This is a genomic window from Mycobacterium sp. 852013-50091_SCH5140682, assembly GCF_001665685.1.
In the GTDB taxonomy this organism is placed as follows: Bacteria; Actinomycetota; Actinomycetes; order Mycobacteriales; family Mycobacteriaceae; genus Mycobacterium.
This window is the reverse complement of the sequence record NZ_LZTB01000038.1, coordinates 1-55,300: the sequence shown is the minus strand read 5'-3', so window position 1 is coordinate 55,300 and position 55,300 is coordinate 1. Positions and strand designations below refer to the sequence as shown.

At 67.5% G+C, this 55,300-nt stretch carries 61 protein-coding genes and 1 pseudogene (1 of these 62 cut by a window edge); 35 read left to right on the top strand and 27 right to left on the bottom strand.

Annotation, left to right across the window (positions count from 1 at the left end):
* Positions 1-928, bottom strand: partial view of an acyl-ACP desaturase gene (locus A5784_RS12505; protein WP_064945221.1) — the 5' portion only. Its footprint begins 38 nt before the window's first position; 928 of the gene's 966 nt are visible here — the first part of the coding sequence; it begins with the start codon at positions 926-928; the stop codon falls past the left edge of the window.
* Positions 929-1,198: 270 nt separating this feature from the next.
* Positions 1,199-1,402: a cold-shock protein gene (locus A5784_RS12500; RefSeq protein WP_064945220.1), complete on the bottom strand. Its 204-nt coding sequence runs from the start codon at positions 1,400-1,402 to the stop codon at positions 1,199-1,201.
* 721 nt (positions 1,403-2,123) lie between these two features.
* Between A5784_RS12500 and A5784_RS12490 the strand changes: the two genes are divergently transcribed.
* Positions 2,124-2,624, top strand: a complete 501-nt coding sequence (locus A5784_RS12490; protein WP_064945218.1) for a DUF5994 family protein — start codon at positions 2,124-2,126, stop codon at positions 2,622-2,624.
* A gap of 24 nt (positions 2,625-2,648) precedes the next feature.
* Here the strand turns inward: A5784_RS12490 and A5784_RS12485 are convergent, their stop codons facing one another.
* Positions 2,649-3,029, bottom strand: coding sequence for a nitroreductase family deazaflavin-dependent oxidoreductase (locus tag A5784_RS12485; protein WP_064945217.1), 381 nt, complete (start codon positions 3,027-3,029; stop codon positions 2,649-2,651).
* Positions 3,030-3,051: 22 nt separating this feature from the next.
* On the opposite strand from A5784_RS12485, the gene A5784_RS12480 reads away from it, so the two are divergent.
* The 9 genes from A5784_RS12480 (at position 3,052) to A5784_RS12440 (ending at position 12,033) form a co-directional block, all read left to right on the top strand.
* Positions 3,052-3,438 (top strand): nitroreductase/quinone reductase family protein, encoded by a 387-nt coding sequence (locus A5784_RS12480; protein WP_064945216.1) that lies wholly within the window; start codon positions 3,052-3,054, stop codon positions 3,436-3,438.
* 24 nt (positions 3,439-3,462) lie between these two features.
* Positions 3,463-4,854: a cytochrome P450 gene (locus A5784_RS12475; protein ID WP_197514718.1), complete on the top strand. Its 1,392-nt coding sequence runs from the start codon at positions 3,463-3,465 to the stop codon at positions 4,852-4,854.
* 31 nt (positions 4,855-4,885) lie between these two features.
* Positions 4,886-6,184 (top strand): glutamate-1-semialdehyde 2,1-aminomutase, encoded by a 1,299-nt coding sequence (gene hemL, locus A5784_RS12470; RefSeq protein WP_064945214.1) that lies wholly within the window; start codon positions 4,886-4,888, stop codon positions 6,182-6,184.
* A complete protein-coding gene (locus A5784_RS12465) occupies positions 6,181-6,795 on the top strand; it encodes a histidine phosphatase family protein (RefSeq protein WP_502687511.1) in 615 nt (204 codons plus the stop codon). Before hemL ends, A5784_RS12465 begins: the two co-directional genes overlap by 4 nt.
* Complete coding sequence (locus A5784_RS12460) at positions 6,795-7,388, top strand: TlpA disulfide reductase family protein (protein WP_064945212.1); 594 nt, start codon at positions 6,795-6,797, stop codon at positions 7,386-7,388. The genes A5784_RS12465 and A5784_RS12460 overlap by 1 nt, the downstream gene beginning before the upstream one ends.
* Entirely contained in the window at positions 7,385-8,158 is a 774-nt protein-coding gene (locus tag A5784_RS12455; RefSeq protein WP_064945211.1) for a cytochrome c biogenesis CcdA family protein, read from the top strand. The genes A5784_RS12460 and A5784_RS12455 overlap by 4 nt, the downstream gene beginning before the upstream one ends.
* A 77-nt stretch (positions 8,159-8,235) precedes the next feature.
* Positions 8,236-9,753 carry a cytochrome c biogenesis protein ResB gene (gene resB, locus A5784_RS12450; RefSeq protein ID WP_064945298.1) on the top strand — a complete coding sequence of 506 codons (1,518 nt, stop codon included), beginning with the start codon at positions 8,236-8,238 and terminating at the stop codon, positions 9,751-9,753.
* Between the two features lie 7 nt (positions 9,754-9,760).
* Complete coding sequence (ccsB, locus tag A5784_RS12445) at positions 9,761-10,729, top strand: c-type cytochrome biogenesis protein CcsB (protein WP_064945210.1); 969 nt, start codon at positions 9,761-9,763, stop codon at positions 10,727-10,729.
* 50 nt (positions 10,730-10,779) lie between these two features.
* Positions 10,780-12,033, top strand: coding sequence for a MinD/ParA family ATP-binding protein (locus tag A5784_RS12440; protein WP_064945209.1), 1,254 nt, complete (start codon positions 10,780-10,782; stop codon positions 12,031-12,033).
* Positions 12,034-12,057: 24 nt separating this feature from the next.
* On the opposite strand, the gene A5784_RS38245 is transcribed toward A5784_RS12440, so the two are convergent.
* Complete coding sequence (locus A5784_RS38245; RefSeq protein ID WP_156750517.1) at positions 12,058-12,219, bottom strand: hypothetical protein; 162 nt, start codon at positions 12,217-12,219, stop codon at positions 12,058-12,060.
* 48 nt (positions 12,220-12,267) lie between these two features.
* Here A5784_RS38245 and A5784_RS12435 point away from each other — a divergent pair, with 48 nt between their 5' ends.
* Positions 12,268-12,573: a DUF4229 domain-containing protein gene (locus A5784_RS12435; RefSeq protein WP_064945297.1), complete on the top strand. Its 306-nt coding sequence runs from the start codon at positions 12,268-12,270 to the stop codon at positions 12,571-12,573.
* Positions 12,570-13,604, top strand: a complete 1,035-nt coding sequence (locus A5784_RS12430; RefSeq protein ID WP_064945208.1) for an aminotransferase class V-fold PLP-dependent enzyme — start codon at positions 12,570-12,572, stop codon at positions 13,602-13,604. Before A5784_RS12435 ends, A5784_RS12430 begins: the two co-directional genes overlap by 4 nt.
* Before the next feature lie 3 nt (positions 13,605-13,607).
* On the opposite strand, the gene A5784_RS12425 is transcribed toward A5784_RS12430, so the two are convergent.
* Complete coding sequence (locus tag A5784_RS12425; RefSeq protein WP_082944810.1) at positions 13,608-15,143, bottom strand: GAF domain-containing sensor histidine kinase; 1,536 nt, start codon at positions 15,141-15,143, stop codon at positions 13,608-13,610.
* Between the two features lie 183 nt (positions 15,144-15,326).
* Here A5784_RS12425 and A5784_RS12420 point away from each other — a divergent pair, with 183 nt between their 5' ends.
* The gene (locus tag A5784_RS12420) at positions 15,327-15,698 is read left to right on the top strand and encodes a response regulator (protein ID WP_064945207.1); all 372 of its coding nucleotides are present in this window, start codon (positions 15,327-15,329) and stop codon (positions 15,696-15,698) included.
* Here A5784_RS12420 and A5784_RS12415 read toward each other — a convergent pair.
* The 4 genes from A5784_RS12415 to A5784_RS12400 form a co-directional block, all read right to left on the bottom strand.
* On the bottom strand, positions 15,676-16,329 hold the full coding sequence (locus tag A5784_RS12415; protein WP_064945206.1) for a response regulator: 654 nt from the start codon (positions 16,327-16,329) through the stop codon (positions 15,676-15,678). The two genes, A5784_RS12420 and A5784_RS12415, sit on opposite strands and share 23 nt — an antisense overlap.
* Positions 16,326-17,687, bottom strand: coding sequence for an MFS transporter (locus A5784_RS12410; protein ID WP_064945205.1), 1,362 nt, complete (start codon positions 17,685-17,687; stop codon positions 16,326-16,328). The genes A5784_RS12415 and A5784_RS12410 overlap by 4 nt, the downstream gene beginning before the upstream one ends.
* Before the next feature lie 124 nt (positions 17,688-17,811).
* A complete protein-coding gene (locus A5784_RS12405; protein ID WP_064945204.1) occupies positions 17,812-18,708 on the bottom strand; it encodes a type IV toxin-antitoxin system AbiEi family antitoxin domain-containing protein in 897 nt (298 codons plus the stop codon).
* Between the two features lie 154 nt (positions 18,709-18,862).
* Complete coding sequence (locus A5784_RS12400) at positions 18,863-19,729, bottom strand: 1,4-dihydroxy-2-naphthoate polyprenyltransferase (protein WP_064945295.1); 867 nt, start codon at positions 19,727-19,729, stop codon at positions 18,863-18,865.
* A 47-nt stretch (positions 19,730-19,776) separates the two neighbouring features.
* Here A5784_RS12400 and A5784_RS12395 point away from each other — a divergent pair, with 47 nt between their 5' ends.
* From A5784_RS12395 to A5784_RS12380, 4 genes are read left to right on the top strand one after another with little or no spacing between them, the layout of a single operon-like run.
* Entirely contained in the window at positions 19,777-20,097 is a 321-nt protein-coding gene (locus A5784_RS12395; RefSeq protein ID WP_064945203.1) for a hypothetical protein, read from the top strand.
* Positions 20,097-20,873 (top strand): S-methyl-5'-thioadenosine phosphorylase, encoded by a 777-nt coding sequence (locus A5784_RS12390; protein ID WP_064945202.1) that lies wholly within the window; start codon positions 20,097-20,099, stop codon positions 20,871-20,873. The genes A5784_RS12395 and A5784_RS12390 overlap by 1 nt, the downstream gene beginning before the upstream one ends.
* Positions 20,870-21,913, top strand: a complete 1,044-nt coding sequence (locus tag A5784_RS12385; protein ID WP_064945201.1) for an NAD-dependent epimerase/dehydratase family protein — start codon at positions 20,870-20,872, stop codon at positions 21,911-21,913. Before A5784_RS12390 ends, A5784_RS12385 begins: the two co-directional genes overlap by 4 nt.
* A 33-nt stretch (positions 21,914-21,946) precedes the next feature.
* Positions 21,947-23,074 carry an NAD(P)H-dependent flavin oxidoreductase gene (locus tag A5784_RS12380; protein WP_064945294.1) on the top strand — a complete coding sequence of 376 codons (1,128 nt, stop codon included), beginning with the start codon at positions 21,947-21,949 and terminating at the stop codon, positions 23,072-23,074.
* Here the strand turns inward: A5784_RS12380 and A5784_RS12375 are convergent.
* The 3 genes from A5784_RS12375 to A5784_RS12365 all read right to left on the bottom strand — a co-directional run bounded on the left by A5784_RS12375 (position 23,071) and on the right by A5784_RS12365 (position 25,600).
* Positions 23,071-23,778, bottom strand: a complete 708-nt coding sequence (locus A5784_RS12375) for a DUF5666 domain-containing protein (RefSeq protein ID WP_064945200.1) — start codon at positions 23,776-23,778, stop codon at positions 23,071-23,073. The genes A5784_RS12380 and A5784_RS12375 overlap by 4 nt on opposite strands.
* Before the next feature lie 66 nt (positions 23,779-23,844).
* The gene (locus A5784_RS12370; RefSeq protein WP_064945199.1) at positions 23,845-24,867 is read right to left on the bottom strand and encodes a sensor histidine kinase; all 1,023 of its coding nucleotides are present in this window, start codon (positions 24,865-24,867) and stop codon (positions 23,845-23,847) included.
* 31 nt (positions 24,868-24,898) lie between these two features.
* Positions 24,899-25,600, bottom strand: a complete 702-nt coding sequence (locus A5784_RS12365) for a response regulator transcription factor (RefSeq protein ID WP_064945198.1) — start codon at positions 25,598-25,600, stop codon at positions 24,899-24,901.
* 103 nt (positions 25,601-25,703) lie between these two features.
* Between A5784_RS12365 and A5784_RS12360 the strand changes: the two genes are divergently transcribed.
* Genes A5784_RS12360 through A5784_RS12340 form a run of 5 tightly spaced genes read left to right on the top strand, consistent with a single transcriptional unit; the run spans position 25,704 to position 29,226 of the window.
* Positions 25,704-26,366: a glycosyltransferase family 2 protein gene (locus A5784_RS12360; protein WP_064945197.1), complete on the top strand. Its 663-nt coding sequence runs from the start codon at positions 25,704-25,706 to the stop codon at positions 26,364-26,366.
* A complete protein-coding gene (locus A5784_RS12355) occupies positions 26,363-27,019 on the top strand; it encodes a TIGR04282 family arsenosugar biosynthesis glycosyltransferase (protein ID WP_064945196.1) in 657 nt (218 codons plus the stop codon). Before A5784_RS12360 ends, A5784_RS12355 begins: the two co-directional genes overlap by 4 nt.
* A 1-nt stretch (position 27,020) precedes the next feature.
* The gene (locus A5784_RS12350; RefSeq protein WP_064945195.1) at positions 27,021-27,662 is read left to right on the top strand and encodes a methyltransferase domain-containing protein; all 642 of its coding nucleotides are present in this window, start codon (positions 27,021-27,023) and stop codon (positions 27,660-27,662) included.
* Positions 27,659-28,762 (top strand): molybdopterin-dependent oxidoreductase, encoded by a 1,104-nt coding sequence (locus A5784_RS12345; protein ID WP_064945194.1) that lies wholly within the window; start codon positions 27,659-27,661, stop codon positions 28,760-28,762. Before A5784_RS12350 ends, A5784_RS12345 begins: the two co-directional genes overlap by 4 nt.
* Positions 28,759-29,226 carry a hypothetical protein gene (locus tag A5784_RS12340; RefSeq protein WP_064945193.1) on the top strand — a complete coding sequence of 156 codons (468 nt, stop codon included), beginning with the start codon at positions 28,759-28,761 and terminating at the stop codon, positions 29,224-29,226. The genes A5784_RS12345 and A5784_RS12340 overlap by 4 nt, the downstream gene beginning before the upstream one ends.
* Here the strand turns inward: A5784_RS12340 and A5784_RS12335 are convergent.
* Entirely contained in the window at positions 29,152-30,501 is a 1,350-nt protein-coding gene (locus tag A5784_RS12335; RefSeq protein ID WP_064945192.1) for a glycosyltransferase family 39 protein, read from the bottom strand. The two genes, A5784_RS12340 and A5784_RS12335, sit on opposite strands and share 75 nt — an antisense overlap.
* A 108-nt stretch (positions 30,502-30,609) precedes the next feature.
* On the opposite strand from A5784_RS12335, the gene A5784_RS12330 reads away from it, so the two are divergent.
* Positions 30,610-31,437, top strand: coding sequence for a GNAT family N-acetyltransferase (locus A5784_RS12330; RefSeq protein WP_156750516.1), 828 nt, complete (start codon positions 30,610-30,612; stop codon positions 31,435-31,437).
* Here the strand turns inward: A5784_RS12330 and A5784_RS12325 are convergent.
* The 3 genes from A5784_RS12325 to A5784_RS12315 are packed head-to-tail and all read right to left on the bottom strand — an operon-like array spanning position 31,434 to position 33,558.
* A complete protein-coding gene (locus tag A5784_RS12325; RefSeq protein ID WP_064945190.1) occupies positions 31,434-32,048 on the bottom strand; it encodes a pyridoxamine 5'-phosphate oxidase family protein in 615 nt (204 codons plus the stop codon). The genes A5784_RS12330 and A5784_RS12325 overlap by 4 nt on opposite strands.
* A gap of 50 nt (positions 32,049-32,098) precedes the next feature.
* On the bottom strand, positions 32,099-33,178 hold the full coding sequence (gene menE, locus A5784_RS12320; protein WP_502687510.1) for an o-succinylbenzoate--CoA ligase: 1,080 nt from the start codon (positions 33,176-33,178) through the stop codon (positions 32,099-32,101).
* Positions 33,179-33,225: 47 nt separating this feature from the next.
* On the bottom strand, positions 33,226-33,558 hold the full coding sequence (locus A5784_RS12315) for a DUF3349 domain-containing protein (protein WP_064945189.1): 333 nt from the start codon (positions 33,556-33,558) through the stop codon (positions 33,226-33,228).
* A gap of 266 nt (positions 33,559-33,824) precedes the next feature.
* Between A5784_RS12315 and A5784_RS12310 the strand changes: the two genes are divergently transcribed.
* From A5784_RS12310 to A5784_RS12300, 3 genes are read left to right on the top strand one after another with little or no spacing between them, the layout of a single operon-like run.
* The gene (locus tag A5784_RS12310) at positions 33,825-35,072 is read left to right on the top strand and encodes an inorganic phosphate transporter (RefSeq protein WP_064945188.1); all 1,248 of its coding nucleotides are present in this window, start codon (positions 33,825-33,827) and stop codon (positions 35,070-35,072) included.
* 36 nt (positions 35,073-35,108) lie between these two features.
* Positions 35,109-35,390, top strand: a complete 282-nt coding sequence (locus A5784_RS12305) for a hypothetical protein (protein ID WP_064945187.1) — start codon at positions 35,109-35,111, stop codon at positions 35,388-35,390.
* 10 nt (positions 35,391-35,400) lie between these two features.
* Complete coding sequence (locus A5784_RS12300; protein ID WP_029371284.1) at positions 35,401-35,709, top strand: DUF3349 domain-containing protein; 309 nt, start codon at positions 35,401-35,403, stop codon at positions 35,707-35,709.
* 54 nt (positions 35,710-35,763) lie between these two features.
* Here A5784_RS12300 and A5784_RS12295 read toward each other — a convergent pair whose 3' ends face one another.
* Positions 35,764-36,147 carry a VOC family protein gene (locus A5784_RS12295; RefSeq protein WP_064945186.1) on the bottom strand — a complete coding sequence of 128 codons (384 nt, stop codon included), beginning with the start codon at positions 36,145-36,147 and terminating at the stop codon, positions 35,764-35,766.
* Positions 36,148-36,191: 44 nt separating this feature from the next.
* Positions 36,192-37,061, bottom strand: a complete 870-nt coding sequence (locus A5784_RS12290; RefSeq protein ID WP_064945185.1) for an SDR family oxidoreductase — start codon at positions 37,059-37,061, stop codon at positions 36,192-36,194.
* 155 nt (positions 37,062-37,216) lie between these two features.
* Between A5784_RS12290 and A5784_RS12285 the strand changes: the two genes are divergently transcribed.
* Positions 37,217-38,263, top strand: a complete 1,047-nt coding sequence (locus A5784_RS12285; protein ID WP_064945292.1) for an alpha/beta fold hydrolase — start codon at positions 37,217-37,219, stop codon at positions 38,261-38,263.
* A 6-nt stretch (positions 38,264-38,269) separates the two neighbouring features.
* A complete protein-coding gene (locus A5784_RS12280) occupies positions 38,270-39,016 on the top strand; it encodes an SDR family oxidoreductase (protein ID WP_064945184.1) in 747 nt (248 codons plus the stop codon).
* Positions 39,017-39,025: 9 nt separating this feature from the next.
* Here the strand turns inward: A5784_RS12280 and A5784_RS12275 are convergent, their stop codons facing one another.
* On the bottom strand, positions 39,026-39,955 hold the full coding sequence (locus tag A5784_RS12275; RefSeq protein ID WP_064945183.1) for a 1,4-dihydroxy-2-naphthoyl-CoA synthase: 930 nt from the start codon (positions 39,953-39,955) through the stop codon (positions 39,026-39,028).
* A gap of 90 nt (positions 39,956-40,045) precedes the next feature.
* Here A5784_RS12275 and A5784_RS12270 point away from each other — a divergent pair, with 90 nt between their 5' ends.
* Entirely contained in the window at positions 40,046-40,321 is a 276-nt protein-coding gene (locus A5784_RS12270) for a hypothetical protein (protein ID WP_064945182.1), read from the top strand.
* A 9-nt stretch (positions 40,322-40,330) separates the two neighbouring features.
* Here A5784_RS12270 and A5784_RS12265 read toward each other — a convergent pair whose 3' ends face one another.
* The 5 genes from A5784_RS12265 to A5784_RS12245 all read right to left on the bottom strand — a co-directional run bounded on the left by A5784_RS12265 (position 40,331) and on the right by A5784_RS12245 (position 45,114).
* On the bottom strand, positions 40,331-40,780 hold the full coding sequence (locus A5784_RS12265; RefSeq protein WP_064945181.1) for a nitroreductase family deazaflavin-dependent oxidoreductase: 450 nt from the start codon (positions 40,778-40,780) through the stop codon (positions 40,331-40,333).
* A gap of 133 nt (positions 40,781-40,913) precedes the next feature.
* Positions 40,914-42,185 carry an HNH endonuclease signature motif containing protein gene (locus A5784_RS12260; RefSeq protein ID WP_064945180.1) on the bottom strand — a complete coding sequence of 424 codons (1,272 nt, stop codon included), beginning with the start codon at positions 42,183-42,185 and terminating at the stop codon, positions 40,914-40,916.
* Between the two features lie 198 nt (positions 42,186-42,383).
* The gene (locus A5784_RS12255; RefSeq protein ID WP_064945179.1) at positions 42,384-43,073 is read right to left on the bottom strand and encodes an HAD family hydrolase; all 690 of its coding nucleotides are present in this window, start codon (positions 43,071-43,073) and stop codon (positions 42,384-42,386) included.
* A 17-nt stretch (positions 43,074-43,090) separates the two neighbouring features.
* Complete coding sequence (locus A5784_RS12250; protein ID WP_064945291.1) at positions 43,091-44,329, bottom strand: GNAT family N-acetyltransferase; 1,239 nt, start codon at positions 44,327-44,329, stop codon at positions 43,091-43,093.
* A 65-nt stretch (positions 44,330-44,394) separates the two neighbouring features.
* On the bottom strand, positions 44,395-45,114 hold the full coding sequence (locus tag A5784_RS12245) for an SDR family NAD(P)-dependent oxidoreductase (RefSeq protein WP_064945178.1): 720 nt from the start codon (positions 45,112-45,114) through the stop codon (positions 44,395-44,397).
* Positions 45,115-45,165: 51 nt separating this feature from the next.
* Between A5784_RS12245 and A5784_RS12240 the strand changes: the two genes are divergently transcribed.
* The gene (locus A5784_RS12240) at positions 45,166-45,720 is read left to right on the top strand and encodes a MarR family winged helix-turn-helix transcriptional regulator (protein WP_064945177.1); all 555 of its coding nucleotides are present in this window, start codon (positions 45,166-45,168) and stop codon (positions 45,718-45,720) included.
* Between the two features lie 6 nt (positions 45,721-45,726).
* Here the strand turns inward: A5784_RS12240 and A5784_RS12235 are convergent, their stop codons facing one another.
* Positions 45,727-46,962: an RNA polymerase sigma factor gene (locus tag A5784_RS12235; RefSeq protein ID WP_064945176.1), complete on the bottom strand. Its 1,236-nt coding sequence runs from the start codon at positions 46,960-46,962 to the stop codon at positions 45,727-45,729.
* Between the two features lie 80 nt (positions 46,963-47,042).
* On the bottom strand, positions 47,043-48,641 hold the full coding sequence (fadD8, locus tag A5784_RS12230; RefSeq protein ID WP_064945175.1) for a fatty-acid--CoA ligase FadD8: 1,599 nt from the start codon (positions 48,639-48,641) through the stop codon (positions 47,043-47,045).
* Between the two features lie 151 nt (positions 48,642-48,792).
* On the opposite strand from fadD8, the gene A5784_RS12225 reads away from it, so the two are divergent.
* Positions 48,793-49,032, top strand: coding sequence for a hypothetical protein (locus A5784_RS12225; protein ID WP_064945174.1), 240 nt, complete (start codon positions 48,793-48,795; stop codon positions 49,030-49,032).
* A 50-nt stretch (positions 49,033-49,082) separates the two neighbouring features.
* Here the strand turns inward: A5784_RS12225 and A5784_RS12220 are convergent, their stop codons facing one another.
* Complete coding sequence (locus tag A5784_RS12220; RefSeq protein WP_064945173.1) at positions 49,083-49,541, bottom strand: YciI family protein; 459 nt, start codon at positions 49,539-49,541, stop codon at positions 49,083-49,085.
* 135 nt (positions 49,542-49,676) lie between these two features.
* Here A5784_RS12220 and A5784_RS12215 point away from each other — a divergent pair, with 135 nt between their 5' ends.
* The 4 genes and pseudogenes from A5784_RS12215 (at position 49,677) to A5784_RS12200 (ending at position 55,046) form a co-directional block, all read left to right on the top strand.
* Positions 49,677-51,293: an amidohydrolase gene (locus A5784_RS12215; protein ID WP_064945172.1), complete on the top strand. Its 1,617-nt coding sequence runs from the start codon at positions 49,677-49,679 to the stop codon at positions 51,291-51,293.
* Positions 51,294-51,322: 29 nt separating this feature from the next.
* Entirely contained in the window at positions 51,323-52,882 is a 1,560-nt protein-coding gene (locus tag A5784_RS12210; protein ID WP_064945171.1) for a long-chain-fatty-acid--CoA ligase, read from the top strand.
* A 15-nt stretch (positions 52,883-52,897) separates the two neighbouring features.
* On the top strand, positions 52,898-53,857 hold the full coding sequence (locus A5784_RS12205; protein ID WP_082944801.1) for an o-succinylbenzoate synthase: 960 nt from the start codon (positions 52,898-52,900) through the stop codon (positions 53,855-53,857).
* Between the two features lie 45 nt (positions 53,858-53,902).
* Positions 53,903-55,046: pseudogene (locus A5784_RS12200) on the top strand (LLM class flavin-dependent oxidoreductase).
* Positions 55,047-55,300: the final 254 nt, after the last annotated feature.

Here is a 55,300-nt window from a genome sequence, read left to right as displayed (position 1 = left end):
GCATGCGGTCGCGCTGCTCCTCGAACTTGACGACCTGTTTCTGCAGATCCTCCAGGTAGTCGGCGAGCTGCTCGCGGCGCTTCTCGCCGATTGCGGTCACGTCGTTGCGCTCGAAGATCCGCCACTTCTTGACGTTGGGCATCACGACCTCTTCGAGGTGCTGGCGCAGATCGTAAATGCCGTGTTTGGCCATGATCACGCTGTTGCGGCGCCAGTTCGGCATACCGCGGCCGGGCATCCGGAATCCTTCGATGATGGCGCACACCGCTTCCATCGCCTGGTCGGGCGCGAGGTCGAAACCGGCCGAGAACATGTTGCGGTAGAAGACCATGTGCAGGTTCTCGTCGGTCGCGACGCGCTGCAGCATCGACTCGGCGATGGGGTCGTCGCAGATCTTGCCGGTGTTGCGGTGGCTGACCCGGGTGGCGAGCTCCTGCAGCGTGGCGTACGCCGAGATCATCAGCGGGCCGGGCTCATGGATTTCGCGTTCTTCTTCGTCGGGGTCGTAGCCGTTGCGCATGTGCTCCATGCGCATGCGTTCCAGCGCCACGGGATCGACACCGCGGGTGACGACGAGGTAGTCGCGGATGACGATGCCGTGCCGGTTTTCCTCGGCGGTCCACTGGTTGACCCAGTGGCCCCAGGCGCCGTCGAGCGAGAAGTGGTTGGCTGCGCCCCGGTGGTAGGACGGCAGGTTGTCCTCGGTGAGCAGATTGGTGACCATCGCGACCTTGGCGACCTCGGACAGCCGGGATTGTTCGGGGTCCCAGTCCTCGCCGCCCAGCGCGGCGAAGTTACGGCCCAGATCCCACGGGACATAGTCGTGCGGATGCCACTCCTTGGCCACCTTCAGGTGATGATTGAGACCTGCCTCAGCAACCGGCTCGAGCTCCTTGAGAACCTCGACGTCGGTCAAATATCTCTGCAACAGGGTCCCCTTAAGTGTTAGCCCGACCGGTGTGTGTCCGCGTTATCTGCCTGGATATACGCATGCAAGGTACCCGGTTTTGCGGCTAAAACCGATTTGCCGTCCCACCCAGGGGCACGCGGCCGGCCGGCCGATCCGGCAAATCCGCACGAGCAGATGCTATCAAGATCGGCGTTTCCGCAGCTGGACGCACTTTCTTGAAAACGCGCGAAACCCCGGAACCGCGCGCTCGGCTCTGCCGCGGCGCCAGTCCCGGGGTTCCGGAAGTGATCAGAGAGCGGTTACGCCCACCGCTTGCGGGCCCTTGGCGCCCTGAGTGACTTCGAACTTCACCCGCTGGTTCTCCTCCAGCGTGTGGTAGCCGCTGCCCTGGATCTCGCTGTGGTGAACGAACACGTCGGCCGCACCGCCATCCGGGGCAATGAAGCCAAAGCCCTTGTCGTTGTTAAACCACTTCACGGTTCCTTCGGTCATGCTTTTACTACTTTCTCTTTTTTCGATGAACGCATCGTCGATGCGCCCAAATATATTGGGGCCCAACAGGTAACGGTGGTCGGCTACTGGTGTGCCGAGGTCGCGGGCTGTCGAGTGCCGAGGACGACCGTGCTGAAGTCATGCTGTGGCGTCAAAGTGACGCTCCCGCCTTGACCGCGACCGGTCATATTTCGATTCGGCGACGGCCTGACTTTGACCAGTCAGGCGACGAAGTACCGCCGAGTTATCCCAAGTGTACTTGGTGCCTCCAAATCGGCAGGGCGCGAGCCGGCGAACCTGCCGGCAGTTCGGTCTGCTCCTGCCGCCGGAGATACCGATGGCCATGGCCGACGGCAGATTTCGCGTGACGCCACGCCGGTGCAGCCAGGCCGATCGCTGCGTCGTCGGCGGTGGTGGGTGTAGTTTGGTGCAGGTAGGCGTCACATCTCTCAGCGGGGTAGCCGGCGGTCTCAGCCGTCTGGATCCTTCCATTGTCGACGCGATCAGCCTGCAGATCATGCATCGATTGGTGGTTCCCACCGCGACGCATGCGGCCGGACCCACACCGACCTAGGAGCGGGCTTATGGAGTCTTCCGTCGTCTTTTCTCATACTTGTCCGCCCGTCGACATCGACGACTATACGAACCTCGCGATACCCGTTGAGGCACCGATTTTTTCGAGCGACTCTGACAATCATTCGCTTCCCGGTCCGACGACATCATGAACGGCTTGGAGGGCCCCCGACGCTCAGCGCGACCGGTACGGGTCGTGTTGGCCAAGCAATTGGGAGCCGACATCGACGGGGCGTGGTGGCCCTATTCCGGGTCGCTGGCCACCGAACTGCCCAATCTGGTCGCGGCGCTGCAGCACCAGCTGGGCGAGATTGTCGAGATCTGTCTGAATTGGTCGGAGACCGAGGGGCAGCTCGACCTGGACGCGATGGTCGTCGGAAGCCGTTGGGCAACCGTGACGCGTCCCAAGCGTCTGCGCCTGATCAGGGTGACCGGTCGCAACGCCGACATCACGTTGCTGGTGGTGCCGCCGAGAACATCGCTGGCGCTGGGAGCTCTGGTGATGCGCTGTGCGGCGGTGCTGCCGATCACCAGTGCCGACCGCAACACCCCGCTGTTCGCGATCGCCGACTCGGTCGTCGACACCGCGCTGGCGGAATCCGCCAGATGGGCCCGCCCGGTCCGCAAGGCGGCGGTGGCTGAAGGCTGACGCGGGCGGGCGCGCAGGCGCCGGCTACACCTGGGTCAGCAGGACGGCCTGCTCGAAGGGCAACCGGGCGAACGGCCGTCGCATCACGCCTGTCACGTGCTCGGCGGCTTCTTCCTTGGTCACCACCCGCGGATCCTGCACCCGGATGGTCTTGCCATGGCGGCGGATCTGGGCGTGACCGGCGGCGGTGAGGTTCTTCAGCCAGTCCCGATCCGGGCCGTAGGTCAGCATGATCGCCACGCCGTCGTCGGTGCTGAACACGCTCAGCGGGGTGCGGTAGGTCTTGCCCGATTTGCGACCGACGTGCTCAAGGATTCCGAAGGTCGGGGCCCAGCCGGCCCACAGGCGTTGGATGGGATTGGTCACGTGGCGATTGAAGCGAGCCAGCGATTGCGGTAGCTGCATGCTCCCATCAAACTCGTGCTTTATGGCCTACCTCAAGCCTGGATGGTTTGTTCGCACAGTGTTCAACCGGATCGCTATGGCCACCGGCGTCGGGCAGAGCCGGACCCTGACGGTCACCACCCGAATCAGCAAACAGCCTCAGCAGATTCCTGTCGTGGTTCCCGAGGTCAACGGGGTCAAGTACCTCGTCTCGACCCGGGGTGAGTCGGAATGGGTACGCAATGTGCGGGCCGAACCCCGCGTCACACTGGGATCGGACAGCTACGTCGCCGCCGAGGTTCCGGTGGAGCAACGAGCGCCGATCATCGCCGCCTATCGGCCCCTGGCGGGCAAGGTCGTCGAAGGCTACTGGAGGCAACTGCCCGACGACGCGGACCACCCGGTGTTCGCGCTGACCCCGGCCGGGTGAGACGTTCGGCTACAACTGATGGTGATGAACGCCACAGCGAATGTCGATGACGTCAGCACGCTGCCCCTTGCACCTCGCAATCCGCTGTCCATCCGACAATTGGCAAACGCCGTGCGGGAACTGGACACCGGCCAGTTGGTGCTGCGCGCCGCGGGCGGGCCCATCACGCGCGTGCAGTTCGGCCCCGCGTGGCTGATGCCCCCGCTCGTCGCGGTGTTCTCCCCGGACGGCATCCGCGACGTGCTCGGGCGCAACGACGCGTTCGCCGAGCGGTGCATCGTGCACGACGAGGTGCGCCACGCCGCCGGTGACAGCCTGTTCGTGCTGCCCAATGAGCAGTGGCGGCCCAGGAGACGCGCATTGCAGCCGGTGTTCACCAGACTGAACGTGCGCGCCTTCGGCGGGCACATGTCGCGGGCCGCGCAGACCGCGGTCGACAGCTGGGGTGACGGCGGCGGGATCGATCTCGACGCCGAATGCCGCCGGGTCACCATGCAGTCGCTGGGCCGTTCGGTGTTGGGTATCGACCTCAACGAGCGCGCTGGCGTCATCGTCGAGCACATGCACGTCGCGTCGTCGTACACCACCGACCGGGCGCTGCGTCCGGTCCGGGCACCCAGGTGGCTTCCCACCCCGGCGCGCGCCCGCGCCCGCGCCGCCGTCGCGGCGATGCGGGCGGTGACCACCGAGATCCTGCGCGCCTGTCGCTCTGATCCGGACCGGGACGCGCCGCTGGTCCAGGCGTTGATCGCGGCCACCGACCCGGAGACCGGCTGCCCGCTGTCCGATGAGGACATCAGCAACGACCTGCTGATCTTCATGCTGGCCGGGCACGACACGACGGCCACCGCGCTGACCTACGCGCTGTGGCAACTCGGCCGCCATCCCGAGATTCAGCAGCGGGTGGCGGCCGAGGCCGCAGCGCTCGGTGACCGCGAGTTGACCCCGGCCGACGTGCCGAGCCTCGGCTACACCGTGCAGGTACTGAACGAAGCCATGCGCCTCTGCCCGCCCGCCGCCGGGGTGGGCCGCCTGGCGCTTCGCGATATCGCTGTGGACGGCTACCGGGTCCAGGCGGGCAGCCTGGTGGCACTGGGTATCTACGCCGTACATCACGATCCGCAGCTGTGGCCGGATCCCGAGGTGTTCGACCCCGACCGGTTCAGCCCGGAGAACACCCGGCAGCGGGACCGCTGGCAGTTCATCCCGTTCGCCGGTGGTGCGCGGTCGTGCATCGGCGAGCATTTCGCGCGGCTTGAGACGACGCTGGCGCTGGCCACCATCGTGCGCGCCGTCGAAGTCGTCGCGACCTGCGCCGAGTTCCCGGTTGACGTGCCGTTCACCACCGTGGCCAAGGGGCCGATCCCGGCCACGGTGCGGCCACGGGGACGGGCCACTATTACACCCTGTAGTTGACGGGTTTGCACCGGCTGGGACACTGGTGGCCATGCCTGTCACCCAGCGCTCGGCCGAACTGTTCGCCGATGCCTGCGCCTTCATCCCCGGGGGAGTGAATTCCCCGGTCCGGGCCTTCACCTCTGTGGGCGGTACGCCGAGGTTCATCACCTCCGCGCAGGGCTACTGGCTCACCGACGCCGACGACAACCGCTACATCGACCTCGTCTGCTCGTGGGGCCCGGCGCTGCTCGGCCACGCCCACCCGGCCGTCGTGGAGGCAGTTCAGCAGACCGCGGCGCACGGGCTGAGCTTCGGCGCCCCGACGCCGTCGGAGACCGAGCTGGCCGCCGAGATCATCGGCCGGGTCGCGCCCGTCGAGAAGCTGCGGTTGGTGAACTCCGGGACCGAGGCCACCATGAGCGCCATCCGGCTGGCCCGCGGCTACACCGGGCGAGCCAAGATCATCAAGTTCTCGGGTTGCTACCACGGCCACAGCGATGCACTGCTCGCCGACGCCGGCTCCGGCGTCGCGACGCTGGGCCTGCCGTCCTCGCCCGGCGTCACGGGCGCCGCGGCCGCCGACACCATCGTGCTGCCGTACAACAACGTCGAAGCGGTCGAGGACGTGTTCAAGCGCTTCGGTGACGAGATCGCGTGCGTCATCAGCGAGGCCAGCCCCGGGAACATGGGCACGGTGCCGCCGCTGCCGGGCTTCAACGCCGCGCTGCGGCGCATCACCGCGGCCCACGGTGCGCTCCTGATCCTCGACGAGGTGATGACGGGCTTCCGCGTGAGCAAGGCCGGGTGGTACGGGCTGGATCCCGTAGACGCGGATCTCTTCACGTTCGGCAAGGTGATGAGCGGCGGCCTGCCCGCCGCGGCGTTCGGCGGCAGCGCCGAGGTGATGGGGCGGCTGGCCCCGCTGGGTCCCGTGTATCAAGCGGGCACCCTGTCGGGGAACCCGGTGGCGATGGCCGCCGGGTTGGCGACGTTGCGCAACGCCGACGATGCGGCCTACGCCCGGCTCGACGCCAACGCCGACACGTTGGCGGGCCTGCTGGCCTCCGCACTGACCGATGCCGGCGTCGCGCACCAGGTGCAGCGGGCGGGCAACATGCTCAGCGTGTTCTTCACCGACGAGCCGGTGCACGATTTCGCCGCCGCGAAGGCCACGCAGACCTGGCGCTTCCCGCCGTTCTTCCATGCGCTGCTGGAGGCCGGGGTCTACCCGCCGTGTAGCGCATTCGAAACCTGGTTCGTCTCAAGCATTTTGGATGATGCAGCGTTCGAGCGCATCGCCGATGCCCTGCCCGGTGCGGCGCGCGCCGCCGCGGAGGCCACGGCGTGACAGTTCGGACGACCGTGCACGTCATGCGGCACGGTGAGGTGTTCAACCCGGATAAGGTGCTCTACGGGCGCCTGCCCGGCTATCACCTGTCGGAGCGGGGCCGAGCCCAGGCGCAGGCCGCCGCGGATTGGTTGGCGCACAACGACATCGTGCACGTGGTGGCCTCGCCGTTGGAGCGGGCCCAGGAGACCGCGACACCCATCGCCGAAAGCCACGGCCTGCCCATCAATGTCGACGACGATCTCATCGAATCATGGAATCAGTTCGAGGGTGAGCGGGTGTCGCCCGGTGACGGCGCGCTGCGCGATCCACGGAACTGGCCGCGGCTGCGCAACCCGATGAAGCCGTCGTGGGGCGAGCCCTACGACCAGATCGCCCCGCGAATGATGGCTGCGCTCAACCGTGCTCGCGAGAAGGCCGCAGGCCACGAGGCGGTGTGTGTGAGCCACCAACTCCCGGTCGAGACGCTGCGCCGGGCCATGACGGGGCGCAAGCTCGCGCATCTGCCGTTGCCGCACAGCCGGTTGTGCAACCTGTCGTCGCTCACGTCGTTCACGTTCGACGGCGACCGCCTGGTCCGCTGGGGATACTCGGAGCCCTGGGGTATCTAGTGAAGTGGTTGGTCGCGCTGCTTGCGGCGGTGCTGTTCGTCTCCGGTTGTTCCACCGGTGACGACGCCGTCGCGCAGGGCGGCACGTTCGAGTTCGTCGCGCCGGGCGGCAAGACCGACATCTTCTACGATCCGCCCGAAAAGCGTGGCACCCCAGGCAAATTGAGCGGGCCGGAGCTCGCCGATCCGAACAAGACGCTGTCGCTCGACGATTTCGCGGGCAAGGTCGTGGTGATCAACGTGTGGGGCCAGTGGTGTGGGCCGTGCCGCGCCGAGATCAGCCAGTTGCAGAAGGTGTACGACACCACCCGCGACAAGGGCGTGGCGTTCCTCGGCATCGACGTGCGGGATAACAACCGCGACGCCGCAGTCGATTTCGTCACCGACCGCAAGGTCAGCTTCCCGTCGATCTATGACCCGGCGATGCGCACCATGATCGCGTTCGGCGGCAAGTACCCGACGACGGTGATCCCGTCGACCGTGGTGCTCGACCGTCAGCACCGCGTTGCGGCGGTGTTCCTGCGGGAGTTGCTGGCCGAGGATCTGCAGCCGATCGTGGAGAAGTTGGCTGCCGAACCAGGACCGAAGACATGACCGGTTTCGCGGAGATCGCGGCTGCAGGGCCCGTGCTGCTAGCCCTGGGGGTCAGTGTGCTCGCCGGCGTGGTGTCGTTCGCGTCGCCGTGCGTCGTGCCGCTGGTGCCGGGCTATCTGTCGTACCTGGCCGCAGTCGTCGGGGTCGACGAATCCGAAGCAGGCACGGTCGGCGTCAAGACCGCGCGCCTGCGGGTCGCCGGTGCCGCCGCGTTGTTCGTCGCCGGGTTCACCGTGGTGTTCTTGCTGGGCGCCGTCGCCGTCCTCGGCATGACCACCACCCTGATCGCCAACCAGCTGCTGCTGCAACGCATCGGCGGCATCGTCACCATCGTGATGGGTCTGGTGTTCGTCGGATTCGTGCCGATGCTGCAGCGCCAGGCCCGGTTCACGCCGCGGCAATGGTCGACGCTGGCCGGGGCCCCGCTGCTGGGCGCGGTGTTCGCGCTCGGCTGGACCCCGTGCCTCGGGCCGACTCTGACCGGCGTGATCGCGGTGGCGTCGGCGACCGACGGCGCGAGTGTGGCGCGCGGCGTGACCCTGGTGCTGGCCTACTGCCTCGGGTTGGGCATTCCGTTCGTGCTGCTGGCCCTCGGCTCGGCGCGGGCCGTGCAGGGCCTTGGCTGGTTGCGCCGCCACACCCGCGCCATCCAGATCTTCGGCGGGATCCTGCTGATCCTGGTGGGTACCGCTCTCGTCACGGGCCTGTGGAACGACTTCGTGTCCTGGGTGCGCGACGCCTTCGTCAGCGATGTGAGGTTGCCGATATGACCGACCTCGACTCGCGAGCAGACACGGAATCGCCCAAATCGAGTGGTCCCGGTGCGATTCAGCGTCTGCTCGCGCTGATGCGGAACACCTGGCGGACCCTGACGTCGATGGGCACGGCCCTGGTGCTGCTGTTCCTGCTGGCGCTCGGCGCCATCCCGGGTGCCCTGTTGCCGCAGCGCAGCCTCAACTCCTCGAAGGTCGATGAGTACCTCACCAAGCACTCGACCATCGGCCCGTGGCTGGACCGGGTTCAGGCCTTCGACGTCTTCTCCAGCTTCTGGTTCACCGCCATCTACGTCCTGCTGTTCATCTCGCTGGTCGGCTGCCTGACCCCGCGGATGATCGAGCATGTCCGCACCCTGCGGGCCGTTCCGGTGGCCGCGCCGCGCAACCTGGCCCGGCTGCCGAAGTACCACTCCGAGCAGGTCAACGGCGATCCCGACGAACTGGCCGAGCGGGTGACGCGCCGGCTCAAGGGCTGGCGGACCGTCACCCGCACCGAAGACGGCGTCACCGAGGTCTCGGCCGAAAAGGGCTATCTGCGCGAGTTCGGCAACATCGTCTTCCACTTCTCGCTGCTCGGCCTGCTGGTCGCGGTCGCCGCGGGCAAGCTGTTCGGCTACGAGGGCAACGTCATCGTCATCGCCGACGGCGGCCCCGGCTTCTGCTCGGCCTCCCCGGCGGCGTTCGACTCGTTCCGGGCAGGCAACACCGTCGACGGCACCTCGCTGGACCCCATCTGCCTGCGGGTCAACGATTTCGACGCGCACTACTTGCCGTCGGGCCAGGCCTTGTCGTTCGCGGCCAACGTCGACTATCAGGCCGGCCACGACCTGGCAGCCAACACCTGGCGGCCCTACCGGCTCGAGGTCAACCATCCGCTGCGCATCGGCGGCAACCGGATCTACCTGCAGGGGCACGGCTACGCGCCGTCGTTCACGGTCACCTTCCCGGACGGGAAAACCCGCAGCCAGACCGTGCAGTGGAAGCCCGAGGAGCCGCTGACCCTGCTGTCCTCCGGCGTCGTGCGGATCGATCCGCCGGGCGGCAGCTACCCCGACGCCGACGAGCGCCGCAAGCATCAGATCGCCATCCAGGGAGTGTTCGCCCCGACCAAACAGCTCGAGGGCACGCTGCTGTCGTCGAGCTTCCCGGCGCTCAACGATCCGGCGGTCGCCGTCGACATCTACCGCGGCGACACTGGCCTGGACACCGGCCGGCCGCAGTCCCTGTTCTCGCTGGATCCGCGCCTCATCGACCAGAAGCGGCTGACCAAGGTGGCGCGGGTCAACCTGGCCAAGGGACAGGTCACGCGCCTCGACGACGGCACCACGGTCCGGTTCGACGGGGCGGTCCCGTTCATCAACCTGCAGGTGTCCCATGATCCGGCGCAGGTGTGGGTGCTGGTCTTCGCCATGTCGATGATGGCCGGGTTGCTGGTGTCGTTGGTGGTGCGCAGGCGCCGGGTCTGGGTTCGGATCCAACCCGCTGCGCCGGGTACCGTGAGCGTCGAGCTGGGCGGGCTCGCGCGCACCGACAACTCCGGATGGGGCGACGAGTTCGAGCGATTGACGCAACGGCTGCTGGGAGAGTGACGCACGCATGAATACCGAGCACATCGATATCGGGTTGGCCCGGTACTCGGACTGGGCTTTCACCTCATCGGTGGTGGTTCTGGTGGGTGCCCTGCTGTTGCTGGCGGTGGAGCTTGCGTACAGCCGCGGCCGGAAAGTCGAAGTTCGGGAGCTGGTCGGTGCCACGGTCGGCGCCGACAGCACGACCCCCGGCGTCATCGCCGACGTCCCCACCCGGTCCACCGACGAGCGGATCGGCCGCGCCGGCCTGGCCCTGGTCTACGTCGGTATCGCGCTGTTGTTCGGATGCATCGTGCTGCGCGGCCTGGCCACGGCCCGGGTGCCGTGGGGCAACATGTACGAGTTCATCAACCTGACGTGCTTCGCCGGCCTGATCGCGTCGGCGATCGTGCTGCGCAGGCCGCAGTACCGCGCGTTGTGGGTGTTCGTTCTGGTGCCGGTGCTGATCCTGCTGGCGGTGTCGGGCCACTGGCTGTACACCAACGCCGCGCCCGTGATGCCCGCGCTGCAGTCGTACTGGCTGCCGATCCACGTGTCGGTGGTCAGCCTGGGCTCCGGGGTGTTCCTGGTGGCCGGTGTCGCGAGCATCCTGTTTCTGGTCAAGATGTCGCCTTTGGCCGAACGGGACAATGCTTTCGGGCGGGTCATCCAGCGCCTGCCCGACGCGCAGACCCTCGACCGGATCGCCTACCGGACGACCATCTTCGCGTTCCCCATCTTCGGTTTCGGAGTGATCTTCGGTGCCATCTGGGCCGAGGAGGCATGGGGCCGCTACTGGGGTTGGGACCCCAAGGAGACGGTGTCGTTCATCGCGTGGGTGGTCTACGCCGCGTACCTGCATGCCCGTTCGACCGCAGGTTGGCGCGACCGCAAGGCCGCTTGGATCAACGTGGTTGGCTTCGTTGCGATGGTGTTCAACCTGTTTTTCATCAATCTGGTTACCGTCGGGCTGCACTCGTACGCCGGCGTTGGTTAGGTGATGTGGTGCGCGGGTAGCGCATCGCGCCCGAATGGAGGGGAGATTCCATGTCCGAGTCAACTGAACACGGCACGGTGGATGTGTCCACGACCGCACCGGACGAGCCGACCATCAGCCACGCCGGGCTCCCTCCGACGCAGGTAGCCGACCAACCGGCATCGGCTGTGTCCGGTTTTCGCGGGCAGCAGCGTTTCAGCGACCCGTCGACCAGCGCGGCGCCGCCGCCGGAGTGGACGGCCCCGACCCCACCGCACGGAGTTCCCGTCGTCGAGGCACCGCGCGTAGCACCGGCACTGCACGCGGCACCGGCTCAGCCGGCGCAGCCTGCCCAGCCCGCGCAGCCCGATTTCTCGTCCCCGTACCGCGATCTGTCGACCACGGCACTGCTCGGGCAGCGCAAGAACCCGCCGTCATCGGGTTGGCGCAAGCTGCTGTACCTGTCGACGTTCAAGCTCGTCAACGTCGGGGAGAGCCCCAAGGTCAACCACCACAACGATCTGCTGGCCGAGGTGCGTCAACCGCTGCAGGGCTGCTACCGCATCGCGCTGCTGTCGCTCAAGGGCGGCGTCGGCAAGACCACGATCACCGCGACGCTGGGCGCCACGTTCGCCTCCATCCGCGGTGACCGGGTGGTGGCCGTGGACGCCAACCCGGATCGGGGCACGCTGAGCCAGAAGGTGCCGCTGGAGACCGCGGCGACGGTGCGCCACCTGCTGCGCGACGCCGAGGGCATCGAGCGGTACAGCGATGTGCGGGCCTATACCTCCCAGGGGCCGAGCCGGCTGGAGGTGCTCGCCTCAGAAAGCGATCCCGCGGTGTCGGAGGCGTTCAGCTCCGACGATTACGTGCGCACGCTGGAGGTGCTCGAGCGGTTCTACAGCCTGGTCCTGACCGACTGCGGCACCGGCCTGATGCACTCGGCGATGTCGGCGGTGTTGTCCAAGGCCGACGTGCTGATCGTGATCAGCTCCGGCTCGGTCGACGGGGCGCGCAGCGCCTCGGCAACGTTGGACTGGCTCGACGCACACGGGCATCAGGATCTGGTCCGCAATGCGGTCGCGGTGGTCAACGCGGTGCGGCCGCGGTCGGGCAAGGTGGATCTGTCGAAGGTGGTGGATCACTTCTCGCGGCGGTGCCGTGCGGTGCGGCTGGTGCCGTTCGACCCGCATTTGGAGGAGGGCGCGGAGATCAGCTTGGAGCGGCTCAAGCCGAAGACGCGCGAAGCGCTGATCGAGTTGGCTGCGGTGGTCGCCAGTGACTTTGCCAAGCCGCGGCAGAGCCGCAGTGAACTGCGCGGCTGACGTGCTGCACGAACCCGCGGCCGCCTAGGGTCGCGGGTTGTCGCCGTGTCCGAGCCTGCGCAAGAATTCGGGATCGTCGTCGGGGCCGATCACGCGAGTCTTGGGTCTGGTCGCCGCCGCCCGTGCCAGCCGCCATCCGACGTAGACCAGGCAGCCCAAGACGAGCAACAGGAGTAGGTAAGCCACTCGAAACCTCCTTTACCTGAATATACGCGTCGTCGGTAGGCTCAGGTGGTGTCAGGAAGTCGTCCGGTGGCCCGGTTGGTCGCCGATGTGTTGGTTTACGTCGGGGCCCGGTTGGCGCTCGTCGCGGTGCTCGCGGGAGTGATCTTCGCAGGCGGCCACCTGCTCGGTGTGCGTGAGTTCCCGATCGTCGTGGCGTTGTTGTTCGCGTTGGTGATCGCGCTGCCGCTGGGCATTTGGTTGTTCCGCCCGTTGCGGGAGCGTGCCACCGCGTCCATCGCGGCCCTCGACGAGCGTCGGCGCACGGACCGGGAGCAGCTTCAAGCCCGGCTGCGCGGCGAGGACCCGAAGTCGTGAGAACCGCCTTCGGCGCCGAATTCGCCGGTGCCGAAGGGTTTCTCAACACACCCACGTTCGGGCTGCCCCCGCAGTTCTTGCTCGACGCCCTGCACGGCTGCCTCGCCGAGTGGCAGGCCGGCACCATGCAACCCGCGTCGTTCGACGAACCCGTGCGCGCCGGGCGGGCCGGTTATGCGCAGCTGGCCGGGGTTCCTGTCGAGTCGGTGGCGATGGCCGGGAACGTCTCGGCGGCACTCGGTCTGGTCGCCGCCGCCGTTCCCGACGGCAGCCGCGTCGCCGTGCTTGCGGGCGAATTCACCAGCACCACCTTCCCGTTCGCGGCGCAGGGCCGCGGCATCACCGTCACCGAGCTGACGCCCACCGAACTCATTGATCGCGCCGCGGACTTCGATGTCGTGTCAGTCAGCCTCGTGCAGTCGGCCAACGGAGCCGTGCTGGATCTTGAGGCGTTGCGCGCGGCGGTGCACGGCGCCGACACCCTCACCGTCGTCGACCTGACGCAGGCCCTCGGCTGGGCATGCCCGGATGTCAGCTGGGTGGATGTCACGGTGGCCGCGGTGTACAAGTGGCTGCTGTCGCCGCGCGGCACCGCGTGGATGTCGTTGAGCGAGCGCGTGGCTGCGACCATGACACCGCATGCGGCCAACTGGTACGCCGGCGAGCAGCCCTGGCAGTCGATCTACGGGCTGCCGCTGCGGTTGGCCGCTGATGCCCGCCGGTTCGACGCCTCGCCGGCCTGGTTCAGTGTGCTGGGTGCGGGGCTGACGCTGCCGTGGCTCGCGTCGCTGGATCAGGTCGCGGTCAAGCAACACGCGGTCGGGCTGGCCAATCGGCTGCGGGCCGAGATCGAGCTGCCCGACCAGGATTCGGCGATCGTGTCGATTCCCATCGCCGATGCGGCAGAGCGGTTGCAGCGGGCCGGGATTCGCGCGTCGATGCGGGCAGGGGCCGTCCGGGTGGGTTTTCATCTGTACAACACCGAGGATGATCTCGAGCGGCTGCTCGACGCGCTGGGCATCGGCCGGTAGCCGTCATCCCGCAAGCTGCGGACGGCGAGTCTCGAGGCAGCCCAGCGGAATCCGTGCCGTCAGCGTGGTCCCGATATCGCGTGGGCTGATCACGCTCAGCTGCCCGCTCAATGCCTCGACCCGGTCGGTGAGTCCGGTCAACCCGGATCCGGCTCCGGTTGTGGCGCCGCCGATGCCGTCGTCACTGATCGACAGGGCCAGTTCGGCTCCCTCGGTGACGGCGCGCACGTCGACGCCGGAGGCTTCGGCGTGTTTGGCGGCGTTGGTCAGCGCCTCGGCGACGACGTAATAGGCGGCCACGCCCACGGATTCGGGCACGGGCCGGGTGATGTCGACGTCGAGATCCACCGGGATCGGGGAGCGCCGGGCCAGCGAACGCAGCGCCGGGCCCAGCCCGCCCTTGGACAGGATCGCCGGGTGAATGCCTCGCGAAACATCCTGCAATTCAGTGGACAACGCCGCCAATCCCGATGCGAGCCGGGCGATGTCGCGGCGCAGCGCGGGCTGATCAGCAGGTACCGCAGCCTCGACGGCCCGCACGGCCAGCCCGAGCGACACCACGCGTTGCTGGGCGCCGTCGTGCAGATCGCGTTCGAATCCGCGTCGCGCCTGATCGGCCGCGGTCACGATTCTGGCCCGCGACGCGGTGAGCGCGGCCCGCGTCTCGGCGTTGCTGATTGCGGTGGCGACCAGGTCGGCGAAATCCCCGACGTGCGCTTCGGTCTCGGCCCCGAACGCGTGGCGTTGCGTCGAACCGGCCACCAGCACGCCGCGCAGTTGTCCGCCGACGATGATCGGCGCACCGACGGCCGAGCGGATCCCGATGGCGCGGATGCGGGCCGCCGTGGCGCCGTCGACCTCGTCGTAGTCGTCGATGCGCGCCGCCGCCCCGGTTTTGGCCACCGCACCGGCCACGCTGCAGCCGTCGAGCCAAAAGTGTTCACCCACATCCAGTTTGGGTGTCCCGACCGGGTCGCGAGAGGCCAGCACCACCGGTGCTGCAGCGTCCTCGTCGAACTGCAACAGCGCCACGTGATCCATACCCAACCCGCCGGCCAGCTCGGTCACCGCCGCGGGGTACACGTCTTCGGGGCCGGATCCGCGGGCCACCAGGGTCGCGACCCGGCGCAGCGCGGCCTGCTGGCCTGCGACCAGATCGGCGGCGCGCCTGCCCGCTCTGGCCTCGATGGTTCGCAGCCGCGCCTGCCCCACCAGCACGTTGATCAAGAACGCCAACGGCAGGAAGATCATCAGCGCCACCGCGTCCTCGGCGTGGGCGGGCAGCATCCCGCCGGTGGTCTGCATGTGGAAGTGCACGTAGGTCGCGGCGCTCGCGAGCGAGGTCGCCACCGCCAACCGGATACCCCAGCCCGCGGAGACCACCAGCACACCGAACAGGAACAGCGCCCCGCATGCGCTGCCCGGGGCCAGTCGGCGCACTACGAGGGACAGCAGCGTCTCGGCGGTGATGAACGCCGCCGCCACCGCGACACCTGCCATCACCGGCGGGGCGCTGGGGCGCAGCAGCAGCGCGAGCATCCGCGCACCCACGGCACGGGAGCGCGCGGGGGACAGCACGGGTAATGCGGTGGCCACACTCACCTACGTAATGACGTGGTGCAGACGCCGATGGTTCAGCTGCGACGGGAATTCCCGCTAGCGGTAATGACGCCGGGGCCCGCCGGTGCGACGCTGTAAGCATGATTGGCCACCGGAGACACCATGCGTTGCCTCATCGTCGATGACAGCGCCGGTTTCCGCGACGCCGCGTGCCGCATGCTGGCCCGCGGCGGCGTCGAGGTCGTCGCGTCCGCGACCAACAGCAGCGAGGCTGTGCGGCTGTGCCGCGAACTGCAGCCCGACGTCGCGGTCGTCGACGTCATGCTCGGCCAGGAAAGCGGGTTCGACCTGGCACAACAGCTGCAGAGCAGCGAGTTGCCGCGGCGGCCCGTCGTGGTCCTGGTCTCCACATACGCCGAGCAGGACCTGACCGAGATGATCGAGAGCAGCCCTGCGGCCGGCTTCCTGCCGAAGTTCGCACTGTCGGCCGCGGCCATCGAGGATCTGGTCGCTACCGCGCTTCCAGGTAGGTGATGACGGCGCGGACCCTGCGGTGATCGTCTGCGGTCTCGGCCAGGTTCAGTTTGGTCAGGATGCTGCGGACGTGCTTTTCCACGGTGCCCTCCGTGACCCACAGCCGCCGCGCGATGCCCGCGTTGGAGCGGCCCTCGGCCATCAGCATGAGCACTTCCTGTTCGCGGGCACTGAGCACCGCGAGCGGATCGTTGCGCCGCCGCGCGGACACCAGTTCGGACACCAGCGCAGGGTCCACCACCGATGCGCCCTTGGCGATGCGCTCCAGTGTCTCCACGAAATCCGCGACATCGGTGACCCGGGACTTGAGCAGGTACCCGATACCGTGGCCGCTGGCAAGCAGCTCGGTGGCGTGTTCGACCTCGACGTGCGCAGAGAGCACGAGAATGCCGGTGTCAGGGGACTCGTCGCGGATGACTTTCGCGGCGTCGAGCCCCTCTGTGCTGTGCGTCGGGGGCATCCTGATGTCGACCACGGCCAGTTGCGGTTTCTGATCCCGAACCTGGGCAAGCAGTTCCGTCGCATCGCCGGCTTGGCCGACCACGTCGAAACCGGACCTCTCGAGCAGGCTCGAGAGGCCTTCCCGAAGCAACACATCGTCGTCTGCCACCACGACCCGCAGCTCACTCATCTCATTGATTCTGCCGTGCCGAATGCCGAGCCCTTCTCCCGGTCCAGGTAGGTGTCAGCCTTGTTCTTGAGGAAGAACAGGTACACCACCAGTGAGATCGCGATGCACAACGTCACGTAGGCGATGAACAGCGGAACCTGATGCTGCTCCTTGAGCGCCTGGTAGATCACCGGCGCGGTGCCGCCGAATATCGAATTGGCCAGGGCGTAGCCAACTCCCACGCCAAGCGCCCGCACATGGGCCGGGAAGAGTTCGGATTTCACCAGCGCATTGATGGAGGTATAGCCCGTCAGCAGCACGTAGCTGACCGCGACGAGCAGGAACGACATGATGGGCGAACGGGTTTGAGGCAGATAGGTGAAGAGCACGTAGGTGTAGACGACGCCGCCGAACCCGAAGAACAGCAACAGCGGTTTGCGCCCCACCTTGTCACTGATGAGCCCGCCGACCGGTTGCAGTGCCATCAGAAAGATCAACCCGATGAGGTTGATCCACGTGGCGGTCATGGCCTGGTCTTTGTAGGTGGTCTTGACGATCGCGGGGGCGTTGACGCTGTAGGCGTAGAACGCGAGGGTGCCGCCCATCGTGATCAGGAAGCACAGCAACAGCGGTTTCCAGTAGCTGGTGAGCAGTTCCCTCATCGACCCGGAGCTGCTGTCCTGCCCGGCCTTGACCGCTGCGAGCTGTTCTTCGGACAGCGATTCGTCCATCGTCCGGCGCAGCCAGAACACCACGACCGCGGCCACGCCACCGACGGCAAATCCGATGCGCCAACCGAATTCGCCGACCTGCGCGGGGCTCAGCACGGTCAGGATGATCAGCAGCGTGAACTGGGCCAGCACGTGGCCGCCGACCAGCGTGACGTACTGGAACGACGAGAAGAAGCCGCGCCGTTCCCGCGTGGCGGCCTCGGACATATAGGTGGCCGACGTGCCGTATTCACCGCCCGTGGCGAAGCCCTGCACGAGCCGACACAGCACCAGGATGATCGGGGCGGCCACACCGATGCTGTCGCGGGCCGGCACCAACGCGATGACCAGCGAACACAACGCCATCAGTGACACACTGAAGGTCAGGGCGGCGCGCCGGCCGCGGCGGTCGGCGTACCGGCCGAAGAACCACGAGCCGATGGGCCGGGTGACGAAGGTGACGGCGAAGATCGCGTAGATGTAGACCGTCGAGTTCTGGTCGGCCGGGTCGAAGAACTGCTTCTCGAAGTACGTCGCGAACACCGTGTAGACGTAGACGTCGTACCACTCGACGAGGTTGCCCGACGAGCCGCGGATCGTGTTCCAGATGGCCCGGCGGGTCGCCGCCCGGCCCGATGGCGGGGGCGGGTGTGCGGTCGAAACGGTCATGCGCGTCTCCAGACGGTCGGCCGGTCTGACTGAGGAGCAACGTTACTTCGATATCGCCCAGCAGACACTCAGGTACCCCGACACGCCGCTCTTCCAGTACCGCCATGTCTGCTCGCGAGGCAACTCAGCCCGCCAACGCGGCGCCGTCGAGATGCCACAGGACCCGGCGCACCAATTCCTCGGGACGCCTGCGGATATCGTCGGATGTCGCAGAGACTGTGGTCCAGCCACACTCCTGCAGCCGAGCGGCCTTCAGCCGGTCGTGTTTGAAGCCTTCGGGTGTGGCGTGCCATGCCACGCTGTCGTATTCGGCGGCCAGTTTCGCGTCGAGCCAGGCGAAGTCCACGCGCCAGCGCTCGCCGTGGCGGTCGATGATCTCGTATTGAAGCTCCGGCGTCGGCACGCACCAGTCGATGAACACCAGCCGCATCTCGCTCTCCATCGGCGACTCGGCGCGGGCGTCGGCGTGAACCAACAGGTCTCGCACCGCAACGATGCCCCTGCGGCCCTTCTGTTCGCGCAGGGCGGCCTCCAATTCCGCTGTGTCGCAAGCGCCGACGTGTAGCGCGGCGTCAAGGACGGCAAGTGCCCGCGGTCGGCGTAGGACGCGGGCGAGCTCTACTGCCGTCCACGCGGGCGCGGTGGCCAGCCGGCCGGAAACGTGCTTCAACGGTGCGCCGACACGCTGATGAACCATGAGCCCGTCGTCGGGTCGGATCCGGCGTCCGGGATCGAGGATGTGGATGCGGTCGTCGTGCTCGGTGGCGAATCCGTAGAGCGCGGCAGCGGTGTTCATGCAGGCCACAATCGGCGTCCCGGTCAGAAGGTCCAGGGCCGCAAGCCGATCGATCGTGTCAGGGACATGGTCTGAGTAGACGCCCCGGCAGACACGCAGGATTTGCCCTGAACGCACAAGGGCCGCAAGCGTCTTGCGCGACATGACCGACCGCAACTGTGCGGTGCTGGCCACTCCGCCGTGGGTGGCGAAGAGGTTCTCGAGATCGATTGCAGCTCTGGGCATCCTTCGATGCTGGCCGCCCCACTGCCTGAGAGTGAAGACGCTGTGGCCAATCTGTGGATAACCGGGTCACCCTTCTTGCCGAGCAGACGCGCAGGCACCCCGACACGCCGGTGTTCGGGTACCCAAATGTCTGCTCGCGCTAGAAACCCCCGCGCTACAAACTCAGCGCCAAAGACACCGCGACGGCCCACACCAGCATCGTCAGGCCGGTGTCGCGCAGCACGGGGATCAGCCCGGCACCACCGCTGCCACCCCGCACGGGCCGGGCCGCGCGCACCGCGAGCGGCGTGGCCAGCAGACCCACCAGACACCACGGGGTGGCGGTGGTCAGCGCCAGCGTTCCGACCAGCGCCACGCCCAGCAACACCTGGTACAGCACCCGCGTGCGGGCGTCACCCAGCCGCACGGCCAGCGTGATCTTGCCGGACTCGGCGTCGGTGGGGATATCCCGCAGATTGTTCGCGACCAGCACGGCCGAGGACAGCGAGCCCATGACCACCGCCATCACCACGCCGACCCAGTCGATCCGCAGCGCCTGGGTGTACTGCGTGCCCAGCACCGCGACCAGACCGAAGAAGATGAAGACCGCGATCTCACCGAGCCCCAGATAGCCGTAGGGCTTCTTGCCTCCGGTGTAGAGCCACGCGCCCGCGATACATACCGCGCCCACGGCGATCAGCCACGGCGCGCTGACCGCGGCGAGCGCCAGGCCCGCGACCGCGCCCACCGCCAAACTCACCAGCGCCGCGGTCAGGACTGCGCGGGGCGACGCCAACCGCGAGCCGACTAGCCGCAGCGGGCCGGATCGCACGTCGTCGGTGCCGCGGATGCCGTCCGAGTAGTCGTTGGCGTAGTTGACGCCGATGATCAGGGCCACCGCGACGGCCAGAGCCAGCAGCGCCTTCCACCACACCGCCGCGCCCAGCCAGGCCGCCGCGCCGGTCCCGGCGATCACGGGGGAGACGGCGTTGGGCAGGGTGCGGGGCCGGGCGCCCTCGATCCACTGAGCGAAACTGGCCACGGCCGCCATCGTATGAGGACTCAAGCGAACAGACCTACACTGGCGGCATGAATGACCGGCTCAGCAAGACTGAGATCAGCAAGGATGTGCTGCAGGAATCCGTCGAAGCCGTGGCGTCGACCGTGGGTGAGGTGACCCACATCATCACGACTGCGGTCAAAGACGTGGCGGCGGCCATCGGCGGCCTGGCCACCGATGCGTTCGAGATCCGCGACAGTGCGCGGAAGGCCCGCGCCCAGCTCGACGACGATCTCGACGTGGACGCCCCCGCAGACGTCGAAGACATCGCAGACGTCGAAGAGGACGTCGTCGAGGTCAAGCCCACCGACGTTCCCGAAACTCAGGACCCCGGCGACAAGACCGACTAGTGCTCGGAGTCGTCGGCGGTAGCGGCTTTTACACGTTTTTCGGGGCGGACGCGCGCAGCGTCAGCCTGGACACGCCTTACGGCGCCCCCAGCGCACCCATCACGGTCGGCACCGTCGGCCAGCATGAGGTGGCGTTCCTCCCGAGACACGGCGTGAATCATGAGTATTCGCCGCATACCGTGCCGTACCGGGCGAACATGTGGGCGCTGCGGGCGCTCGGGGTGCGGCGCATCTTCGGGCCGTGCGCGGTCGGCAGTTTGACGCCCGATCTCGGACCAGGGTCGATGGTGGTGCCCGATCAACTGGTCGACCGCACCAGCGCGCGTCCGGACACCTATTTCGATTCCGGCGGCATCCATGTGAGTTTCGCCGATCCTTACTGTCCGACGCTGCGCGCCGCGGCGGCCGGGCTGCCCGGCGTGGTCGACGGCGGCACCATGGTGGTGATCCAGGGGCCGCGGTTCTCCACGCGCGCCGAGAGCCGGTGGTTCGCGGGCCAGGGCTTCCGTCTGGTCAACATGACCGGCTACCCCGAGGCGGTGCTGGCCCGTGAACTCGAAATGTGTTATGCCGCCATCGCTTTGGTGACCGATCTGGACGCGGGCATCGAAAGCGGCGAAGGGGTGAGAGCGGTCGACGTGTTCGCCGAATTCGAGCGGAACATCGTGCCGTTCAAGAAGTTGGTGCACGAGGCGCTGGAAGCCGTCGACGTCGAGCGGACGTGCACGCACTGCCTGGCCCATGACGGGGTGAAGCTGCCTTTCGAGTTGCCGTGAGGGTTCTGCTCACCGGCGCGGCAGGTTTCATCGGGTCGCGGACGGCGGTCGCCCTGCGGTCCGCGGGCCATGAGGTCGTCGCCGTCGACACCATGCTCGCCGCAGCGCACGGCCCCGGCGCCGAAGCTCCGCCGGAGTGTCACATCGTCGACATCCGGGACCGCGATGCACTCAAACCGTTGCTCGACGGTGTCGACGTGGTGTGCCACCAGGCTGCCGTGGTGGGCGCCGGGGTCGATGCGGCCGACGCGCCGTCGTACGCCGGGCACAACGACTTGGGCACGGCGGTGCTGCTCGCCGAGATGTACGCCGCGGGCTGCACGCGGCTGGTGCTCGCGTCGTCGATGGTGGTGTACGGGCAGGGCGGTTACGACTGTCCTGAGCACGGGCCGGTCGATCCGGCGCCGCGCACGCGCGCGGATCTGGACGCGGGGGTGTTCGAGCACCGTTGCCCGATCGGTGGAGAACCGTTGCGGTGGCGGCTGGTCAGCGAGGACGCGCCGTTGCGCCCCCGCAGCCTCTACGCAGCCAGCAAGACGGCGCAGGAGCATTTCGCGCTGGCCTGGGTGGAGTCCGGCGCCGGGTCCGTGGTCGCGCTGCGCTATCACAACGTCTACGGCCCGAACATGCCGCGCGACACCCCGTACTCGGGCGTCGCGGCCATCTTCCGTTCCCAGCTCGAATCTGGGCAGCAGCCAAGGGTTTTCGAGGATGGCGGGCAGATGCGCGACTTCGTCCACGTCGACGACGTCGCGGCCGCCAACGTCGCCGCGGTCGACGCGGGGTTGGACGGCTTCAACGCGTTCAATGTCTGCTCGGGGCGGCCCATCTCGATCATGGACGTGGCGACCCGGCTCTGTGAGGCCCGCGGGGCGCAGGCGCCCGTCGTCACCGGCCAGTACCGCAGTGGCGACGTCCGCCACATCGTGGCCTCGCCGGCACACGCAGCACAGACGCTCGGTTTCCGGGCCGCGATCGACCCGCGCGACGGTTTGGCCGAGTTCGCGTTCGCGCCGCTGCGGCAACCAACCCACTCTTGACACCCGTCAACTCCACGTGGCAATACTGACGTGGTGAAACCCGCCATCTGTGAGCAGTTCGGCATCGACTTTCCCCTCTTCGCCTTCAGTCACTGTCGTGACGTGGTCGCCGCGGTGACCAACGCCGGAGGCTTCGGCGTCCTGGGCGCCACCGCCTATACGCCTGAGCAGCTGGACCGCGAGCTCAGCTGGATCGACCAGCAGGTGGGCGGCAAACCGTACGGCGCCGACATCATCGTCCCGGCGAAATTCGAGGGCAAGGGCGAGCACCTGTCCCGCAGCCAGCTGGCGGACCGGATCCCCGGCGAATACCGGGATTTCGTGACACAACTGCTCGCCCAGCACGGCATCGAGCCCGACCCCAACCCCCGGCTGGGTGGTTCGTCGTTGTCGGGGGACACCGGGCAGCAGCTCCTCGAGGTCGCGCTGAGCCATCCGATCAAGCTGATCGCCAACGCCCTGGGTGTGCCGCCCGATTACATGATCGACGCGGGGCGTGAACGCGGTGTCCCGGTCGCGGCCCTGGTCGGGGCGCGCGAGCACGCCGTCAAACAGGTGCACGCCGGCGTCGACATGATCATCGCGCAGGGCACCGAGGCTGGCGGTCACTGCGGTGAGGTGTCGACGCTGGTGCTGGTCCCCGAAGTTCTCGATTCGTTGGCCGAGATGGGCAGCACCATTCCCGTGCTGGCCGCAGGCGGCATCGTGACCGGCAGGCAGATGGCGGCCGCCGTGGCGATGGGAGCCGCCGGTGCCTGGACGGGATCGGTGTGGCTGACCACCGAGGAGGCCGAGACGGCGCCGCACACCGTGCAGAAGATGCTTGCCGCCACCTCGCGCGACACAGTGCGCTCGACGGGCCGCACCGGTAAGCCGGCGCGCCAGCTGGTCTCCGAGTGGACCGATGCCTGGCAGCCGAATCCCGCTGGACACCAGACACTTCCGTTGCCGCTGCAGAACATGCTCGCCGAGCCCGTCATTCGCCGCATCGATGTGCTTGCCGCGCAAGGCCATCCGGGTGCCCAAGCGTTGGCGACCTACTTCGTCGGGCAGGGCGTCGGGCTGATGAACAAGGTGAAGCCGGCGCGTGAGGTCGTCCGCGAGTTCATCGAGGACTATGTGGCGGCCACGGAACGGCTGAGCAACAGCCTGCCCGACTAGTGCTGCGGGCGCCCGCCGCCACAGCTGCCGTTGACGGCCGGTCGCACAGTCGCCCCGGCGGCCTGCAGGACGCCGCTGCTGTCCTTGGTGCCGTGGGCTGCCAGGCACACGCCGGTGGCGATCGCCGAAGCGTTTGCGTCGGAACGCTTTTCGTATCGGGTGTTGGCGGTCACGGTCACCGTTGCGGTGCTGTTGTCGGCCTCGGTGACCACGATCGAGTTGCCGTTGACCGATGCGACGGTTCCGGCGACGCCGTGTTGCTGATTGCCGCCCTTGTGCCCGCATTGGTTCCCGGCAGGTTGACCGACGAGGACTGCGGCTGCCGTGACTGTGGGAGCGCTGCTGCTGTCTTTGGTGGGGTGGACCTGGATGCACTCGCCCTGGGTGACGTCGGTGAGCTGTGCGGCGCTGAGCTGGACGATGCGTGTCGACCCCGTGATGTTGATGGTGGCCGGACCCTGTCGTCCCGTCACGTTCACCGTGCCGCCCGATACGGCACTGACCAGTCCGTCCACCCAGTCCTTGCCGTCGTGGCCGCCGGGCGCGGGAGCGGGGGCGGCAGCGGCTGACGTCGGCGTCGAGCCGCTGGTCGCGGAGCTGGGCGCAGACGATGTGCTCGACGAGCCGCATGCGGCCAACGAGAGCGCGGCGAATCCGGCAAGGGCGACGACGGCGTAGGGCGAGGGGCGAGATGTGATGACCATGTGGCCACGGTCCGCGTCACAGCTGTCGATGAGCTCAGCAGTGGATATGAATCCGATGAGTGTGCGCTAGTCGACGAGCGCCAACGGCAAGCGCACCTCGAACCGTGCCCCGGTGTCCAGATTGCGTGCCGAGAGCGTGCCGCCGTGCGCCTGGACCAGGCCCGCGGCAATGGTCAGCCCCAGCCCCGAACCGCTCGGCAGTGACGAATCCGCGCGGGGCACACGGCCGTTGGAGCCTCGATAGGCAACGTCGAAGACGCGCGGCAGGTCGGCCTCGTCGATGCCGACGCCGGTGTCGTCGACGTGCGCCCATGCGCAGGCGGCGTCCGCGCCGAGGGTCAGCGTCACGGCCCCGCCCTCGGGGGTGTGTGCGATGGCGTTGGCCACCAGGTTCGACAACACCCGCACCAGGGCACGGTCACTGCCCAGGACCCGCACAGGCTGCGCCGGCAGTTCGGCCGTCAACCGCACGCCTGCGCGGCCTGCCGCTATCCGGTGCGCCGAGATCACGTCGGCCACCACCTCGTCGAGGGCCACCTGCTCGCGCACCGGTTGCACCGAACCCGCGTTGATCTTCGACATCTCGAACAGGTCGTCGACCATCTCCGAGAGCCGGATCGATTCTTGCTCAATGTGTTTGGCGTGGGTTCTGACCTCGTCGTCGGTGACCACGCCGTCGGCGATGGCCTCGGAGACGGCACGGATACCGGCCAGCGGAGTACGCAGATCGTGGCTGACGAACGCCACCAATTGGCGTCGCGAATGCTCTGCGGCGCGCTCCGAATCGCGGATCTCCTGTTCCCACACCGTGCGCCGGGCCTGGTAGCGGGCCAGCATGACGGCCGCGGGGATGGTCACCACCGACACGATCACCAGCACCACCGCGGTCTGCTCGAACGTCTCGGTGATCATGAACCCGCTGGCGCCGAGCACCCCGGTGAACGTGGCCAGTGTCGGGATCAGCACCAGCACCACCATGCTCACCGCCAGCGACCAGGACCGCGCAAACCGGATGATGATCGCCCCGGCCAGCACCACCGGCAGCGAGCAGGCCAGCGCCCATCCGATGATCTCAGCGAGGTTCTGCACTACAGCCTCTGATCTTCGCGCAAGCGCTCATCTACACCCTCTGATCTTCGCGCAAGCGCTCATCACCACTCCACAGGTAGCCGCGTCCCCACACCGTCTGGATCCGGTGTTGATCGCCGAGCTTGGACCGTAGCCGCTTGATGTGCACCGTCACGGTGGACAGGTCGCCGAAGTCCCAGCGCCACACCCGTTTGAGCAGATCCTCGCGAGAGAACACGGTGTCGCTGTTGGTCAGCAGGAACACCAGCAGATCGAACTCGCGGTTGGTCAGGCTCACCGGGCGCCCCGCCAAGGTGACCGAGCGTGCGGCGGTCGATACGTGCAGATCGTCGACGGAGAGCTCCGCGGGCACTGACCCAACGGGCCCGGAGCTGCGCCGCAGCAGCGAGCGCACCCGCAACGCCAGTTCACGGGGGCTGAACGGCTTGGTCAGATAATCGTCGGCGCCGGCCTCCAGCCCGGCGATGCGGTCGTCCTCTTCGCCGAGCGCGGTCAGCAGGATCACCGGCATGCTGTAGTCGCCGTCGCGCCGCAGGTCTCGGCACAGCGACAGGCCGTCGGAACCCGGCATCATCACGTCGAGCACCGCGACGTCGATCTGCACGGTGTCCAGCAGCCGCATGGCTTCGGTGCCGTCGTGCGCGACCGAGACGTCGAGCCCGTCGCGTTCCAGATAGCGCCGCACCACGTCGCGCACCACGGTGTCATCGTCGGCGATGAGTACCCGGGTCATTGTTCGAGGTTACTGCGGCAGCGCCTCGACCTGCGGCTATGTCACGGTTTCGTCATGGTTGGCCGCTGGCCACGGCGGCGGGCGCGGCCTACCGTCAGAAACCATGGCCCCCGAACCGGCGCTCGTCACCGTGGTGCTGCCGTGTCTGGACGAGGAGCAGTCGCTGCCCGGTGTGCTCGCCGCGCTGCCCGACGGGTACCGGCCGTTGGTCGTCGACAACAACAGCACCGACCGCACGGCCGAGGTGGCCCGCTCGCTCGGCGCCGCGGTGGTGGCCGAGCCACGCCCCGGGTACGGCTCTGCGGTGCATGCGGGGGTGGTGGCGGCCGCGACGCCGATCGTGGCAGTGCTCGACGCCGACGGCTCGCTGGACCCGCGGGAGTTACCCACGCTCATCGCGGAACTGGATCGCGGCGCCGATCTGGTGATCGGCAGGCGCAGGCCGGTCGCCGGCTTGCGCTGGCCGTGGCATGCCCGGCTCGGCACGGCGGCGGTGTGCTGGCGGCTGCGGCAGCGGTACCGGTTGCCGGTGCACGACATCGCGCCGATGCGGGTGGCCCGACGCGACGCGCTGATCGGTCTCGGCGTGACGGATCGCCGCTCGGGCTATCCACTGGAACTGTTGGTTCGCGCGGGGCAGGCGGGTTGGCGCGTGGTTGAGCGGGACGTGACCTATGGGCCGCGCACCGGAGGTCAGTCCAAGGTGAGCGGATCGGTGCGGGGCAGTGTGATTGCCGCAGTGGACTTCTGGCGGGCGATCACATGAAACCCGTTGTGGTGCTGGTGGTTGCGAAGGCGCCGGTTCCGGGTCTTGCCAAGACCCGGCTGGCCGCCGGAATCGGCGCCGAGGCCGCGGCCGAGATCGCTGCAGCAGCGCTGCTGGACACCCTCGACGCGGCGGCCGCCGCCGCCGTCCAGGCCCGCGTGGTGGCGCTGACCGGTGACCTCGGGCAGGCCCGCCGCTGCCACGAGATACGCGCCCGGCTAGCGGATTTCATCGTCGTACCCCAGCGTGGTCGGAACTTCGCCGAACGGCTTGCCAACGCTCACGCCGACGCCGCCGCGGCGACCGGGCTGCCGGTGCTGCAGATCGGGATGGACACGCCACAGGTCAGCGCTGCCCTGCTCGACGGGTGCGCAGACGCCCTGTCCGACGCCGACGCGGTGCTCGGCATGGCCCGCGACGGCGGGTGGTGGGTGCTCGGTGTGCAGGACAGCCGCACGGCGGCGTGCCTCGCCGATGTCGAGATGTCGACACCGCAGACCGGAGCAGAAACCCTTGCCGCACTGCGTAACACCGGTGCGGCGGTGACCCTGACCGCCGAGCTGGCCGACTTCGACACTGTCGACGACATCGGCGAGGTGCGCGGGGCCTGCGCTCTCGACAGCCGGTTCGTCCGAGCGACCCAGGGGATGTGACATGCACGGACAGCTCTACGACCAGGCGCTCGACGGGGAACAGTGCTGGATCCGGCGCGCCGACGGCGGCATGCGGCATCTGCCGGTGTACAGCTGGCTGGGCGGCTGCAGGGCAAACGGCCGGTTCGACAGCAGGTTCGACGAAACCATCGTGAACCTGTGCGCCGGGCCGACGCTCGATCTCGGTTGTGGGCCGGGGCGGTTGGTCGCGGGCCTGGTGCGGCGGGGGCTGCCCGCCCTCGGCGTCGACTTGTCCCGCACCGCCACCGAATTGGCCCGGGGCAGTGGCGCACCGGTGCTGTGCCGAGATCTGTTCGCACCGCTGCCCGGTACCGGCCGATGGCAGACGGTGCTGCTGGCCGACGGTAACGTCGGGCTCGGCGGTGACCCGTGGCGAGTGTTGCAGCGAGCCGGCGAGCTGCTGCGCCGGGGCGGCCGATGCCTGGTCGAATTCGACACGGTGGCAACCGGAGTCGACGCGGCATGGGTCCGGCTGGAGTCGGTGAACAGCATCGGTCCCTGGTTCCGCTGGGCGACGGTCGGTTTGGACTGCGCGGGGCAGCTGGCCGACGACGTCGGCCTCGCGGTGACGGCCACCCATCCGGTCGGCACCCGGGTGATCGCGGTCTTGGAAACGGCATGAGTACCGTGACGCTGTGCGGCACGGCCGTGACCGTCCGGGTCGGGGCGGCACTCGGCGTCGCGGTGGCGGTCTGCTTCGTGACGGGACTGATCAGCCATTTCATCCAGCACCCGCAGCCCTGGTTTTTCTGGCCCACCCGGCCGGTGTGGCTGTACCGGTTGACCCAAGGCCTGCACGTGATCTCGGGTATCGCCGCCATCCCGCTGCTGGTGGTCAAGCTGTGGTCGGTGTGGCCCAAGCTGTTCGAACGCCCACTGATCGGTGGGCTCGTGCGCCAGGTGGAGCGGCTGTCGATCCTGGTTCTGGTCGGCGCCATGCTGTTTCAGCTCTCCACCGGGCTGATGAACATCGCGCAGTGGTACGCCTTCAAGTTCTTCTTCACCACCGCGCACTACGCCATGGCCTACGTCGCCGCAGGAGCAGTTCTCGTACACCTCGCGGTCAAACTGCCGGTGATCCGCCGGGCACTCGACGAGCCGCTCGAGTCGCCCGAGCACGCGCCGCCAGGGCCCACCCGGCGCACCGTGCTGCGCGGCACCTGGCTGGCGGTCGCGCTCGCGACGATCGCGACCGCGGGGCAGACGGTACCGTTGCTGCGCCGGGTGTCGGTGCTCGCACCGCGATCCGGGCAAGGGCCGCAGGCGGTTCCGGTGAACCGGTCCGCGATCGCGGCCGGTGTGCTGCGCAGCGCCACCTCGCCCGAATACCGGCTGACGGTGACCAGAGGAGCTGTGGTGCGTACCTTCACCGTCGCCGAGCTCGCGGCCCTGCCGCAGACCACCCGAAGGTTGCCGGTGGCGTGTGTCGAGGGCTGGAGCGTCGACGCGGAATGGGCCGGGGTGGTGCTGGCGGATCTGATCGCCACGGTCGGTGGCGGCGCGGACTCCGACGTGCGGATGATCTCACTCGAACCGCCGGGGCCGTACTCCCGCACAGTATTGCCGGCTCGGCATGCCCGCGACAGTGCGACCCTGATCGCGTTGCGACTGAACGGAGAACCCCTGGACCTCGACCACGGTTACCCGTGCCGGCTGATCGCCCCGAGCAGACCCGGTGTGCTGCAGACGAAATGGCTGTCCCGGATCGAGGTGGTGGGATGAGAGCGATGCGGCTGCTGCTGGCGATGGTCGGAATCGGACTGGGCGCCTACGGTGCGTTGCTGGTGTGGGAGAACCCGCCGGTGATCATCGTCCGGATCCTGGTGTGGGCGCTCGTCGCCGTCGTCGTGCACGACTTCGTCTTCGCCCCGCTGTGCGCGGCGCTGGGTTGGATGGGGCACCGGCTGATTCCCGCGGGTTCGCGATCACCCATCGGTGTGGCGGTGTTGTGCAGCGTGGTGCTCGTGCTGCTGGCGATCCCGGTGTACGGCCGGCCCGGTATGCGCCCCGACAACTCGACGGTGTTGGACCGCGATTATCCACTCGGACTGGCGGTTTCCCTCGCTGTGGTGTGGTTGAGCGTGCTGGGGTACGGCTTGCTGAAGCGCGTGCTACCAGTTGGTGAGGATGACATGGTTGAGCACAAGAGCGCCGAGCACGTTGACCGCCAGCCAGAGTCGCGCTGAACGCGGCGGCAAGAACGCGCCCGCGGCGGTGAGCCACACCGTGAACGGCAGCCAGATGCGTTCGGTCTCGGCCTTGCTCAACATGCTGAGATCGGCGAACAGGATCGCCACCAGCGCGCCGATCAGCACCAGCCGCAGTCCCGGTTGTCGCCGAATCGCGGACACGTCGAACAGCCGGCCCATCCCAGCCACGCTGCCCAACCCGATGGCACACACCACCGAGGCCAGGTTGGCCCACGACCAGTACTGGAACGGCCGATTGGCAGCGATGCCGCCCCAATAGCGTTGCTGCACCAGGGTGTAACCATCGAACCACCAGAACCCCGCGGCGAGGAACACCGCCACCACGGCCAGCGCCGCCACCGCGGCAGGTACCAGCACCCGCAGCGCGGACCGCCAATCGGACGCGGTGAGCAGCACGGCCAGGGCGGGGAGCGCCATCAGGATCAGCCCATAGTTCAGGAAGATGCCCCAGCCCAGCAGGAGCCCGGCGCCGAGCCCCCACGCCATGTGGTGGCGGCCGTGTACCGCCAAGGCCAGCAAGGCGATACCCCACGCGGCGACACCTGTGAAATACCCGTCGGCCGACACCGCGAACCAGATGGCCGTCGGCGCCACTGCCACGAACGGCGCGACCCGCCGAGCCGTGGCTTCGTCGGTGAGCGCACGCGCTGCGACGACGATCGCCGCGGCGGCACTGGATCCGACCAGCAGGCACAGCAACCCGGCCCACGCGCCGCCGCCCAGTCCTAGGCGGTCCAGCCACACAAAGGTCAGCAGCGCACCCGGCGGATGCCCGGACACATGGGTTATCCACGAATCAGGCTGATGGCCGGGGATTCTCGACGAGAACGTGCGCAGCGCCTCAGGAATGTCGGTGATGGTCGGCACCTGGTTCAGGTACTCGTGCGGCGCGGTGAGCCGGCCCGCGAAGCCACGCTGCCAGCCGTCGATCATGGCCAGCGAGAACGCCCATGTGCCCGATACTGCCCACGCCGCGACGGGCAGAGCCCGCCACGGAAGCCGCTGTGCCAGTGCCGGACCCCACCACACGGCGGCTGCCGCGATGGCGATCGCCGGGCCGGTGCCCCAACCGACGTGCGCGTTCCACCAGCCGAAAATCGGTGCGGTGTCGGCGAAGCTGTGAATCTGCGCGGCCGTGCTGTTGATCAGCGGGGTGACGATACCCAAGTGCAGGTGCGGCACCACGAACGCTGCGACCACCAGGACCAGACCGATGACCACCGCGACAGCTTCCCGGCGTCCGATCTGCATGCGCTCAAGCCTAAACGGGCGAGGCGCGGCCGCGTCTGACCATTCGGTGACGTCGTTCACCCAATTTCCGGTGGCGACTATCCCGATTCAGATGGGATCGTGGGCGACGTGAACACCGACGTACTCTTCTGCGGCACTGACCTGGCGGCCCGCATCGAGCGGGCCGAGACGCAGCTCATCGTCGCCGCGACGCATGCAGCGGCGAGCCGCGGCGCCGACGTGCTCGCGGTGCCGGTGGCCGGCGGATACGCCTGTTTTGCCGAACCCCACTCACCGCTGAACAAGGTGGTGGGCCTCGGCTTCGACGGGGTGCCGGACACTGCGCTGCTCGGTGAGGTCGAACACATGATGGCCGGCCGCGGTGCGGCCACCCAGGTGGAGTTGTCCACTCTGGCGGATCCGGCGATCGCGGCGATGCTGACCGCACGGGGGTACCACGTGGCCGGGTTCGAGGACATTCTCGGGCGGGTACCGACGGGCGACGAGCAGTCGGTGCCAGGTGTCGAGGTTCGTCGCGCCGATGATCTGACGGCGTGGGTGGATGTGGTGGTCGACGGGTTCGCCCACCCGGACGGTGTCGGTGTGCCCAGCCATGAGGAGTTCCCGCGCGATGTCATCGAGCGCGTTGAGCGGGACATGGAAAAGGCGGGCGCCGCAGCGTATATCGCGTTGTGCGACGGCGCGGTGGCCGGCGGTGGCAGCGCCCGCTTCGCCGACGGCGTAGCCCAGCTCACCGGTGCTGCGACGGCCCCGGCGTACCGCAGACGCGGCGTGCAGACGGCGCTGCTCGCCGCCCGGCTGGCCGACGCCGCGGCCGCGGGCTGTGACATCGCCGTCGTGACCACCGCACCCGGTTCGCAATCCCAGCAGAACGTGCAGCGGCGCGGCTTTCAATTGCTCTACACCCGCGCGGTGCTGGTGAAATCCGCTGTCTAATAGAGGATTTTGCGCAGGTTGTCTTCGCTGTAGTAGTCGTCGAGTTCGCGCTGGCTCAGGTCCGGCTTGAACGCCCTGGCCAGTTGCGCCACGCTGGGCACAGCCGTCGGGTTCCAGGATTCGGGTTTCCACGCGTCAGAGCGCAAGAATGCCTTGGCGCAGTGGAAGAAAACCTCCTCGACGGCGATCTCCAGGGCGAGGATGGGCCGCTTGCCGTCGACCACCAGAGCGTCGAAATAGTCTGCGTCGGAAAGGATCTTGGCGGTGCCGTTGATCCGCAGGGTGTCGCCGCGGCCGGGAATCAGGAACACCGTGCCGACATGCGGGTTCTGGAGCACGTTGAGATACCCGTCGACCCGTTTGTTGCCCGGCCGCTCGGGGATGGCGATGGTGGTGTCGTCGATGATGTGCACGAAACCGGGCGGGTCACCCTTGGGGGAGACGTCGACGCGGCCGTCGGCGTCGGTGGTGGCCACGAAGCCCAGCGGGGAGTGCATCAGCCAGTCCTGCTGGACCTCGGAGAGTCGCGGCGACACCTTGTTGGCCACGTACGTGTTGGGGAACCCGACGATGGCACGCAGCTGGTCTACCGATGTCACTTCCTGGGGCATGTATCCATGATGCCCAAGTCGGCAAGCGTCTTGTCCGGCCCGTGGCGGGATCAGCCGAAGCGGCGCGCGAGCGCTCGACGGTCGAGCTTGCCGATGCCGCGCCGCGGTAGTTCGTCGACGACGTGGATCTCCCGAGGCGCCGCGGTCGCATCGAGCGTCTTGGCCACGTGGGCGCGCAACTCGGCCACTTGTGGCGCGGCAGCGGAGGACAGCACCACCGCGGCCACCACCCGCTGGCCGAGTCGTTCGTCGGCGACGCCGAACACCGCACAGTCGGCGATCGCCGGGTGCGTCGCCAGCGCTGACTCGACGAGCTGCGGCAGCACGGTCAGCCCGCCCGTGCTGATCGCGTCGTCGACCCGTCCCAGCACGCGCAGGACCCCCGAATCATCCACGGCGCCAATGTCATCGGTGCGGAACCACCCTGGCTCGGCGAACGGGTCCGGGCTGATCGGGTTGCGGTAGCCCTTCGCCACGGTGGCACCGCCCAGCACGATGCGGCCGTCGACGATGCGCACGGCCACCCCGTCGAGGGCCACCCCGTCGTACACGCAACCGCCCGCGGTTTCGCTCATCCCGTATGTCCGCACCACCGTGATGCCGGCTGCCGCGGCCCGTTCGGCAACACCTGCGGGCATCGGGCCACCACCGATGAGCACCGCGTCGAGTTCGGCGAGCGCGGCGGCCGCGCCTGCGTCGCGCAGCGCCTTGTCGAGCTGCACCGCGACCAGCGACGCATATCTGCGCCCGGAGCCCATCGCCGCAACCGCGCCGGGCAGGTCGCCGACGTCGAAGGACGGGGCGATCGACACCGGTGTGGTGCCGGCGACAACGCTGCGGATCAGGACCTGCAGCCCCGCGATGTGGTAGCCCGGCAGGGCCAGCAACCAACACCCGGTGCCACCGAGCCGGTGATGGGTGGCCTCGGCGCTGGCTCGCAATGCGGCCGCGGTCAGCAGTGCTCCCTTGGGTGCGCCGGTGGTGCCCGAAGTCGACACCACCACTGCGACGTCGTCATCGATCGGGGAGCCGGCGCGCAGCGCCGTGGTGAGCAGCGAGGCCTGGCGGTCGTCGGCTGCGGGAACCGGAAGGATCGCCGCATCCCGGCCGGCCAGCACGTTATCCAGCACCGGCAGAAGTGGCGCCGCTTCGCGGACGCTGATCGGGCGCAGGGTGGCTATGCCGACCCCTCGGTACCGTCGGGGCGCTCATCGCCGCTCTCGCTGTCGCGTGGATCGTCCAGCGGCCAGCCCTTGGCGGCCAGCCGCTCGCGGACCCGTTCGACGTCTTCGGCGCGGGGCAGCTCATCGGTGATCTGGGTGATCTGCACCCCGATGTCGAACTTGTCGAACTCTCCACGGTCGATGAGGTCTTGGGCGACGGCCTTGACCTCGTCGTTGGTGAGACGGCGCGCCAGCAGTGCCAGCAGGGGCACCCGATCGGCGTCGGGCACTCCCTCCGGATAGCCGGACTTGAGCCAAGCCGCGATCTTGGCGAGGAAGGTGTTCACTGCGGCAACTCCTGATGGGGGACCGGGCGGGGATCCCGGGAACTGCGACGGAGACTGCATCGATGGTAGTGCCGTCGAGGGCTGCGGATCACAGTGAACATATCGCAGCTGTCCGGCGCATTGTTGCCACGGGCAAACGCCTTGAAGCCCTAAGATGAACAATCGGTGAACTCATCGCCGAATAAGTTGAATTGCCTGATGGGAGGGCCAATCGAGGTGACGCCCCAGCTGGTCAAAATTGCCAGTAGTCCCCCAGAATTAGCGCCATGAGCGCAGAGCTGATCATCCTGGTGTTGTTGATAGCAACAGCACTGGCATTCGACTTCACAAACGGTTTTCACGATACCGGCAATGCCATGGCGACCTCCATCGCGACGGGCGCCCTCAAGCCCAAGACGGCTGTTCTCCTTGCCGGCATCCTCAACCTGGTCGGCGCGTTCCTCTCCGTCGAGGTGGCTGTCACGGTCACCACTTCGGTGATCAAGGTGCAGGACAGCAAAACGGGCCACCTACTTCCGTCGATCTCCTCGTCGACCGGCCTCACCATCATCTTCGCGGGCCTCATCGGCGGCATCCTCTGGAATCTGCTCACCTGGCTCTTCGGCATCCCGTCCAGCTCGTCGCATGCGCTCTTCGGCGGTCTGATCGGTGCCGGCCTCGCCGCGCTGGGCAGCAGCGGGGTCAACTGGAGTGGCGTCATCTCCAAGGTGCTCATCCCGGCCGTCGCGTCACCTCTGATCGCGGGAATCGTTGCCGCGGTTGGCACCTGGCTGGTGTACCGCATCACCCGCAACGTCATCAAGAAGCGGCGCGAGGAAGGCTTCCGCTGGGGCCAGATCGCCACCGCCTCGCTGGTCGCCCTCGCTCACGGCACCAATGACGCGCAGAAGACCATGGGTGTCATCGCGCTTGCGCTCATCACCACCGGCCACCTGACCGGCGATGTGAAGAAGGACGGCCTGCCGTTCTGGATCATCCTGTCCTGCGCGCTGGCCATCGGCCTGGGCACCTACATCGGCGGCTGGCGCGTCATCCGCACCCTGGGCAAGGGTCTCGTCGAGATCGAGTCCCCGCAGGGCTTCGCGGCCGAGGCCTCCTCGGCAGTGGTCATCCTGAGCTCTTCGGCCGCCGGTATGGCGCTGTCGACCACTCACGTGGCGACCGGTTCGATCCTCGGTAGCGGTGTGGGCAAGCCCGGCGCCGAGGTGCGTTGGGCGGTCGCAGGCCGCATGGCGCTGGCATGGCTTGTCACGCTGCCCGCCGCGGGCATCGTCGGTGCGCTGTCCTTCTGGCTGTCCGAGGGTGTCGAGTCGGTCACCGGTTCGGCTCTGGCCGGCGACGGCCTCATCTTCCTGATCCTGGTGGCGCTGTCCGGCTACATGTGGTGGCGCGCCCAGCAGCAGAAGGTCGACTCCAAGAACGTCAACGCCGATTGGGACGACACGACCAACTCCGTGGTGCCCGCCGAGGTCCGCGAGGCCACCAAAAGCGGCGACAAAGCCGCAGCGGTCTGACCCGGACTCCGACACGCAACGAATAGGGACTGACAGATGACTTATGTAGAAGCCATTTTCAAGGTGCTGCTGGTCGGGCTGATTCTCGGCGCCGGGCTGCCTGCAGTGTTCGCGACCGGCCTGGTCGCGTACTCCAGCGGTGCCGGTGGCACGCACGAGGACGGTACGGTCTCGGCGCCCAACCAGGCGCTCAAGGCCCTGGGACTGCTGCTGTTCGCAGTCGTCGCGGCGGTGATCGTGATCGCGATTCTCTACATCACCAAGACCACGATCATCCACCACTTCGGTTTCAACCCCGTCCCCTTCCTCCCTAAGTGAGCTGACCACCATGACTGAAGGCACGAGTGTCATCGACAACGTCCTGGGTTGGCTACACCAGGGATACCCGGAGGGTGTTCCGCCCAAGGACTACTTCCCTCTGCTGGCCCTGCTGAAGCGCTCCCTCACCGAGGACGAGGTCATCAAGGCGGCGCAGACGATCCTGCGGTCCAGCAACGGCGACGCGCCGGTGACGGACGACGAGATCCACCGCGCCATCCAGCAGATCACCGAGAAGGCGCCGAATCCCGAAGAGATTCATCAGGTGGCGTCCCGGCTGGCCTCGGTCGGCTGGCCGTTGGCGACGCCGTCACGCTGAGCTCATCACACGAAAACCCCTGCCACGGCAGGGGTTTTCGTCATTTCTGGCTCATTATTGTCGGGTGTCGCGGCGCAGCGGGTGAGTGTCGGGGACCTGGACGAAGATCAGCGTCACGCCGTCGGGGTCGCTCACGTGCATCTCGTGCAGACCCCACGGTTCCTCTTGGGCCGCCCGGGCGATCGGCACGCCGCGGCCCTCCAGCTCGGCCTGGGTGGCGTAGACGTCGCGCACCTGCAGCCACAACGCCCCCGGAAAGACGCCGGATTCGCTGGGGGAGTGATGGCCCGCCAACTCGATGAGCGACTGCCCGGCATAGAAGACCGTGCCGCCGGGGTACTCGCGAGCGATCGCCAGACCGATGCCATCACGGTAGAACTCCACCGATTTCGGGTAGTCCACCGGCCGGATCAGCATCCGGCTGGCCAGGATCTCCATAGCTGATGTCTACCATCGGGCCGCGGTCTGTGTGCCCCGACACGTCAGACCGGCTGGACGCGCTGCCTTTTCATCATGGCGTCGACAAGCCCGGGGGCCACGGTGTTGAGTGCTTTGGCCGTCACGGCCATCCGCGGCGCGATCTGCACGGGGCGGGTGCGGGTCGCGGTCACCATCCAGTCGGCGGCCTCGCTCGCCGAGAGCCCGGGCAGGTTGTCGTAGGCGCGGGTCGGCGCGATCATCGGGGTCTTCACCAACGGGTAGTACAGCGTCGTGGAATGCACACCGGCTGCGGACCATTCGGTCTCGATCACCCTGCTGACCGCGCTGAGCGCCGCCTTCGAAGCGTTGTACACCGCGAACAGCGGTGAGGATTCGTTCATCACGCCCCAGGTCGACACGTTGATGATGTGCCCGTCGCGGCGCTCGCGCATGCCCGGGGCCAGTCCGCGGATGAGCCGCAGCGGTGAGTAGTAGTTGAGCGTCATGGTCCGTTCGACGTCGTGCCAGCGGTCCAGCGATTCGGCCAGCGGGCGTCGGATCGACCGTCCGGCGTTGTTGATCAAGATGTCCACGCCGCCAAGGTCGCGCTCGACGGTCGCGACCAGGTCGTCGATCGCGTCCATGTCCGACAGGTCGACGGCGTGCGCCACGGCCTCGCCGCCGTCGGCGGTGATGCGGCCGACGAGATCGCCGAGGAGGTCCTGACGACGGGCCACGGCCACCACGGTGGCACCGCGGGCGGCCAGCTTCTCGGCGGCGGCCTCGCCGATGCCGGAGGATGCCCCCGTCAGCAGGATGCGCTTGCCGGCGATGTCGATGTCGTCGCGCGTGTGCAACCGGTCGGTCAGCGGGGGACGCATGCTGGTCAGCAACAGCTGTTCGGACAGCCGGCGCAGCGGGCTCTTGCTCATGCGACGAGTCTAGGAACGGCCCCGTACCGTCGGGCGCCTGAGGTGGTCCGGGCGATTTGGCCGTTGCACTTGATCCGGCCCGACGAGCGTGTAGGTTCAAACCTGTTATGCCCATTTGGAAATAATTGTCCGGTGACACCCGGAAGGAACCCATCGTGCCAGCGCCCACTGATGCCGAATATTTCGACCTTGGCGACGTCACCCTGCAGAGCGGTTTCACGCTGCGCAATGCGACGCTCGCGTACCAGACCTACGGCACACTGAACTCCGACAAGACCAACGTGATCGTCTATCCCACTTGGTATTCGGGGTGGCACACGGACAACGAATGGCTCATCGGCACCGACAAGGCGCTCAACCCCGACGAGTGGTTCATCATCGTGCCCAACATGCTCGGCAACGGGTTGTCGTCCTCGCCGTCGAATACGCCGGCTCCGTATGACCGGGCCCGCTTTCCCGATGTGACGTTCTACGACCAGGTGGAGGCGCAGCACAAACTCGTCACGGAGAAGTTCGGGATATCGACCATCGCACTCGTCACCGGATGGTCCATGGGTGCCGGGCAGACCTACCAGTGGGCGGTGAGTCATCCCGAGATGGTGCAGCGCGCCGCGCCGTTCTGCGGGTCGAGCATCACCGCGCCACACAACAAGGTGTTCCTCGAGTCGTTGATCTTCGCCCTGACGGCGGACGCGGTGTGGGCCGACGGCGATTACTCACCGGAGCGGCTGCCGGTCAAGGGATTACGGGCTTTCGCCCGGGTCTACTCGGGCTGGGGCTACTCGCAGGCGTTCTATTGGCAGGAGGCCTGGCGTGAGCTCGGCTTCACGTCGTTCGATGATTTTCTCTACGGGTTCTGGGAGAACTTCTTCCGCGACGGACGCGATCCCAACAATCTCATCGCGATGCTGCGGACCTGGCACAGCGGAAACGTCGGCAACACACCAGGGTTCGGCGGTGATGTGGAGAAGGCGCTGGCGTCCATCAAATGTCCGCTGCTGGCGATGCCTGCCGAAAAGGATCTGTACTTTCCGCCCGAAGACGAGCAGTGGGCGAGCCAGTTCATTCCTCAGGGTGAAGTGCGGGTCATCCCCGGCATCTGGGGGCACTTCGCCGGGGGCGGGGTGAACCCCACGGACACCGATTTCATCGATGCGGGGATTCGGGATCTGCTGGCGAAGCCGGGGTACACGCCGTCCTGAGCAACAATCGACCGCGTGAACAAAGTTGTGGTGATCACCGGGGCGGGCAGTGGTATCGGCAGGGCGACGGCGCGGGTGCTCTTGGCCGCCGGTCATCAGGTGGTGCTGGCCGGACGCAGGCCCGAGCCGCTCGACGAGACTGCCGACTGCAGACCGAACGCGCGGGTGGTGACGACCGACGTGACCGACTCGGCCTCCGTGCGGGCGTTGTTCGCCGGCGCGGTGTCGGCGTTCGGACGGGTCGATGTGCTGTTCAACAACGCGGGGGTGTTCGGGCCGTCGGCGTCGATCGTCGACATCGACGACGAGCAGTGGCACACCGTGTGGCGCACCAATGTCGACGGCGCCGTGTTCTGCGCGCGGGAGGCCGCCCGAGTCATGGCCGCGCAAGATCCGCGCGGTGGGCGCATCATCAACAACGGTTCGATCTCCGCGCACCGCCCTCGGCCCAAGAGCCTGGCCTACACCGTCACCAAACACGCGATGAGTGGGCTTACCGCGTCAATGGCGTTGGATCTGCGCGATATCGACATCTGTGTCACGCAGATCGACATCGGCAACGCCGCGACCGACATGACGGCCGGGTTCAGTCACCAGACCCTGCAGGCCGACGGAAGCCTCGCGGCCGAGCCGACTTTCGACGTCGACCACGTGGCGCGCGCCATCGGTCACATCGTCGATCTGCCGCTGGAGGTGTCCGTTCCATCCATCACGGTGATGGCGCGCGCCATGCCGTACGCGGGCCGTGGGTGATCCCCGGGATCAGAAATAGCGGGGGAAACCGCTCCAGTCAGGGTCGCGCTTCTCCAAGAAGGCGTCCCGGCCTTCCACGGCCTCGTCGGTCATGTAGGCCAAACGGGTTGCCTCCCCGGCGAATACCTGTTGCCCGACGAGTCCGTCGTCGATCAGGTTGAAGCCGAACTTGAGCATCCGGATGGCCTGCGGTGACTTGCCGTTGATCTCGGCCGCCCACTGCAGGCCGACGGTTTCCAGCTCGGCGTGGTCGACCACGTCGTTCACCGCACCCATTTGATGCATGGTCTCGGCGTCGTACGTGCGGCCCAGGAAGAAGATCTCGCGGGCGAACTTCTGTCCGGTTTGGCGCGCCAGGTACGCACTGCCGAACCCGCCGTCGAAGCTGCCGACATCGGCGTCGGTCTGCTTGAACCGCGCATGCTCACGGCTGGCCAGCGTCAGATCGCAGGTGACGTGCAGGCTGTGTCCGCCGCCTGCGGCCCAGCCGTTGACCAGACAGATCACCACCTTCGGCATGAACCTGATCAGGCGCTGCACCTCCAGGATGTGGAGTCGTCCGGCGCGGGCCGGGTCCACGGTCTCGGCGGTTTCCCCCGATGCGTACTGGTAGCCCGTGCGCCCTCGGATGCGCTGATCGCCCCCGGAGCAGAATGCCCACCCGCCGTCCTTGGGTGACGGGCCGTTGCCGGTCAGCAGGATCACACCGACATCGCTCGACATGCGGGCATGGTCGAGCACCCGGTACAGCTCGTCGACGGTGTGCGGGCGGAATGCGTTGCGCACCTCGGGCCGGTCGAATGCGATGCGGACCGTCGGCTGCTTGGCGCCGTCGAGGACATGCCGGTGGTAGGTGATGTCGGTCAGGTCGCCGAAACCGGCGACCGGCTCCCACGCCGCGGGGTCGAACGGGTTGGCTGCGCTGGAATCAGAGCTCACCTGCTCGACTGTAGAGCGGGGTTTGACCGGCGCGGGCCACGGGTATGAAGCACGGTGCGCGTGTCTTGTGCGCGGACAGAAAGGGCTGCAATGAAACGCTCGGCAGGCATGTTGTTCGCTGGTGTGGTCGCCGGTGTGATGTTGGTCGGCTGCTCGCCGGCTGCCACCGGCGGCGACACCAGTTGCAAGGACTACCTGGGTGCGGACGAGAAGACTCAGAACGACGCCGTGGCAAAGATGCTCAAGGACGAGAAGGGCACCGACGCGGCCCAGCTCGAGATCACCGGGACCAAGGTGTCGGTGCAGACGTTCTGTCAGACAGCCGGCAAGCAGGACAGCAAGATCAAGGAGGCGCCGCACCTCTGACGCATGGGCTCACACCGGGTCGAGCCGAAATACCGCGCAGCGGCCGGCGAGGGCCTCGAACTCGTCGGGGTTCGGCCCGGTGACCAGCCCGAGGTTTTTCATGAACCCGACGCCCGTGGGCACCAGGACAGGGAATTGCCGCAGGAGTGGGCGGGCCTGCTCGGCGGGGATCTCGACCATCCGCACCCGCTGGGCGCGGCGGCCCTGGTTGATGGTCGCCTCGCCGGCGGCGCGCGCGTTGGCGGCCCAGTCCCCACCGGGTAGGCCTGCGACGATGTAGCGCTCGCCGTCGACGGTCATCGGGGTGACCGGGGTCGTGCGTGGCTTGCCCGTCTTGCGGCCGGTCACGGTCAGTACCACCGGGCCGTTGTCGCCGCCGACACCGAGCTGGTTGAGACCGATCATCACTTTGTTGACGTACTTGAGCCACCACGGTGGCCGGATGCGTTCGTCAGCCATGAACCCAGACTAATGTCACGCGGCTGATTTTCGCTTGCGGGTGTGAATCCCGCACGCGACGAACGGATTCCGCCTAGCGCGAATTCGCTTGGCGGCCAGTGTCATCCGGCCCACTATGCCGACGGGTATGCGCCTAGTTGGGCGATGGTGGTGGTTCCGGTTGGAAGGGTGTGTACCACCACCAATCGGCGCGTTCGCCGGTCGGCCCGCGATAGGGTGGGACATCCGGTGGCGGTGTGGTCGGTGGCCGCGCCAGCGAACCCGGGTGCAGTTCGCGGCCGGTGGCGTCGGTGACGCTGAGTTGGTGCGCGGGGCCGGTGATGGTGATGCCACCCTTGTGGTGCAACCGGTGGTGGTACGGGCAGAGCAACACGAGATTGTCGAGTTCGGTGGGGCCGCCGTCCTCCCAATGCCGGATGTGATGAGCATGCAGGCCGCGGGTGGCTCCGCAGCCGGGTACCGCGCAGCAGCGGTCGCGGTGCTCCAACGCCCGACGCAACCGCCGGTTGACGGTGCGGGCGCTTCGCCCCGCCCCGATCGGTTGCCCGTGACGTTCGAACCACACCTCGCAGGTCGCATCACAGGTCAGATAGCGCCGCTCCTCATCAGACAACGCCGGCCCCAAATGCAATGCTGCGACCGGCTTCTCGCCGTCGCGATCGAGATCGACATGCACGACCACGGTGGTGTGCTGCCCATGGGGGCGGCGTGCCACGTCGGTGTCCCAGCCGGCCTCAACCACACTCATGAACGCATCCACGGCACCCGGGAACGGCGGCGCCTGCTCCGAGACCTGATCCTCATCCTCGTCTTCGTGGTCGCGTTTCCACTCTGCGATCAGCGCATCCTGATGGGACTGCATCGCCGCATCAACGGTGGCGGCTTCGTCGTGGGGCAGGGTGATCTGGTAAGTGGTGTGATCCTCGTGCACGTCTTTGCGGAACGCCCGTTTGGGTTCCGGGCGCGGCTCCGGTTCCGGGCGGGGTTCCAGTTTCACGGCGGTACGCAACTGAGCCACGGTGGCCACCGCGGCCAGCTCGGCGTAGTGCGCGTCGGAGCCGTCGGCGGCGCGTTCGGCGATCACCCCGACCTGATCCAGGGACAGCCGGCCTTCCCGCATTCCTTCGGCGCACAACGGGAATTCGTCGAGGCGGCGTGCGACCGTGACCATGATCCCGGCATTGTGCGGGGTGGCACCGGTTTTCCACGCCACCAACTCGGCGATGGACCGAGCACCGGTGGCACCACACAACTCATCGCGTTCGAGTTCGGCGACGATATCGACGACCCGTCCGTCGATCGCGTTGCGCTGCCCGCACAGTTCCGACAATTCGTCGAGCAACACCTCCAACCGCTGCACAGGGCTCACCCCATCAGCAGCGAAAGATGTTGCCTGCGAGGACATACCACCATTATGGCGGAGGGCACCGACAAAAACCGGACCCTGTGAAACCCTGAGTTGAGAGCAATCTCGGTCAGAAAACCCCGATCGAGAATGCAGTGTCACCCGCGGATTCTTGACCAACCACGCGTCGCCGTGCCGCTCATGGCACCGGTCCGTCGCTTTCCTGGTCGCGATCTCCAACGCCGGTCGCGGTGCTGGCTAGGTGAGGATTCCGAACCGGGTCAGGGCGCCACGCAGCCCGTCGGGCCGCTCGGCGGTGGGCAACGGGTCGACCAGCGCGAACGCGCACCCCAGCGCCCGCGCGCCGCCGTCGGCCTCTTCGCTGTCACCGACCATCAGCGCGTCGGTGGCGGCCACCCCGAGCTTGTCCAGGGCGGCGATGAAGATCGCCGCGTCGGGCTTGACCGCGCCCACCTCGAAGGACAGCACAAACTCGTCGACGTAGGCGTCGGCGTCGGCTGCGGCGAACGCGGGCCGCACGTCGAACGCGATGTTGGACACCACGGCCGTCCGGATACCTTGCGATTTAAGGCTTTTCAGGACATCGGCGGTATCGGGGTAGGCCGTCCAGCTCGTCGGATCGATGACCCGGTCATACAGCGACTCGGCGTGGTGATCGGCAAGTCCCGACTCGCGCAGCACGTGCAGGTAGGCCTCGCGGTGCAGATGCGGGGCCAGGTCGCGGTTCACCCACGCGTGGTACTGCTCGTCGGACATCTCCACCGAGCGTCCCGTCGGCGCGGTGAGCCGACGCATCAGTTCGGCCTGCACATGGCCGTCGACCTCCTGTTCGTCGACGGCCATCCCAGCGAACCAGCTCTCGTCCTCCTCGAGGCGGAACAGGGTTCCCGAAAAGTCGAACATCACCGCATGCACCATGGGAACCATCGTGCCAGCCGGCGCGACTAGAAGTCGTCGGGGACGCTCGGAGCGGTCGGCCAGCCGAAGCCCACTGCGGCCCGCTGCGCCGACCCCGCGGTGAGCTCGACGGCCAATCCGGCCGCGGTCAGGGACTGCAGGCTTACGCCACCCAAGTAGATGGCCCCGAGATCGCGGGCCGTGATGGCGATATCGGCTGGCTCCGTGGTGCTTTCGCACTGGGCGCCGTCGGGACCACCGCGCAGCCGGAACCGTCCGGTGTTCCACGGGCAGAACTCGTCGGTCACCTCGAGTACCACGTCGATCGGGGCAGCGTAACGGCGCAACGTCAACGCGTGGGCCACGTCCACCAACCGCACGTAGATGCCGTCGCTCACATCGCATTGCAACGCGCGCTGGTCGGCCACCAGGTAGCGCAGCGGTTCGTCTACAGCGGCCCCGTAGCAGGTGACGCTGCGCACCAGATCCATGTCCAACAGGTACCGCCAGAGCCGCGCGTACGCGCGGGGATGGGTGGCCCGGACCTCCTGGACATGTAGTTCGGCAGCGGGCTGTCCGGTGTCCGCCCAATGCGACTTGGGGCGGTAGATGGCGAATCCGCTGACCGTGCCGTCGGCGTCGTGGTGCACCGCGAAGCGGATCTTGCCGGAGTCCTTTTGGCGATCCTCGTTGTCGTGGATCCAGGACTCCCACCACGGGAGCGATCTGGCCATCTGGCCGGTCTTCTGCGCGGTCGCCTTGTCGTAAACCGCCGGAGCGCAGCTCAGCAGTGTCTCGGCGTCGACTGCTGTCACCGAGCCGTCACCGAGGTCGACGTCCGGGCGGAACGCGAGCTCACGCACCTGCCCCTTCAACGTGGCGTGGGAGCACGCCATGCCGTAGCCAAAACGCCCGTAGATCAACGCTTCTGACGCGAACAAGATGGCCAGCGCCTCGCCGCGGGATCGGATGTCGTCGAGCTGATGACGCATCATCGCGGTCAGCAGGCCGCGGCGGCGGTGGCTGGGCGATACGGTGACCACCGTGACGGCGGCCACCGGCGCGGTCACGCCTCCGGGAAGGACCACCTCGCGCGCAAACGCCCCGGCCGTCGACGCCCACCGGTTCCCGTCGTGGAACCCGAACATCCGGTCGAGGTCGGTGAGCTTGCGGATCAGGTCGATTTCATCGATTAAAGGGTCTCGCAGGAACACCCCATACGACGTTGACATGAACTCTCGGAAGTCGTCATCGTCGGTGGTTGTGCGCAGGGTCAATTCAGTCACATGCTTCTGTGTACCGCACCGGAACTGTCCGGGGCACCTGAATATTGAGGCGCGCCACATGTCGGTCAGCGGCTGGGCCATTCACCTCCGTTCACTGCCACGGTCTGGCCGGTGATCTGGCGCGCACCAGACGAGGCGAGAAATGCGACGGTGGCGGCGATGTCGGATGGTGAGCCCGCGCGCTTGGTCATAGCGGCGTCCAGGAGTGAGGCCCTGCGATCGTCGGTGAGCTTGTCCCGGAAGAACTCGGTATCGGCGATGTAACCGGGTGACACGACGTTCGCGGTGATACCGCGATCGCCGATTTGTCGTGCCAAGTCGATATTCCATGATGCGACAGCAGCTTTGGCGGCTCCGTAGGAACCGGCGCCCTTGTCGGCAGCGATCGAGCCGATGGTGACGATCGCGGAGCCGGCCGGCATCCTGGGGAGCAGCGCCGTCGTCATGAGCACTGCGCTGATGAGGTTGTTGTCGAGGTTCTGCCGCCACGCCTCGGCCACGCCGGCGAGGTCGGTGGGTGCCGCCCGGTCGAAATCCGTGTTGCCTCCGGCGTTGTTCACCAGCACATCCACCGGGCCGATCTCTTCGGCAACTGTCGCGGTGCGCAGCGGGTCGGTGCCGTCGAGCACGATGGCGCGTACTGAGCCCTCGATGTCTTCCGCGGCCTTGTGGAGGACATCGGTCCGCCGGCCTGTGATGACCACGTCCGCGCCGTCTGCGGCGAATCGAGCGGCGACCGCTCGGCCGATCCCAGTACCCCCGCCCGTGACAACTACTGTCCGCATGTCTGAACCTCCCTGTATGTTTAGACCTAAACAACGGTATCAGGAGTGCATGTGGACGAGTCAACATCGGACGATCCCGTCGATGCCATCGCGGCGGCATGGCGGCGCGAATTACCCCATGTCTCTGTGGAATCCATCGGCATCGTCACGCGCGTCTGGCAGATCGCAAAGCTGCTCGGCGATGATCGGGCCCGGCTGTTGCGTGCCCGTGATGCCGATATGGCCACCCTCGACCTCCTCTCGACTCTGCGACGCCACGGCAAGCCGTACCGCATGACGACGCGGGAGCTGGCCGCCGCCTCACTCATCACCGCCGGCGCGATAACGCAACGCGTGGACCGGGCCGAGAAACAGGGACTGGTCAGACGCGCGGGCAGACACGACTCCCGAGCTGTCGACGTCGAATTGACCGAGCTGGGCCACGAGACCGCCGACGAGCTCGTGGCGGCCGTGCTGGCTCGCGAATGTGAGCTGCTCCAAGGGCTTTCCCGAGGTCAACGGCAGCAACTCGCGAGCATGCTCAAAGCTCTGCTCGGGCATCTTTCGGATGAACTCGGAGTGCGGGAGCGGCCGGGTCATGTCGGACACCACGCATCTGAAGTCTGACGGAGGCTAGGCGCCGGGCTCAGACGTGGCCTTCTCCAAGAGCACCGCGCGTTCGCGTTCGTTGGCCGTCATGGCCGCCGCCCGTTCGAATTCGGTTGCAGCCTCGGCATTGCGGCCCAGCCTCGACAGCAGTTCTCCGCGCACGCTCGGCAACAGGTGCGAGTCATCCAGTCCGGTGATGCCGTCGACGATCGGCAGCGCGGCGGCAGGCCCGTCGCGCATCGCCAGCGCCACCGCCCGGTTCAGTTCCACCACCGGCGACGGGGTGATCTGTAGCAGCGCGTCGTAGATCGACACGATGCGCGCCCAGTCTGTGTCGGCGGCGGTGGGGGCGACGGCGTGACATTCGGCCAGTGCGGCCTGCAAGGCGTACGGTCCCCAACCTCGTTGCTGGGCACACTCTTTGGCGCGCTCCAGACGATCGACACCGCGGTGGATCTGGGCACGGTCCCAGCGGGTGCGGTCCTGATCCTCCAGGAGCACGGGGTTACCGTCGGCGTCGGTGCGGGCGGCGAACCGCGACGACGGGAATTCCATCAGCGCCACCAGCCCGTGTACTTCCGGTTGGTCGGGGGTAAGCGCTGCCAGCACCCGGCCCAGTCGTAGTGCCTCACTGCACAATTCGTCTCGGATCCAGCGCTGACCCGAGGACGCCGCGTAGCCCTCGTTGAACACCAGATAGATCACGGCGAGCACGGCGGCCAGCCGGCCGCCGAACTCGGCGCGGTCGGGCACTTCGAACGGCACGCCGGCAAGGGCCTTCTTGGCGCGGGTGATCCGCGCCGCCATGGTGGCCTTCGACGTCAGAAAGGCCTTGGCGATCTCCTCGGTGCTCAGCCCGCCGACCACCCGCAGGGTCAGCGCGATCTGCGCTTCCCGCGACAGCAGGGGATGCGCTGCGATGAAGATCAGCCGCAGCACGTCGTCGTCGATCCGGTCGGGGTCCCACGCCTCATCGACGTGGTCGGCGAGTTCACGGGCCAGCACGGCGTACTTGGTGTCCAGGTTCGCCTGGCGGCGGAAGTGGTCGATCGCCTTGCGCTTGGCCACCGTCGTCAGCCAGGCGCCGGGATTGCGTGGCACCCCGGTCTGCGGCCACTGGGTCAACGCGTCGAGCAGGGCGTCGGCCGCCATGTCCTCGGCCAGGCCGACGTCGCCGATCGCGCGGGTCAGCGTCGCGACGATCTTGGCGGCCTCCATGCGCCACACCGCGTCGACGGTGTCCCGCAGGTCCTCGGCCATGTCCCCATTGTGCCGAGCAGGCACAGACTCGCACGCACAAGCCCGCGAACGTGCGACTCTGTGTCTGCTCGGCAGGAGACTCAGCCCACCGACCGCTCGGCGCCTGCCCAGAACTGCGCCCGCACCGCCTTCTTGTCCGGCTTGCCCAGCGCCGTCACCGGCACGGAGTCCACCACGATCACCTGCTTGGGCGATTGCACCGAACCCTTGCGTTCCTTGACCGCGGCCTGGATTTCGGCGGTCATGGTCGCGACGGCTGCTTCATCGGACGCGGCACCGGGCCGCAGCACCACCACGGCCGTCACCGCTTCGCCCCACTTCTCGTCGGGAGTGCCGATGACGCACACCTGGGCCACTGAAGGATGTTCGGCGACAACGTCTTCCACTTCGCGGGGGAACACGTTGAAGCCTCCGGTGACGATCATGTCCTTGGTCCGGTCGACGATGTACCAGAAACCGTCCTCGTCTTCACGGGCCAGGTCGCCGGTGTGCATCCAGCCGTCGCGGAATGTCTCCGCGGTGGCCTCCGGCAGTTTCCAGTACCCGCCCGACAGCAGCGGCCCGGACACGCAGATCTCGCCGACCTCGCCCTGCGGCACGCGATTGCCGTCGGCGTCCAGCAGCGCGGTCCGCGCGAACAACGTGGGCCGCCCGCATGAGGTGAGCCGCTTCTCGTCGTGGTCCTTCTTCGACAGGTATGTGATGACCATCGGAGCCTCGGATTGCCCGTAGTACTGCGCGAAGATGGGGCCGAATCGCCGGATCGCTTCGGCCAGGCGCACCGGGTTCATCGCCGACGCGCCGTAGTACACGGTCTGCAGCGACGACAGGTCGCGGGTATGCGAATCCGGGTGATCCATCAGCGCGTAGATCATCGACGGCACCAGCATGGTCGCGGTGATCTTCTGCTCCTCGATCACCCGCAGCACCTCGGCCGGGTCGAACTTCGTCAGCACGATCAGCTCACCGCCCTTGACGACGGTCGGCACGAAAAACGCGGCCCCGGCATGCGACAGCGGCGTGCACATCAGGAAGCGCGGGTTCTCCGGCCATTCCCACTCGGCGAGCTGGATGGTTGTCATGGTGGTGATGGACTGCACGGTGCCGATGACGCCCTTGGGCTTGCCGGTGGTACCGCCGGTGTAGGTGAGTCCGCCGACGTGATCGGGTGCGAGATCGGCGGCGATCAGCGGCTGCGGGCTGAATTTCGCGGCTTCGGCGGCCAGGTCGACGGCCACGCCCTCCAGTTCGGCGGGCACCGGGCCGATGGTCAGCACCTGTTTGAGGCTGGGCACCTTGTCCAGCAGCCCCTTGGCGCGTTCGACGAACGCCGGGGTCGGGTCGATGATCAGGGATGTCACCTCTGCGTCGGCCAGCACGTAGGCGTGGTCGTCGAGGGACCCCAGCGGGTGCAGGGCGGTGCGCCGGTAGCCCTGAGTTTGGCCGGCGCCGATAATCATCAGCACCTCGGGCCGGTTCAGGGACAGAAGCCCGACTGCGGCGCCGGTGCCGGCACCGAGCGCCTCGAATGCCTGGATGTATTGGCTGATGCGGTCGGCGAGCTGGCCACCGGTCAAGGTGGTGTCGCCGAGGAACAGGACCGGCTTGTCCTTGTTGCGCTTGAGGGCGCCGACGGTGAGATGGCCGGAGTGCAGTGGATGGCGCAGCAGGTCACTCATGCCGTCCAGACTAGAACGTGTTCCAGAAATCTCCGAGAGGGATGGGCGAATCCGTCGATTGAGGTAGTGCACTACGCGCGTTTGTGCAGGTGAGTCCTCGTAATGTGCCAGTTATCCGACATCGGTGACAGGCGATCGGAGGAGGTTTGTCATGGCACACCCATTCACGGATCCACTGCCCAAGCCACGCACGACCGCGCTGTTGGTCGTCTTTGGTGCGCTCACGGCGGCCGCCTTCAGCGTGGTCGGGTCGGCGGAGCCCGCGCACGCCGCCGCACAGTGCAGATTCGATACGCACAGTCTGTTGTTCGTGCCGAGCGACGCCGCGCACCAGCGGCCGGTGCCGCTGGTGCCGCACGTGGCCGAACTGGGCGGACCCTGCCGCCTGTGACGTCCGGTCCCCGGCGGTGATCTCGCCCGCCGGGGACCGCGGGACCGTCGTCAGCGGTTGGCGGCCTTACGCGCTTCGATGGCCAGCTTCTCGGCGAGATCGGCCTTCCACTGGATTTCCTTCTGCACCCATTCGTTGTCCTGCGGGAACTCGTCGGTGTCGTGGACCCGGCGCACCTCGAGCTTGACGCCCTTGCCCAGCGGGCACTTCACGGCCCACTGCCGCGCCTCTTCCTTCGAGGACACGTCGAGGATCCAGAATCCGTTGAACAGCTCCTTGGCTTCGGCGTACGGGCCGTCGGTGACCACCGGCGGGTCGGCGTCGAAGTCGACGACGAAGCCTTCTTCGGGGCCGGTCAGGCCCTCGCCGGCCAGCAGCACACCGGCCTTGATGAGCTCCTCGTTGTAGCGGCCCATCGCTGCGATGATCTCGTTGAAATCGATGTTGAGCTCTGCCATCGCGGCCTCGGCCTCAGGGGTGGACCGCATGATCAGCATGTAGCGCGACATTGTCGTGTCTCCTTCTGGAGTAGGGAAGGGGCCCGTTTATCGTGCCCTCGTTGACACGTCGAACGGCAACCCGCGGAATCGACACAGCACTGAAAAGTTCTCGAAAGTTTTTTTCGACCGCTTAGCATCCACGCTATGGCCAGCCCGACGCAGTCCGCCGACCTTGTCGTCTTCGGCAACATCGTCACCGTCGACCCCACCCGACCCACTGCTGAGGCGCTTGCGGTCAGCGATGGGCGGATCGTGGCGCTCGGCCGCCGTTCCGAGGTGCAGCCCCGGGTGGGGGCCGACACCGACGTCCGTGAGGTCGACGGTTGCGTGCTGCCCGGCTTCGTCGAGGCGCACGGGCATCCGTTGATGGAGGCGGTGGCACTGTCGGACCGGATGGTCGACATCCGTCCGGTCACCATGCGCAACGCCGACGAGGTGGTGGCCGCCATCCACGCCGAGGTCGCCAAGAGAGGTGCCGACGGTGCTTATCTCAACGGCTGGGACCCCTTGCTGCAGAAGGGTTTACCTGAACCGACACTGGGCTGGCTCGACGGTGTGGCCGATACCCCGCTCGTCATCATGCACAACTCCGGGCACAAGGCGTATTTCAACACCGCCGCGGCGCGGGCCGCCGGCCTGACGCGGGACACCCCCGATCCCAAAGGCGCGAAGTACGGCCGCGACGCCGCAGGCGATCTGGACGGCACCGCTGAGGAATCCGCCGCGGTGTTCCCGCTGCTGGGCGGAGCCATCCATCCGCAGGACTATCCGGCGATGCTGCTGGCCGAATGCGCCCGGCTCAACCGGGCCGGCCTGACGACCTGCTCGGAGATGGCGTTCGACCCGATGTTCCGGCCGCTGCTGGCCGGCATGCACGATCAGCTGACCGTGCGGCTGCGCACCTACGAGATGTCGACCGCCGAATTGCACACGGACGCCAGCCCGTTCGACGGGGACGACCTGGTGCGTCAGGTCGGGATCAAGATCTGGGTCGACGGATCACCGTGGATCGGCAACATCGACCTCACCTTTCCGTACCTGGACACCGACGCCACTCGGACCATCGGCGTGGTGCCGGGTTCCTGCGGGCACGCGAACTACACGAAGGAACAACTCGCCGAGATCGTCGGCACCTTCTATCCCAAGGGCTGGCAGATGTCCTGCCATGTGCACGGAGACCGGGGCGTGGACACCATCCTGGACGTGTATGAAGACGCGTTGCGGGCACATCCGCGCGACGACCACCGGTTGCGGCTCGAACACGTCGGCGCCATCACCCCCGCCCAGCTGCAGCGTGCCCACGATCTGGGCGTGACCGCCAGCATCTTCGTCGACCAGCTGCACTACTGGGGCGACGTGATCGTCGACGGACTGTTCGGGCCCGAGCACGGAGAAACGTGGATGCCCTGCGGTTCGGCCGTGGCCACCGGCATGCGGATCTCGCTGCACAACGATCCGCCGGTGACACCGGAGGAGCCGCTGCGCAACATCAGCGTCGCGGCCACCCGCACCGCGCCGAGCGGCCGCGTGCTCGGTCCCGAGGAGCGGCTGACCGTCGAGCAGGGAATCCGGGCGCAAACCATCGATGCGGCGTGGCAATTGTTCGCCGACAACGTGATCGGCTCGCTCGAGGTCGGCAAGTACGCCGATCTGGTGGTGGTGTCGGCAAACCCGCTGACGGTACCCGCCGAAGCCATCGCCGACCTGGAGGTACGCGCCACCTATCTGGCCGGTCGCCAGGTTTACCCGAAAGCCGGTTGACCTTCGGCGTGCCGTGGCACGCTCACCACATGTCTGATTTGCCGACACCGAAGTTTCTCGACGAGCGGGTGGCGCACTGGGCGGCGACCAAACCTGATGAAGAGGCCATCACCTATCTGAGCCGGACCTGGACGTGGTCGCAGTGGTATGACCGCATCCGCCGGGCTGCAGGCGCGCTGAGCGCCAAAGGCATCAAGCGCGGTGATGTCGTCGCGTTCCTGGACAAAAACCATCCGGCGTGTGCCGAGGTGGTGCTGGCCGCGGCGTCGCTGGGCGCGGCCACCGCCATCATCAACTTCCGGCTCGCGGCCGACGAAATGGATTATGTCCTCAACGATTCCGGGGCCAAGGTGCTGTTCGTCGGGGCCGAGCTGAAGCCGGGAGTCGAGGCCATCCGGGACGAGCTGCCGGGTGTCGGGGAGATCATCGAGGTCAAACCCGAGGGCGACGACGAGTACGAGGCGATGCTGGCCGCGGCGACCCCGCAGGGCCGCGCCGCGGACGTCGAGAGCGACGACGTCTGCATCATTATGTACTCCTCGGGCACCACGGGCAGGCCCAAGGGCGTCGCGCTGACCCAGGCCAACGTCATCGCCCACACCGTCAACGCCTTCGACAGCTGGGTTGCCGAGCCGGACGACAAGAACCTCGTGGCGATGCCCCTGTTCCACGTCGGCGGGACGTCGTACATGCAGTACGGCCTGCACAACGGCATCCCGAGCTACATGACCCGCGACGTCGACGGCGTCGCGCTGGCCGGCGGCATCCTGGCCGGCGCCAACCGGACCTTCCTGGTGCCTGCCGTGCTGGCCAAGGTGCTCGACACCGGGCCGGAAGCCGTGCAGCTGTTCGGCGGCTTGAAGACCTACGCCTACGGCGCATCGCCCATGCCGTTGCCGCTGCTGCGCCAGGCCCTGCAGGCCTGGCCCGACACCGAGTTCATCCAGGTGTACGGGCTCACCGAGGTGTGCGGTGTGGTCACCCGGCTCATGCCCGAGGATCACCGCTCGGGCGACGAGGAGCGCATGGTCAGCGCGGGCAAGCTCATCCCGCAGGCCGAGGTGCGGGTCGTCGACCCCGATACCCTCGAAGACGTCCCGGCCGGCTCGCAAGGCGAATTGTGGTTCCGCACACCGCAATTGATGAAGGGCTACCACAACAAGCCCGAGGCCACCGCCGAGGCCATCACGGCCGACGGCTGGTTCCGCACCGGCGACATCGGCCGCATCGACGCCGACGGGTACGTGTTCGTCGAGGACCGGCTCAAGGACATGATCATCTCCGGCGGCGAGAACATCTACTCGATCGAGGTCGAGCGCGTGCTGGCCGAGCACCCCGCGGTCACCGAGGTCGCGGTCTTCGGCGTGCCCGACGAAAAGTGGGGTGAGGCCGTCAAGGCCGTGGTGGCTGTCGATGGCGACGCGTCCGAGGCCGATCTGATCGCGTGGGCGCGCGAGCGGCTGGCCGCCTACAAGTGTCCCAAGACCGTCGACTTCATGGAGGCGCTGCCGCGCAACCCCACCGGCAAGATCATGAAGAAGGATTTGCGCAAGCCGCACTGGGAGGGGCACGCTCGCGCCACCGTGTGAGGCAGCATGTGAGGCGTGCCTTCACTCGATGATCTGCTGGACCGGCTGCACGTGGTCGCCCTGCCGATGCGGGTCCGGTTCCGTGGCATCACCGTTCGGGAGCTTGCGCTGATCGACGGGCCGGCCGGCTGGGGTGAGTTCGGCGCGTTCGTCGAATACCAGCCGCCCGAGGCCGCGGCGTGGCTCGCCTCGGCGATCGAGGCCGCCTACCGGCCGGCCCCGCCCGTGGTGCGAGACCGGGTGCCGATCAACGCGACCGTCCCGGCGGTCGACGCCGCCCGGGTACCCGAGGTGCTCGACCGCTTCCCCGGGGCGCGGACCGCGAAGGTCAAGGTGGCCGAGGCCGGTCAGTCCCTGGCCGACGACGTCGCGCGGGTCAACGCCGTACGCGAACGCGTGCCGACCGTGCGGGTCGACGCCAACGCCGGCTGGACCGTGGCCGAGGCTGCCGCCGCCGCCGCCGCGCTGACCGCCGACGGTGACCTCGAGTACATCGAACAGCCTTGTGCGACAGTCGAAGAACTGGCATCGCTGCGCAGGATGATCGACGTGCCGATCGCCGCCGACGAGTCGATCCGCAAGGCCGAGGATCCACTGCGGGTGGTGCGGGCTGGGGCCGCCGACGTGGCGGTGCTGAAGGTGGCGCCGCTGGGCGGCGTGTCGCGGATGCTGGACATCGCCGCGCAGATCGACATCCCGATCGTGGTGTCCAGTGCGCTGGATTCCGCGGTCGGCATCAGCCGCGGGCTCCTGGCGGCCGCGGCGCTACCGCAGTTGCGGCATGCCTGCGGATTGGGCACCGGAGGGCTGTTCGTCGAAGACGTTGTCGCGCCCGTGGTTCCCATAGACGGGTTTCTGCCGGTCGGTCCCGTCGTCCCCGAGGCGGATCGGCTCGCCGCGCTCGCGGCAGCCCCGGACCGTCGGCAATGGTGGATCGACCGTGTGCGGGCCTGTTATCCGCTGCTATTCGAGTAGGCGCTTACCCTAGGCAACGTGGTACCGGTGCCCGACACTCGCGCTATGTCTGGAATGCGGGTAGGCCTGCTGGATCCTGCGATCGCTTCGCGCCCCGCCGCGGACAGCTTCACGCGGGCGAGCTATGTGAGTGCGCTCGCGACCGGGATGGATTCGTTCTGGGTGCCCGACCACCTCAACAGCCTCTTTCCGCGGGCCCTGTGGCAGCCGAAATACTGTGGTGCCGCGAAGCTGCTGCCGTCCGCCGATGCCTATCTGGAGCCGTGGACCATGCTCGGTAACCTCGCGGCGCGCAATCGGATCGGCCGCTTGCGCCTGGGCGTCGGTTACCGACACGGGGCGCCGCAATCCGGCGGTGACCGCGCAGGGTGCGGCGACGATGAACTTGTTGACGCGCGGGCGCTTCATTCTCGGTATCGGTACTGGCGAGCGTGAGGGGAATGAGCCTTACGGTGTGGAGTGGTCGAAGCCGGTGGCTCGGTTTGAAGAGGCGATGGCCACTATTCGTGCGTTGTGGGATTCCAAAGGTGAACTGGTGAGCCGTGATTCGCCGTTTTTTCCGTTGCGCAACGCGATCTTCGATCTCCCCGCCTACCGGGGCAAGTGGCCGCCGATCTGGATCGCTGCCCACGGGCCGCGCATGCTGCGGGCGGTAGGGCGCTACGCGGACGGCTACTTCCCCGCGTTTCCGCATACGCCGCAGGAGTACGCCCAGCGGTTGGATGTGCTGCGGTCCGCGGCGTCGGATGCCGGGCGTGACCCGATGGCGATCACGCCTGCACTGTGGGTCATGATCGTGCCGGGACGCAACTCGGACGATGTCGACGAGGCGCTCGATTCGGCGATCACGCGAGCCGGTGGCCTGCTGGCGTCGGGTGATTTCTATGCCAGACACGGCGCCGAGCACCCGTTGGGCGTCGGATTCAGTGGTGCGCAAGACATCCTGCCGCAGGATTGGGACGAAGAGGTCGCGCTGTCCTACATCAAGAAAGTGCCGATGTCGGTGTTGCGTGAGATGTATGTGTGCGGGACGACGGACGAGATCGTCGACCGCGCCATGGAGTGGCGTGACGCCGGCGTCCGCTACCTCGTGGTTGCCAATATTGGTCCGCTGCAACGCAATCTGCGCAAAGGTATGCTCTCGCAGGCCCTGTTCGCCCGGGCGGTCCGCAAACTCAAGAAGTTGTAATCACGCCCGCCACAGTTGTGCTCACATCCGCCGCGTCGCACTCGCATCCGCCACGGCGTACTCACGTCCGCCACGCCGGTAACCACATTCGCCACGCCCGTAACCACATTCGCCACATCAGTATCTGGAAGTGTTGGGTAGGTGGCTTGTGAAACGCGCTATCGCGGGTGGTATCAATTTATTTGGTATCGCTGGTGGTGGCGCATTTTTAGAGGTGGTATTCCTCCGGGGCTGCGACACGCCGAGGGTGAAAC

Bases quoted from the DNA above. Each gene is read 5' to 3' on its own strand.
- A5784_RS12500 (WP_064945220.1), bottom strand. From the start codon at position 1,402: ATGACCGAAGGAACCGTGAAGTGGTTTAACAACGACAAGGGCTTTGGC.
- A5784_RS12490 (WP_064945218.1), top strand. From the start codon at position 2,124: ATGAACGGCTTGGAGGGCCCCCGACGCTCAGCGCGACCGGTACGGGTC.
- A5784_RS12485 (WP_064945217.1), bottom strand. From the start codon at position 3,029: ATGCAGCTACCGCAATCGCTGGCTCGCTTCAATCGCCACGTGACCAAT.
- A5784_RS12480 (WP_064945216.1), top strand. From the start codon at position 3,052: ATGGCCTACCTCAAGCCTGGATGGTTTGTTCGCACAGTGTTCAACCGG.
- A5784_RS12475 (WP_197514718.1), top strand. From the start codon at position 3,463: ATGAACGCCACAGCGAATGTCGATGACGTCAGCACGCTGCCCCTTGCA.
- hemL (WP_064945214.1), top strand. From the start codon at position 4,886: ATGCCTGTCACCCAGCGCTCGGCCGAACTGTTCGCCGATGCCTGCGCC.
- A5784_RS12455 (WP_064945211.1), top strand. From the start codon at position 7,385: ATGACCGGTTTCGCGGAGATCGCGGCTGCAGGGCCCGTGCTGCTAGCC.
- resB (WP_064945298.1), top strand. From the start codon at position 8,236: ATGCGGAACACCTGGCGGACCCTGACGTCGATGGGCACGGCCCTGGTG.
- ccsB (WP_064945210.1), top strand. From the start codon at position 9,761: ATGAATACCGAGCACATCGATATCGGGTTGGCCCGGTACTCGGACTGG.
- A5784_RS12440 (WP_064945209.1), top strand. From the start codon at position 10,780: ATGTCCGAGTCAACTGAACACGGCACGGTGGATGTGTCCACGACCGCA.
- A5784_RS12425 (WP_082944810.1), bottom strand. From the start codon at position 15,143: ATGCTCGCGCTGCTGCTGCGCCCCAGCGCCCCGCCGGTGATGGCAGGT.
- A5784_RS12420 (WP_064945207.1), top strand. From the start codon at position 15,327: ATGCGTTGCCTCATCGTCGATGACAGCGCCGGTTTCCGCGACGCCGCG.
- A5784_RS12415 (WP_064945206.1), bottom strand. From the start codon at position 16,329: ATGAGTGAGCTGCGGGTCGTGGTGGCAGACGACGATGTGTTGCTTCGG.
- A5784_RS12410 (WP_064945205.1), bottom strand. From the start codon at position 17,687: ATGACCGTTTCGACCGCACACCCGCCCCCGCCATCGGGCCGGGCGGCG.
- A5784_RS12405 (WP_064945204.1), bottom strand. From the start codon at position 18,708: ATGCCCAGAGCTGCAATCGATCTCGAGAACCTCTTCGCCACCCACGGC.
- A5784_RS12395 (WP_064945203.1), top strand. From the start codon at position 19,777: ATGAATGACCGGCTCAGCAAGACTGAGATCAGCAAGGATGTGCTGCAG.
- A5784_RS12375 (WP_064945200.1), bottom strand. From the start codon at position 23,778: ATGGTCATCACATCTCGCCCCTCGCCCTACGCCGTCGTCGCCCTTGCC.
- A5784_RS12365 (WP_064945198.1), bottom strand. From the start codon at position 25,600: ATGACCCGGGTACTCATCGCCGACGATGACACCGTGGTGCGCGACGTG.
- A5784_RS12360 (WP_064945197.1), top strand. From the start codon at position 25,704: ATGGCCCCCGAACCGGCGCTCGTCACCGTGGTGCTGCCGTGTCTGGAC.
- A5784_RS12355 (WP_064945196.1), top strand. From the start codon at position 26,363: ATGAAACCCGTTGTGGTGCTGGTGGTTGCGAAGGCGCCGGTTCCGGGT.
- A5784_RS12350 (WP_064945195.1), top strand. From the start codon at position 27,021: ATGCACGGACAGCTCTACGACCAGGCGCTCGACGGGGAACAGTGCTGG.
- A5784_RS12345 (WP_064945194.1), top strand. From the start codon at position 27,659: ATGAGTACCGTGACGCTGTGCGGCACGGCCGTGACCGTCCGGGTCGGG.
- A5784_RS12340 (WP_064945193.1), top strand. From the start codon at position 28,759: ATGAGAGCGATGCGGCTGCTGCTGGCGATGGTCGGAATCGGACTGGGC.
- A5784_RS12335 (WP_064945192.1), bottom strand. From the start codon at position 30,501: ATGCAGATCGGACGCCGGGAAGCTGTCGCGGTGGTCATCGGTCTGGTC.
- A5784_RS12325 (WP_064945190.1), bottom strand. From the start codon at position 32,048: ATGCCCCAGGAAGTGACATCGGTAGACCAGCTGCGTGCCATCGTCGGG.
- A5784_RS12310 (WP_064945188.1), top strand. From the start codon at position 33,825: ATGAGCGCAGAGCTGATCATCCTGGTGTTGTTGATAGCAACAGCACTG.
- A5784_RS12305 (WP_064945187.1), top strand. From the start codon at position 35,109: ATGACTTATGTAGAAGCCATTTTCAAGGTGCTGCTGGTCGGGCTGATT.
- A5784_RS12300 (WP_029371284.1), top strand. From the start codon at position 35,401: ATGACTGAAGGCACGAGTGTCATCGACAACGTCCTGGGTTGGCTACAC.
- A5784_RS12295 (WP_064945186.1), bottom strand. From the start codon at position 36,147: ATGGAGATCCTGGCCAGCCGGATGCTGATCCGGCCGGTGGACTACCCG.
- A5784_RS12290 (WP_064945185.1), bottom strand. From the start codon at position 37,061: ATGAGCAAGAGCCCGCTGCGCCGGCTGTCCGAACAGCTGTTGCTGACC.
- A5784_RS12270 (WP_064945182.1), top strand. From the start codon at position 40,046: ATGAAACGCTCGGCAGGCATGTTGTTCGCTGGTGTGGTCGCCGGTGTG.
- A5784_RS12265 (WP_064945181.1), bottom strand. From the start codon at position 40,780: ATGGCTGACGAACGCATCCGGCCACCGTGGTGGCTCAAGTACGTCAAC.
- A5784_RS12260 (WP_064945180.1), bottom strand. From the start codon at position 42,185: ATGTCCTCGCAGGCAACATCTTTCGCTGCTGATGGGGTGAGCCCTGTG.
- A5784_RS12255 (WP_064945179.1), bottom strand. From the start codon at position 43,073: ATGGTTCCCATGGTGCATGCGGTGATGTTCGACTTTTCGGGAACCCTG.
- A5784_RS12245 (WP_064945178.1), bottom strand. From the start codon at position 45,114: ATGCGGACAGTAGTTGTCACGGGCGGGGGTACTGGGATCGGCCGAGCG.
- A5784_RS12235 (WP_064945176.1), bottom strand. From the start codon at position 46,962: ATGGCCGAGGACCTGCGGGACACCGTCGACGCGGTGTGGCGCATGGAG.
- fadD8 (WP_064945175.1), bottom strand. From the start codon at position 48,641: ATGAGTGACCTGCTGCGCCATCCACTGCACTCCGGCCATCTCACCGTC.
- A5784_RS12225 (WP_064945174.1), top strand. From the start codon at position 48,793: ATGGCACACCCATTCACGGATCCACTGCCCAAGCCACGCACGACCGCG.
- A5784_RS12220 (WP_064945173.1), bottom strand. From the start codon at position 49,541: ATGTCGCGCTACATGCTGATCATGCGGTCCACCCCTGAGGCCGAGGCC.
- A5784_RS12215 (WP_064945172.1), top strand. From the start codon at position 49,677: ATGGCCAGCCCGACGCAGTCCGCCGACCTTGTCGTCTTCGGCAACATC.
- A5784_RS12210 (WP_064945171.1), top strand. From the start codon at position 51,323: ATGTCTGATTTGCCGACACCGAAGTTTCTCGACGAGCGGGTGGCGCAC.